Annotated in this window: 51 protein-coding genes and 2 tRNA genes (2 of these 53 running past the window's edge); 39 read left to right on the top strand and 14 right to left on the bottom strand. The window is 63.7% G+C overall.

What is annotated here, in order from left to right; translation table 11 throughout:
* The 18 genes from sdaAB to gltX all read left to right on the top strand — a co-directional run.
* Positions 1-628 carry the 3' portion of an L-serine ammonia-lyase, iron-sulfur-dependent subunit beta gene (gene sdaAB / locus NZ993_09040; GenBank protein ID MCS7155931.1) on the top strand. 50 nt of this gene lie to the left of the window's left edge, so only the last 628 of its 678 coding nucleotides appear in the window; its start codon lies off the left edge, out of view; the stop codon is at positions 626-628.
* A 37-nt stretch (positions 629-665) separates the two neighbouring features.
* Positions 666-753, top strand: a tRNA-Ser gene (locus NZ993_09035).
* Positions 754-863: 110 nt separating this feature from the next.
* Positions 864-2,774, top strand: a complete 1,911-nt coding sequence (locus NZ993_09030; GenBank protein MCS7155930.1) for a menaquinone biosynthesis decarboxylase — start codon at positions 864-866, stop codon at positions 2,772-2,774.
* 3 nt (positions 2,775-2,777) lie between these two features.
* Positions 2,778-3,356 carry a UbiX family flavin prenyltransferase gene (locus tag NZ993_09025; protein ID MCS7155929.1) on the top strand — a complete coding sequence of 193 codons (579 nt, stop codon included), beginning with the start codon at positions 2,778-2,780 and terminating at the stop codon, positions 3,354-3,356.
* The gene (locus NZ993_09020; protein ID MCS7155928.1) at positions 3,353-3,964 is read left to right on the top strand and encodes a hypothetical protein; all 612 of its coding nucleotides are present in this window, start codon (positions 3,353-3,355) and stop codon (positions 3,962-3,964) included. The genes NZ993_09025 and NZ993_09020 overlap by 4 nt, the downstream gene beginning before the upstream one ends.
* Before the next feature lie 5 nt (positions 3,965-3,969).
* Positions 3,970-5,136: an aminofutalosine synthase MqnE gene (mqnE, locus tag NZ993_09015; GenBank protein MCS7155927.1), complete on the top strand. Its 1,167-nt coding sequence runs from the start codon at positions 3,970-3,972 to the stop codon at positions 5,134-5,136.
* Positions 5,133-5,771 (top strand): histidine phosphatase family protein, encoded by a 639-nt coding sequence (locus NZ993_09010; protein ID MCS7155926.1) that lies wholly within the window; start codon positions 5,133-5,135, stop codon positions 5,769-5,771. The genes mqnE and NZ993_09010 overlap by 4 nt, the downstream gene beginning before the upstream one ends.
* A gap of 5 nt (positions 5,772-5,776) precedes the next feature.
* Positions 5,777-6,616 carry a menaquinone biosynthesis protein gene (locus NZ993_09005; GenBank protein MCS7155925.1) on the top strand — a complete coding sequence of 280 codons (840 nt, stop codon included), beginning with the start codon at positions 5,777-5,779 and terminating at the stop codon, positions 6,614-6,616.
* Between the two features lie 11 nt (positions 6,617-6,627).
* A complete protein-coding gene (mqnC, locus tag NZ993_09000; protein MCS7155924.1) occupies positions 6,628-7,800 on the top strand; it encodes a dehypoxanthine futalosine cyclase in 1,173 nt (390 codons plus the stop codon).
* 2 nt (positions 7,801-7,802) lie between these two features.
* Complete coding sequence (locus tag NZ993_08995) at positions 7,803-8,243, top strand: TraR/DksA C4-type zinc finger protein (protein MCS7155923.1); 441 nt, start codon at positions 7,803-7,805, stop codon at positions 8,241-8,243.
* Positions 8,244-8,264: 21 nt separating this feature from the next.
* The gene (tgt, locus tag NZ993_08990; GenBank protein MCS7155922.1) at positions 8,265-9,395 is read left to right on the top strand and encodes a tRNA guanosine(34) transglycosylase Tgt; all 1,131 of its coding nucleotides are present in this window, start codon (positions 8,265-8,267) and stop codon (positions 9,393-9,395) included.
* A 70-nt stretch (positions 9,396-9,465) separates the two neighbouring features.
* Complete coding sequence (locus NZ993_08985) at positions 9,466-9,933, top strand: PTS sugar transporter subunit IIA (GenBank protein ID MCS7155921.1); 468 nt, start codon at positions 9,466-9,468, stop codon at positions 9,931-9,933.
* A gap of 5 nt (positions 9,934-9,938) precedes the next feature.
* Positions 9,939-11,216, top strand: a complete 1,278-nt coding sequence (hisS, locus tag NZ993_08980) for a histidine--tRNA ligase (GenBank protein MCS7155920.1) — start codon at positions 9,939-9,941, stop codon at positions 11,214-11,216.
* Between the two features lie 9 nt (positions 11,217-11,225).
* Complete coding sequence (locus tag NZ993_08975) at positions 11,226-12,113, top strand: prolipoprotein diacylglyceryl transferase (protein MCS7155919.1); 888 nt, start codon at positions 11,226-11,228, stop codon at positions 12,111-12,113.
* On the top strand, positions 12,086-12,892 hold the full coding sequence (gene rlmB / locus NZ993_08970; GenBank protein MCS7155918.1) for a 23S rRNA (guanosine(2251)-2'-O)-methyltransferase RlmB: 807 nt from the start codon (positions 12,086-12,088) through the stop codon (positions 12,890-12,892). Before NZ993_08975 ends, rlmB begins: the two co-directional genes overlap by 28 nt.
* A gap of 8 nt (positions 12,893-12,900) precedes the next feature.
* Positions 12,901-15,765, top strand: a complete 2,865-nt coding sequence (uvrA, locus tag NZ993_08965) for an excinuclease ABC subunit UvrA (GenBank protein ID MCS7155917.1) — start codon at positions 12,901-12,903, stop codon at positions 15,763-15,765.
* Between the two features lie 117 nt (positions 15,766-15,882).
* Positions 15,883-17,166, top strand: coding sequence for an Nramp family divalent metal transporter (locus tag NZ993_08960; protein ID MCS7155916.1), 1,284 nt, complete (start codon positions 15,883-15,885; stop codon positions 17,164-17,166).
* Between the two features lie 65 nt (positions 17,167-17,231).
* Entirely contained in the window at positions 17,232-18,743 is a 1,512-nt protein-coding gene (gltX, locus tag NZ993_08955) for a glutamate--tRNA ligase (GenBank protein MCS7155915.1), read from the top strand.
* On the opposite strand, the gene NZ993_08950 is transcribed toward gltX, so the two are convergent.
* On the bottom strand, positions 18,730-19,230 hold the full coding sequence (locus tag NZ993_08950; GenBank protein ID MCS7155914.1) for a ComEA family DNA-binding protein: 501 nt from the start codon (positions 19,228-19,230) through the stop codon (positions 18,730-18,732). The genes gltX and NZ993_08950 overlap by 14 nt on opposite strands.
* A 110-nt stretch (positions 19,231-19,340) precedes the next feature.
* On the opposite strand from NZ993_08950, the gene lhgO reads away from it, so the two are divergent.
* The gene (gene lhgO, locus NZ993_08945; GenBank protein MCS7155913.1) at positions 19,341-20,537 is read left to right on the top strand and encodes an L-2-hydroxyglutarate oxidase; all 1,197 of its coding nucleotides are present in this window, start codon (positions 19,341-19,343) and stop codon (positions 20,535-20,537) included.
* Here the strand turns inward: lhgO and NZ993_08940 are convergent.
* On the bottom strand, positions 20,534-21,286 hold the full coding sequence (locus NZ993_08940; protein MCS7155912.1) for an AraC family transcriptional regulator: 753 nt from the start codon (positions 21,284-21,286) through the stop codon (positions 20,534-20,536). The genes lhgO and NZ993_08940 overlap by 4 nt on opposite strands.
* A 73-nt stretch (positions 21,287-21,359) precedes the next feature.
* Between NZ993_08940 and NZ993_08935 the strand changes: the two genes are divergently transcribed.
* Genes NZ993_08935 through NZ993_08910 form a run of 6 tightly spaced genes read left to right on the top strand, consistent with a single transcriptional unit; the run spans position 21,360 to position 27,399 of the window.
* On the top strand, positions 21,360-22,310 hold the full coding sequence (locus tag NZ993_08935) for a proline racemase family protein (GenBank protein ID MCS7155911.1): 951 nt from the start codon (positions 21,360-21,362) through the stop codon (positions 22,308-22,310).
* A complete protein-coding gene (locus tag NZ993_08930) occupies positions 22,310-23,422 on the top strand; it encodes an FAD-binding oxidoreductase (GenBank protein MCS7155910.1) in 1,113 nt (370 codons plus the stop codon). Before NZ993_08935 ends, NZ993_08930 begins: the two co-directional genes overlap by 1 nt.
* On the top strand, positions 23,404-23,658 hold the full coding sequence (locus NZ993_08925; protein ID MCS7155909.1) for a (2Fe-2S)-binding protein: 255 nt from the start codon (positions 23,404-23,406) through the stop codon (positions 23,656-23,658). The genes NZ993_08930 and NZ993_08925 overlap by 19 nt, the downstream gene beginning before the upstream one ends.
* Positions 23,648-24,901 carry an FAD-dependent oxidoreductase gene (locus NZ993_08920; GenBank protein ID MCS7155908.1) on the top strand — a complete coding sequence of 418 codons (1,254 nt, stop codon included), beginning with the start codon at positions 23,648-23,650 and terminating at the stop codon, positions 24,899-24,901. The genes NZ993_08925 and NZ993_08920 overlap by 11 nt, the downstream gene beginning before the upstream one ends.
* Before the next feature lie 12 nt (positions 24,902-24,913).
* Positions 24,914-25,825 carry a dihydrodipicolinate synthase family protein gene (locus NZ993_08915; protein ID MCS7155907.1) on the top strand — a complete coding sequence of 304 codons (912 nt, stop codon included), beginning with the start codon at positions 24,914-24,916 and terminating at the stop codon, positions 25,823-25,825.
* Positions 25,825-27,399 (top strand): aldehyde dehydrogenase (NADP(+)), encoded by a 1,575-nt coding sequence (locus NZ993_08910; GenBank protein MCS7155906.1) that lies wholly within the window; start codon positions 25,825-25,827, stop codon positions 27,397-27,399. Before NZ993_08915 ends, NZ993_08910 begins: the two co-directional genes overlap by 1 nt.
* A gap of 54 nt (positions 27,400-27,453) precedes the next feature.
* On the opposite strand, the gene NZ993_08905 is transcribed toward NZ993_08910, so the two are convergent.
* Positions 27,454-27,527: transfer RNA gene (locus NZ993_08905), tRNA-Arg, on the bottom strand.
* Between the two features lie 101 nt (positions 27,528-27,628).
* Between NZ993_08905 and NZ993_08900 the strand changes: the two genes are divergently transcribed.
* Positions 27,629-30,274, top strand: a complete 2,646-nt coding sequence (locus NZ993_08900) for a PAS domain S-box protein (protein ID MCS7155905.1) — start codon at positions 27,629-27,631, stop codon at positions 30,272-30,274.
* Positions 30,258-33,791 carry a PAS domain S-box protein gene (locus NZ993_08895; GenBank protein MCS7155904.1) on the top strand — a complete coding sequence of 1,178 codons (3,534 nt, stop codon included), beginning with the start codon at positions 30,258-30,260 and terminating at the stop codon, positions 33,789-33,791. The genes NZ993_08900 and NZ993_08895 overlap by 17 nt, the downstream gene beginning before the upstream one ends.
* Here NZ993_08895 and NZ993_08890 read toward each other — a convergent pair.
* The 7 genes from NZ993_08890 to NZ993_08860 all read right to left on the bottom strand — a co-directional run bounded on the left by NZ993_08890 (position 33,788) and on the right by NZ993_08860 (position 43,092).
* Positions 33,788-35,404: a hypothetical protein gene (locus tag NZ993_08890; protein MCS7155903.1), complete on the bottom strand. Its 1,617-nt coding sequence runs from the start codon at positions 35,402-35,404 to the stop codon at positions 33,788-33,790. The genes NZ993_08895 and NZ993_08890 overlap by 4 nt on opposite strands.
* Positions 35,401-36,072 (bottom strand): deoxynucleoside kinase, encoded by a 672-nt coding sequence (locus tag NZ993_08885; GenBank protein ID MCS7155902.1) that lies wholly within the window; start codon positions 36,070-36,072, stop codon positions 35,401-35,403. Before NZ993_08885 ends, NZ993_08890 begins: the two co-directional genes overlap by 4 nt.
* Complete coding sequence (locus NZ993_08880; protein ID MCS7155901.1) at positions 36,059-37,519, bottom strand: CCA tRNA nucleotidyltransferase; 1,461 nt, start codon at positions 37,517-37,519, stop codon at positions 36,059-36,061. The genes NZ993_08885 and NZ993_08880 overlap by 14 nt, the downstream gene beginning before the upstream one ends.
* A 19-nt stretch (positions 37,520-37,538) precedes the next feature.
* Positions 37,539-38,474 carry a Gfo/Idh/MocA family oxidoreductase gene (locus NZ993_08875; protein MCS7155900.1) on the bottom strand — a complete coding sequence of 312 codons (936 nt, stop codon included), beginning with the start codon at positions 38,472-38,474 and terminating at the stop codon, positions 37,539-37,541.
* A 61-nt stretch (positions 38,475-38,535) separates the two neighbouring features.
* A complete protein-coding gene (locus NZ993_08870; protein ID MCS7155899.1) occupies positions 38,536-39,105 on the bottom strand; it encodes a hypothetical protein in 570 nt (189 codons plus the stop codon).
* Positions 39,083-40,198: a PQQ-binding-like beta-propeller repeat protein gene (locus NZ993_08865; protein ID MCS7155898.1), complete on the bottom strand. Its 1,116-nt coding sequence runs from the start codon at positions 40,196-40,198 to the stop codon at positions 39,083-39,085. Before NZ993_08865 ends, NZ993_08870 begins: the two co-directional genes overlap by 23 nt.
* Positions 40,195-43,092 (bottom strand): BamA/TamA family outer membrane protein, encoded by a 2,898-nt coding sequence (locus NZ993_08860; protein ID MCS7155897.1) that lies wholly within the window; start codon positions 43,090-43,092, stop codon positions 40,195-40,197. The genes NZ993_08865 and NZ993_08860 overlap by 4 nt, the downstream gene beginning before the upstream one ends.
* A gap of 110 nt (positions 43,093-43,202) precedes the next feature.
* On the opposite strand from NZ993_08860, the gene NZ993_08855 reads away from it, so the two are divergent.
* From NZ993_08855 to NZ993_08840, 4 genes are all read left to right on the top strand, one after another.
* Entirely contained in the window at positions 43,203-43,772 is a 570-nt protein-coding gene (locus NZ993_08855; GenBank protein MCS7155896.1) for a thymidine kinase, read from the top strand.
* A 58-nt stretch (positions 43,773-43,830) separates the two neighbouring features.
* Positions 43,831-45,156, top strand: coding sequence for a NupC/NupG family nucleoside CNT transporter (locus NZ993_08850; protein MCS7155895.1), 1,326 nt, complete (start codon positions 43,831-43,833; stop codon positions 45,154-45,156).
* Positions 45,157-45,236: 80 nt separating this feature from the next.
* Positions 45,237-45,905, top strand: a complete 669-nt coding sequence (locus NZ993_08845; GenBank protein ID MCS7155894.1) for a phosphatase PAP2 family protein — start codon at positions 45,237-45,239, stop codon at positions 45,903-45,905.
* A 260-nt stretch (positions 45,906-46,165) separates the two neighbouring features.
* Positions 46,166-46,372 carry a cold-shock protein gene (locus tag NZ993_08840; GenBank protein MCS7155893.1) on the top strand — a complete coding sequence of 69 codons (207 nt, stop codon included), beginning with the start codon at positions 46,166-46,168 and terminating at the stop codon, positions 46,370-46,372.
* Between the two features lie 57 nt (positions 46,373-46,429).
* Here NZ993_08840 and NZ993_08835 read toward each other — a convergent pair whose 3' ends face one another.
* The gene (locus NZ993_08835) at positions 46,430-47,707 is read right to left on the bottom strand and encodes an adenosylhomocysteinase (GenBank protein ID MCS7155892.1); all 1,278 of its coding nucleotides are present in this window, start codon (positions 47,705-47,707) and stop codon (positions 46,430-46,432) included.
* Positions 47,708-47,838: 131 nt separating this feature from the next.
* Between NZ993_08835 and NZ993_08830 the strand changes: the two genes are divergently transcribed.
* Complete coding sequence (locus NZ993_08830) at positions 47,839-48,561, top strand: Fe-Mn family superoxide dismutase (protein MCS7155891.1); 723 nt, start codon at positions 47,839-47,841, stop codon at positions 48,559-48,561.
* 83 nt (positions 48,562-48,644) lie between these two features.
* Positions 48,645-49,391, top strand: coding sequence for a glycosyltransferase family 2 protein (locus NZ993_08825; GenBank protein MCS7155890.1), 747 nt, complete (start codon positions 48,645-48,647; stop codon positions 49,389-49,391).
* Here NZ993_08825 and NZ993_08820 read toward each other — a convergent pair.
* Positions 49,373-50,800 (bottom strand): hypothetical protein, encoded by a 1,428-nt coding sequence (locus NZ993_08820; protein ID MCS7155889.1) that lies wholly within the window; start codon positions 50,798-50,800, stop codon positions 49,373-49,375. The two genes, NZ993_08825 and NZ993_08820, sit on opposite strands and share 19 nt — an antisense overlap.
* 25 nt (positions 50,801-50,825) lie before the next feature.
* Between NZ993_08820 and mutY the strand changes: the two genes are divergently transcribed.
* Positions 50,826-51,923, top strand: coding sequence for an A/G-specific adenine glycosylase (mutY, locus tag NZ993_08815; protein MCS7155888.1), 1,098 nt, complete (start codon positions 50,826-50,828; stop codon positions 51,921-51,923).
* Positions 51,924-51,945: 22 nt separating this feature from the next.
* Positions 51,946-52,593 (top strand): Maf family protein, encoded by a 648-nt coding sequence (locus NZ993_08810; protein ID MCS7155887.1) that lies wholly within the window; start codon positions 51,946-51,948, stop codon positions 52,591-52,593.
* Positions 52,594-52,595: 2 nt separating this feature from the next.
* Here the strand turns inward: NZ993_08810 and NZ993_08805 are convergent, their stop codons facing one another.
* Positions 52,596-54,074, bottom strand: coding sequence for an Ig-like domain-containing protein (locus NZ993_08805; protein ID MCS7155886.1), 1,479 nt, complete (start codon positions 54,072-54,074; stop codon positions 52,596-52,598).
* Positions 54,075-54,206: 132 nt separating this feature from the next.
* On the opposite strand from NZ993_08805, the gene arsC reads away from it, so the two are divergent.
* The 3 genes from arsC to NZ993_08790 are packed head-to-tail and all read left to right on the top strand — an operon-like array spanning position 54,207 to position 56,747.
* Complete coding sequence (arsC, locus tag NZ993_08800; GenBank protein ID MCS7155885.1) at positions 54,207-54,638, top strand: arsenate reductase (thioredoxin); 432 nt, start codon at positions 54,207-54,209, stop codon at positions 54,636-54,638.
* Entirely contained in the window at positions 54,635-55,591 is a 957-nt protein-coding gene (gene miaA, locus NZ993_08795) for a tRNA (adenosine(37)-N6)-dimethylallyltransferase MiaA (protein ID MCS7155884.1), read from the top strand. The genes arsC and miaA overlap by 4 nt, the downstream gene beginning before the upstream one ends.
* Positions 55,592-55,595: 4 nt before the next feature.
* A complete protein-coding gene (locus tag NZ993_08790) occupies positions 55,596-56,747 on the top strand; it encodes a putative sulfate/molybdate transporter (protein MCS7155883.1) in 1,152 nt (383 codons plus the stop codon).
* A gap of 1 nt (position 56,748) precedes the next feature.
* On the opposite strand, the gene NZ993_08785 is transcribed toward NZ993_08790, so the two are convergent.
* Positions 56,749-57,219: an RpiB/LacA/LacB family sugar-phosphate isomerase gene (locus NZ993_08785; GenBank protein ID MCS7155882.1), complete on the bottom strand. Its 471-nt coding sequence runs from the start codon at positions 57,217-57,219 to the stop codon at positions 56,749-56,751.
* A 60-nt stretch (positions 57,220-57,279) separates the two neighbouring features.
* Between NZ993_08785 and NZ993_08780 the strand changes: the two genes are divergently transcribed.
* Positions 57,280-57,310 carry the 5' end (the start) of a cytochrome c gene (locus NZ993_08780; protein ID MCS7155881.1) on the top strand. The gene runs 1,055 nt beyond the window's last position, so 31 of the gene's 1,086 nt are visible here — the first part of the coding sequence; its start codon is at positions 57,280-57,282; its stop codon lies off the right edge, out of view.

Genomic DNA, 57,310 nt, shown 5'->3' with positions numbered 1-57,310 from the left:
ACCCTCTAGCTCCCATACGGCCGCCGTGGTGCGCATCGGCTACGTGGCCCGCCGGCTATTGGGACAACAGCCGGAGGAGGCGCTGGTGACCTTTTACAACTCCTTCGCTACCACCTACCAAGGGCACGGATCCGACCGGGCCGTTGTGGCCGGACTGCTCGGCATGGCCCCGGATGATGAACGCATCCCGCAATCGCTGACGATAGCCGCCGAAGCGGGCCTGCGCCTCGCGTTTCGCCCCGTGGCCGGTGCGCTCACCCTGCATCCCAACACGGTGCGGCTACAGCTGCGCGCTCCCGACGGACAGAGCCTGGATCTGTACGGCGTCAGCCGCGGCGGGGGGCTGATCTCCATCATCGAGCTAGACGGGTTTCAGGTGAACTTCTCGGCCCAACTTCCCACGCTCGTTATCGACGCAGACGACGTCAAAGGTTCGATCGCGATCATCTCGACCGTGATCGCCAACGACGGGGTCAACATCGCCACCATGCACGTGGCCCGTAAGGCCAAGGCGGAGTTGGCCAAGATGGTGATCGAGATGGATCAGCCCCTCTCGGAAGTCCCCCTGGCTTATCTGCGCTATCTGCCCTGGGTGCACCGCGTCATAGCCCTAGAGCCCGTTCCGTAGGTTGTCCTTCAGCGTCCCAACGCGTTATCTTTTCTTTGGAGAGGTGCCGGAGCGGTCGAACGGGCTCGCCTGGAGAGCGAGTGTACCCCAAAAGGGTACCGTGGGTTCGAATCCCACCCTCTCCGCACTTACCGGGCGGGATTAAAAGCCCGCTTTTTTGTTTTCGGCCGAGCACGAACGTTAATCGCCCTTTTCATGGTTTAAAGGGGTGGCCGAAAAGCGAACGGAAGAACCTATGGCCTATCCGAGCCTGCGCGCTTTTCTGGAGCGCCTAGAAGCCGAAGGCGAGCTCGTGCGGATTCGGGAGCGGATAAGCCCGCATCTGGAGATCACGGAGATCGTGGATCGGGTGGTCAAGTCCGGCGGGCCCGCTTTGCTGTTCGAAAACACGGGCACCGAGTTTCCGCTTGCGATTAACCTTTTCGGTAGTTACCGGCGTATGTGCCTGGCCTTGGGGGTGGAGAGCCTGGACCAGATCCACGATGAGCTTATGGACCTGCTCTCCTTTACCCCGCCGGGCACGTTGCTGGACAAACTGCGCCTGGTGCCCAAATACGGCCGTCTGGCCCGCTACCTGCCTCGGATCGTCACTCGGGGGCCCTGTCAAGAGGTTACGATGGAACCTCCTGACCTGCTGCAGCTTCCCGTGATGACCTGCTGGCCTGAAGACGGCGGGCCGTTTCTGACTCTGCCCATCATCCACACCCAAGATCCCGAAACGGGCGTGCGGAATGTGGGCCTGTATCGCATGCAGGTGTACGACGGGCGCACGACCGGCATGCACTGGCACCGGCATAAGGTCTCGGCCCGGCATTTTCGGCGCTATCAAGAACGCAACATGCGCATGCCCGTGGCCGTGGCCTTAGGCGGGGATCCCGTCTACACGTACTGCGCCACGGCCCCCCTGCCGGACGGGATAGACGAGTACATCCTGGCCGGGTTTCTGCGGCGAAAGCCCGTTGAGCTGGTCCGCTGCCGCACCATCCCGGCTTACGTGCCCGCCGACGCCGATATCGTAATCGAGGGCTATGTTGACCCCCAAGAGCCCTTCCGGCTGGAGGGCCCCTTTGGAGACCACACCGGATACTACTCGCTTCCGGACTACTATCCGGTCTTTCACGTGACCTGCATCACGCACCGACGGGGTGCGATCTACCCCTCGACGATCGTGGGCATCCCCCCGCAAGAGGATGCCTACCTGGGCAAGGCCACGGAGCGCATCTTCCTGGCCCCGATTCGCAAGACGCTCTTGCCGGAAATGCTGGACATGAACCTCCCCCTAGAGGGGGTCTTTCACAACCTGGCGATCGTAAAAGTCCAGAAGGAGTACCCCGGACACGCCCATCGGGTCATGCACACCGTCTTGGGCGCCGGGCAGATGATGTTCACCAAGCTCCTGGTCATCACCGACCAGGGGGCCGATATCCAGAACCTGGCCGAGTTCATCCCCTATGCGGTTGAGCGCTTCGATCCGGCCCGCGACGCGATCTTCTCCGAAGGCCCGATGGACGTACTGGATCACGCCTGCAGCCGCCCGGCTTTTGGGGGCAAACTCGCCATAGATGTCACCACGAAAACGGAGGAGGAGCTTTCCGGTTACGCGGGTCCTTTGGACGCAGCCGACGTGCGCGGCCAGCCGGCGCCGGTCACGCTTTCGGAACTGCAGGCCCGGCTTCCGGAGGTGCGGGACCTGAATTTCTGCATCCCCTCGCACCGGCCCTTTATGGCTTTCGTGGCCATAGAAAAGCGCAGACCCGGTCATGCGCAAGCAGTGGCAGAAGCCCTGCTGGCGATGCCGGAGTTCGAGCGCACGCGTTTGCTCGTGATCCTGGAGGACGATGTAGACGTGCAGGACGTATCGGAGGCCGTTTGGCGCTTTACGAACAACATCGACCCCAAACGAGACGGCTGGATCGTGCCGGCCCGCGGCCCCGGGCTACCCTCCCGAATGGTCTTCGACGCCACGCGCAAATGGCCCGAAGAGGGCTTCACAAGGCCCTGGCCGAACATCCTGACCATGACTCCCGAGGTGATAGCGCGCATCGATGTGCTCTGGCCCCGCCTGGGTTTGGGGCCGCTGATCCCCAGCCCATCCCGTAAGCACCTTGCCAAAGTCCGCCACCGAGGCGCCGTGGTGGAGCCTTAAGCCATGGAGAAGCGCATCGTGGTGGCCATAACGGGGGCAAGCGGGGCCGTGTACGCGCGTCGGCTTCTGGAACAGCTGGCGAGCATGCGGGACCGGGTGGCGGAAGTAGCGGTGGTCTTCTCCGCCCATGCCCTTGCGGTGTGGCGCGAGGAGCTCGATGAAGCGAGCCTGCGCGCCATCCCCTTTGCCCGCTATGAGCCCACGGACCTTTCGGCGCCGTTTGCCTCGGGCTCTTCGCGCTACACGGACATGGTCGTCGTGCCCTGCTCCATGGGCACACTAGGACGCATCGCCAACGGCGCATCGGATGACCTGATCACGCGCGCCGCAGACGTAATGCTCAAGGAGCGCCGTCGGCTGGTGCTCGTGCCCCGTGATACCCCCTTAAACGCCGTGCACCTGCGGAACATGCTGGCGGTAACCGAAGCGGGGGCCATCGTGCTTCCCGCCTGTCCGTCGTTCTACCACCGCCCGCAAAGCATAGAAGCGCTCGTAGACAGCATCGTGCACCGCATCCTGGACCTCATCGGCCTTCCGTCTCCTGGCGCCTTCCGCTGGGGGGAAGGCCAGCGGACCGTATGAAGCCCACCACGTACGTGAGCACACCGGGCGGGATTTTGACGGCCGAAGGCGTCTGGTTTTACGCCAACGAAGAGGCCCTGCGCGCATACGCCGGACCCGTGCTGGAGCGCGTGCCCCTGGAGCAGGTCTTGGCCGAGGCCAGCACGTGGTACCGCTCCGGCTGGGCCCTGGGCATCGTCTTGTTGCCCTTGTTGCTTTGGAAGCTGCCGTGGTGGGTGGCAACCCTGACGACGCTGGGCCTCTACGTGCTCTGGGAGCTGCTTAAGCCCGCCTGGTACTCCGAAACCCTGGCGCGCGTCTTTTACCACCTCCAACAGCTGTGGCTGCAATTTCTTCTATATCTGATCGTACTCTCGGTCTTGCTGATGACCCAGCAGTGGGCCTCGGCCGCAACGGGGCTAGCCGGCTTTGTGCTATTTCGGTACGGGATCATCGACTGGTTGGCCCGACATCTGCTGGGACCCCTTAAATTGGGGTGGTATCACTTGCCCGAGGCGGATGCCATCTTGCGAGGCCGTCTGCTTCGATACGCCATTCGCCTGGATGTGGCCTTGCCGCATCTAGAGGAGATGCGGCAGCGGATCCTGGAGTTTTGGCAACGTCGATAAGAGCTATGGCGGATTTCCTAAGCACCCTCTTGGATCGCTATCGCGTATCCCAGCCGTATAGAAAGATCGCCGAAAAAGTCGCCGCCGGAGAGCGACTCGGCCCAGCCGAGGGGTTGGCCCTGTACCGGTGTCCGGACGTCTCCTTTCTGGGGGCGCTGGCAAATTTCGTGCGCGAGCGTTTGCACGGAGACTACGCGTATTTCAACCGGAACTTCCACATCGAGCCCACCAACATCTGCATCTTCGACTGCGCTTTCTGCTCCTTCGCCCGCCGGCCGGGCCAGGAAGGAGCTTGGGAGTACGGGCTGGATGAGATCGAGCAAATCGTGCAGCGCTACAAGGACAAGCCCGTCACCGAGGTGCACATCGTAGGCGGCGTGCATCCCAAGCGAGGGGTGGAGTACTACGGGGAGATGCTGCGGCGCATCAAGGCGATCCGGCCGGATCTGCATATCAAGGCTTTTACGGCCGTGGAGATCGCCGTCATGGCCGCCAGATCCCGCATGGGCATCCGAGAGGCTCTGCAGTATCTGCGCTCCTGCGGCCTGGACTCCCTGCCCGGCGGGGGGGCCGAGATCTTTCATCCCGAGGTGCGCGAGCAGATCTGCGACAGCAAAGCCAGCGGCGAACAGTGGCTTGAGATCCACCGGACGGCCCATGAGCTCGGCATCCCCTCCACGTGCACCATGCTCTACGGGCACCTGGAGCGCTACGAGCACCGGATCGATCACTTGGAAAAGCTACGCAACTTGCAGGATGAAACCGGGGGCTTTCAAGCCTTTATCCCGCTTAAGTTCAAACGCGCCAACAACCGACTGAGCCACCTGCGCGAGGTCCCCATGCTGGAGGACCTTAAAAACTACGCGGTCTGTCGGCTGTACCTGGACAACATCCCCCACATAAAGGCGTACTGGCCCATGATCGGCCGGCAGACGGCCCAGATCAGCCTGTCCTTTGGGGTCGATGACGTGGACGGCACGATCGACGATACCACGCGCATTTACGCTATGGCAGGCGGCGAGGAGCATCCGGCCATGACGACAAACCAGTTGATACGCTTGATTCGCCAGGCTGGACGCATCCCGGTCGAACGGGATACGCTGTACCGCGTAATCCGCATCTACACCCAGGACCCCCCTCCGGAACCGGTAGATCTGCCGGTGCTCGCATGAAATATTTCTACATTGTGCGCCACGGGCAAACCGAACCCAACCGACGCAACCTCTTGCAGGGCCGCGGCCTAGACGCCCCCCTAAACGCCAGAGGCCGAGCGCAGGCCGCCCGTCTGGCCGAACGCCTGGCCCAGCAGCCGCTTGAGCTGATCGCCTCTAGCCCCCTGCGCCGGGCTTTGGAGACGGCTCAGATCATCGCCGCCCGCCATCCGGGGGTTCGGGTGCGTCAGTATCCAGGCCTGTCGGAGATGGACTGGGGCCTCTACGAGGGTCGTCTGGTGGATGCGGAGCTAGATGCCATCCTGCGCTCCCTACAGGAAGCTTGGCGTCAAGGGCATGTGGAGCGCGCCCTACCCGGCGGGGAAAGCCCCCTGGATCTGCAGCGCCGGCTTCGGGTCGTGATAGAGGAGCTGCTCGAGGATCCGGCCCAACACATCCTCATCGTGGGCCACGGACGCATGCTGCGTGTGCTCCTGTGCACGCTGTTGGGATGGGGACTAGAGCGCATGGAAGAGATCGCGCACACGAACGGCGCCTTAAACGTACTGCGCTACGGGGCCGGAGGCTTCGAGGCCCTGCTGCTTAACGACACAAGCCATCTGGAGCCCGAGCCAGATCCCATGAGCCGGTATTAGAGCGCATGACCCCTCTTACGGGACACGCCGAAACCCTAACGCGCCTATGCGCCGTGCCTTACCTCAACGCGCAGCCCCTCGTATACGGGCTAACGCGCCAAAGACTGCGGGCGCTGGGCTTGAGCTTAAGCTTTGAGCTGCCGCGCCTCTGCGCCCGCCGGCTTGCACAAAGGCAGGTGCATATCGGGCTCATACCTGCGATCGAATACGCGCGCATCGACGGCCTGGTAATAGCTCCGAACCTGTGCATCGGGGCAAGTTCCGAGGTGCGCACCGTGCTTCTGGTCAGCGAGGTACCGCTAGCCCACATCGAGCGCATCCTGCTTGATTACAGCTCCTCCAGCTCCGCTGCCTTGGTGCGGATCCTCTGTCGTCGAAAATGGGGCATACAACCGGAATTCGTTGAAACCGAACCTGGCTATGAGGCCTATATTGGCGGCCGCAGCGCTGGGTTGATCATCGGCGACCGGGCCTTCGATCATCTGGGACGCTGGCCGCACGTGCGCGATCTGGCCTGGGAATGGGTGAGCTGGACCGGCATGCCCTTCGTTTTCGCGCTCTGGGCGGGCTATCCGGAGCATCTTACCTTCGAGCGGGCTCTGCTCCTGCAAAGCAGCTTGCAAGAGGGCCTGCAAAACCGCGCGCGCATCGCCCGGGCCTGGCAGCGGGAACACGGCGGAGCGTTAGGCCAATACCTGGACTACCTGGAGAACCGCGTGGAATACGAACTAGATCGATCGAAACTAGCGGGGCTACGGCGCTTTTGGGAACTGGCCTGCGAGGAAGGCCTGATTCCAGCCGTTCCGCCGCTGCAGTTTGTCTCGATTGCCAGCCTCGTAACGTGACCATAGCGACTATGAAGGACTGGGTCTCCATATTGGACCGCGCTCTAGACGAAGACCGATTGAGCCTAGAAGAGGGGCTCCTGCTCTACGAACGGGCTCCGTTAAGCGAGCTCATGCTCGCCGCACATGAGCTGCGCATGCGCAAGCATCCGGAACGCGTAGTGACGTGGATCATCGACCGAAATGTCAACTACACAAACGTCTGCAACGCCAACTGCCTGTTTTGCAACTTCTTTCGCCCCCCTCGCCATCCGGAGGGCTACGTGCTGGACGATGAGACGCTGTACCAAAAGATCGAACAGACCATAGCCCTCGGAGGAGACCAGCTCCTGTTGCAGGGGGGGCACAACCCGGAGCTGGGCATCGAGTACTATGAGATGCTTTTTCGCAAGATCAAATCCCGCTTCCCCGATCTTAAGCTGCACGCCCTGGGGCCTCCCGAAGTGATCCACATCACGAAGGTGAGCCGCATCTCGATCGAGGAAGCCCTGCAGCGGCTTATCGCGGCCGGGCTGGATTCTCTGCCCGGAGCCGGGGCCGAAATCCTCTCAGACCGCGTGCGTCGGCTCATCGCCCGAGGCAAATGCAGCACAGCCGAATGGCTGCAGGTGATGCGCACCGCGCACCGACTGGGGCTTCTGACCACAGCCACCATGATGTTCGGCCATGTTGAAAGCGTCGTCGAGCGGCTGCAGCATTTGCTGCTTATCCGGGATCTGCAAGACGAAAAACCAGAAGGGGCGATTGGGTTCATCGCTTTTATCCCCTGGCCGTACCAGGACGTAGGCACCCGATTAAGTCGGGTTTTGGGGGTGCGTAACCAGGTAACGGCCGCTGAATACTTACGGGTGCTCGCCATAAGCCGCCTTATGCTTCCGAACATCCCCAATATTCAAGCCTCTTGGCTTACGGTGGGGCCCGAGGTCGCCCAACTGGCCCTTTATGGGGGCGCCAACGATCTGGGCTCGATCATGATCGAGGAAAACGTGGTCTCGGCGGCCGGAGCGTCTTACCGCATGGACGCCGAAGCAATACAGCGCTGCATTCTGGAGGCGGGCTTTACGCCTCGGCTACGCGACCAACGGTACCGCTACCGGCCGGCCCCACCTGGGGTGCCCATCTTAGACGGCACAGCGCCGCCCCAATCACCCCTGGCATTTGGAAGCGCCGTCCAAGAGGCGTAATTTTGCGACGTCGCTTGTCCGTGCTTGAGTCGGCAGACCCGCGCAGAGGCCACGCTATGGAGACGCCCCCCAAGTCCCCTTACTCGGCCGAGGAACTGGAGCATTTCCGCCGCATCATTCTCGAGAAGATGCGCCAAGTGCAGGCGGACATCCAGTACCTCGAGGAGCAGATCCGCGATAACCTGGAAAACCGCAACGGAGAGGGGCGATTGGCCTCTTCCCCCGACGAGGTCACCCACAACCCGGATAGCGAACTGGAGCAGGCCTACCTGCTGCACGACCGCGAAGTCAAATTTTTGCGCTATCTGGAGCGCGCCCTGCTGCGGATCCAAGAAGGCACCTATGGCGTCTGCCGCCAGTGCGGCCGCCCCATCCCCAAAGAGCGCCTGGAGATCGTGCCCCACACGACGATCTGCATCGACTGCAAACGCAAGCAAGGCTGATATCCCCCTCCTGCCTCGATGGTGCGCTTTGAGCTCGTGGCCACCGATCCGGCTTCACGCGCCCGGGCCGGCTGGCTGCACACGGGACACGGTTCGGTGCCCACGCCGATGTTTATGCCTGTGGGCACCCGCGCTTCGGTGCGGGCCGTGCCCCAACAGGTCTTGGAGCGGGAACTGGAAGCGCCGATCCTGCTGGGCAACACCTATCATCTTTACCTGCGCCCCGGAACGGAAGTCCTAGCGCAGGCTGGTGGGCTGCATCGCTTTATGGCCTGGCCGCGGGCGATCCTCACCGATAGCGGGGGATATCAGATCTTCAGCCTATCGGGCCTGCGCCGGATCACGGACGACGGCGTGGTCTTCCGCAACCATATCGACGGCGCCTACCTGCATTTCTCCCCGGAATCCGTAATAGAAGCGCAACGCACGATCGGCTCGGACGTCATGATGGTCTTGGACGAATGCCCGCCCTGGCCCTGTGAGCATGCCTATATGGCCGAGGCGGTAGCGCGCACCACACGCTGGGCCGAGCGCGCCTGGCGCGCCTGGCGCCAGACAAGCCCCCGTTACGGGCATGATCAGGCCCTGTTCGCCATTGTGCAGGGGGGCACGCATCCGGATCTGCGCCGGCGCTCCGCAGAGCAGCTGTTGAGCTGGGATTTCAGCGGCTACGCCATTGGAGGCCTTTCCGTGGGCGAACCCGCGGAGCTGCTGTACGCCATGACGGAGCTCGTCACGGACATCCTGCCCCCCGATAAACCCCGCTACCTTATGGGCGTGGGCACCCCGGAAAACATCCTAGAGGCCATCGCGCGTGGAGTGGACCTGTTTGATTGCGTGCTACCCACTCGAAACGGCCGCAACGGCATGGTCTTCACCACGGAGGGCATCCTCAACATCCGCAACGCGCGCTGGGCGCGGGACTTTTCCCCCCTGGACCCCGGACTGCAGACCGAGGTGAGCCAGCGCTACAGCAAAGCCTACGTGCGGCATCTGTTCTCCGTAGACGAAATCCTGGGTCTAGAGATCGTCTCCACCCAGAACCTGGCCTTTTATCTGTGGCTGGTTCGGGAGGCCCGCCGGCACATCCTTGAGGGGGATTTCAGCTCCTGGAAGGCCGAAATCCTTCCCCGAATCAGCCGTCGCCTATAAGGGGCGCTTTTTTGACAGAGCCTCCCCAGCCGCTCTATATTCGAAAACCTCGCCGGTGTTGACCGCTACCATGATCGCCTCGCTTCTACGCCCCGAATACGTGCGGGTTCGGGTCTGGTGTCGCACCAAGGTGGAGCTATTGGAGGCGCTTCTGTCGCTCGTCTCCACCCATCCGGCCGTGCTGGATCCAGCGGAGCTGCGGCGAGCGGTGTGGGATCGGGAAGCGATCATGTCAACCGGTGTGGGCAAGGGGCTGGCCATTCCGCATGGGAAAACGCACGCCGTAACCGATAGCGTAGCCTCCTTGATGACGCTCGCTGAACCTGTAGACTATGATGCCTTAGACGGCCAACCGGTGCGCATCGCCTTTCTGCTCGTGGGTCCGGAAAACCAAACAAGCCAGCACATCAAGCTGCTCAGTCGCATCTCCCGGCTCATGAACCATGAGCCCTTCCGGGAACGTCTTTTAAAAGCGCAAACCCCGGAGGAGCTCTGCGCCCTCTTCGCGCAGGAGGAAGAACTGTACTTTCGTCTATAGGCCCGATGCGGTTTCGCTCCGTCAAAGGCACCCACGACATCCTGCCCCAGGAGTCCGCGCGTTGGCAGCACGTTGAGGGCGTTATCCGCTCCTGGGCGGAGCGTTTTGGGTTTCGGGAAATCCGAACCCCGATTCTGGAGCCGTTTGAGCTTATCGCGCGGGGTGTAGGGCAGACGACCGACATCGTCACCAAGGAGATGTTCACCTTGCAGCGGGGTCAGGACCTGTTAGTCCTGCGCCCGGAGATGACGGCGCCCGTTATGCGGGCTTACCTACAACACGGCCTCTACACGCAAGGGGCTGTGCAGAAGTGGTACTACATCGGAGCTATGTTTCGCGCCGAACGCCCTCAGAGGGGACGCCAGCGTCAATTTCACCAATATGGCGCGGAGGTGATCGGCTCACCCGATCCCACAGCAGACGCCGAGGTGATCGCCCTGCAGATGGGCATTCTGGAGGAGTTTGGCCTTCAGGGGCTGCGCCTACGGCTTAACTCGATCGGCGATGAGGCGGCCCGAGCCCGATACCGCGAGGCCCTGCTGGCGTACTTCCGGCCTCTTGCCGATCGGCTAAGCCCCGCCAGCCGAGAGCGGCTGGAACGCAACCCGCTGCGGATCCTAGATTCCAAAGAGCCCCAAGATCAAGAGCTCGCGGCCCGCGCCCCGCGCATTACGGAGTACCTCTCCGAGGGCTGTCGCCAACACTTCGAGCAGCTTAAACGCTATCTGGAGGACCTGGGGATCGCCTATGAAGAGGATCCTCTGCTCGTGCGCGGGCTTGACTACTACAGCCGGACGGCCTTCGAGGTCACAAGCCCCCTGCTAGGCGCCCAGGACGCCCTGGGAGGCGGCGGGCGATATGATGGGCTGGCGAAGGCCCTCGGCGGCCCCCCCACGCCCGGCGTGGGCTTTGCTGGCGGCTTGGAACGCCTGCTCCTGGCTTTAGAGGCCTCCGGCTACCTATTCCCCGCGCCCGCCCGAGCGGAGCTTTACATCGCCGCCACGGGAGCGGAGGCCCGGCGCTGGGCCCTTGTGCGCGCCCAGCGGTGGCGGCGCCAGGAGGGCCTGCGCGTAGAGTACGATTTGCTGGGTCGCAGCATAAAAGCTCAACTGCGCGAAGCCGACCGCATGGGGGCCCGTTTCGTGCTCTTTGTCGGCGATCAAGAGCTGCGTCAAGGGCTCGCCCCTCTGAAGGAACTCGCCTCCGGAGAGCAGACCTGGGTGCCGCTTGATGAGGTGCCGGAATACCTAAGACGGGCCCACGTGTCGAGCCTGAGGACCTAAAGCTGCGCCATGTATCCGCGCATTACGGATCTGCTGTACGACCTATTCGGGTGGCGTAGTCCGATCCCCCTGTATTCGTTTGGGCTGATGGTGGCCGTGGGGATCCTGCTGGCCGCCTACACGACGGCGGCGAATTTCCGCTGGATGCACCGATCCGGCATCCTGCCCGCGATCGCGATTCGGCTGCGCCGCAAGGGGCAAGCTCGATCGGAGCACGCCGTGCGCCCTCCTTCGGAAGTGGTCGGCAATCTTGCCCTCATCGCCGCCGCAACGGGGCTTGTGGGGGCCAAGCTGTTTCATATTTGGGAGTACTGGGATCTATTCCGCGCCCGCCCCTGGGAGATGCTCTTCAGCCCAGGCGGGCTGACCTTCTACGGAGGGCTGATCACGGGGGCGCTTGGGGTCGTGTGGGCGCTTCGCCGGTACCGGATTCCGATCAAGCCGGCGGCTGACGCCATCGCGCCCGGCCTTATGCTCGCCTACGGGGTGGGCCGCATCGGCTGCCACCTGGCCGGAGACGGGGACTGGGGCATTCCGGCCGACCTCGCCGCTAAACCGGACTGGCTGCCCACCTGGTTGTGGGCGGAAACCTATCCCCGCGCCATCGTCGGACCGCCGGAGGTGCCCGTCTACCCCACCCCGCTTTACGAGTTTTTCCTGTGCACCTTGTTCTTCGGCCTGCTATGGGTGCTGCGCAGACATCCCTACCGGTTTGGGTGGCTGTTTTCGCTCTACCTGGTGCTAAACGGCCTGGAGCGGTTTCTGATCGAACAAATTCGGGTCAATCCGCGGTTTTCCTTTTTCGGCTGGCAAGTTACCCAAGCCGAACTGATAGCCCTGCTGCTCATGCTGGGCGGCCTGGTAGGGCTATGGCGTACGTGGCGACGGCGCCCATGAGCGCGCAGCAACAAGACGACAGGCCCATCGTCTTCGGTCGACATCCGGTGCGCGAATGGCTGCTTTCGGGCCGGCGCGCGGAAAAGCTCTACGTGCGGGAGGGCCTGCGCTCCCCTTGGCTTGCCGAACTCGAGGCGTTGGCATCGGCGCAACGCGTGCCTATACAGCGCGTTCCGGGGGCCAGACTGGACAGCCTGACTGGAACGCGCCACCATCAGGGGGTTGCGCTCATAGGAGGCCTTGTGGCCTACTGGGCGCTTGAGACGCTTCTGGAACAGGCTTTCGCACAAGATCCCCGCCCGCTGCTCCTGGTGCTCGATCAGATAGTCGACCCCCATAACGTGGGGGCGATTTTGCGCACCGCGGAGGCGGCCGGAGTACAGGGGGTGATCGTGCCCAAACACGGAGCTGCTCCGATTAGCCCCGCGGTGCTCAAAACTTCGGCCGGGGCGGCCGTCCATCTGGCCATCGCACGCGCTACGAACCTGGTGCGGGCGCTACAGACCCTAAAGCAGGCGGGCTTTTGGGTGATCGGCGCCGATCAGGGAGCCGATCGTCTGCTCTGGGAACAGGATTACTCCGGGCCGACGGCGCTCGTGATCGGCAACGAGGGCAAAGGTATACGGCCCTTGGTGCGCCGCCACTGTGACGCGCTCGTGCGCATCCCCATGCGGGGACAGGTAGCCTCGCTCAACGCCTCGGTGGCGGCCGCGGTGCTGCTGTACGCGGCCCTGGAGGACCGATGGCGTCAGAGCCTCAAGCCATATCCCGCTGCATAGACGCCGCTATGCTTCCCAAGCCCCTAGACTCCCTGGATGCGCCGCAAACCGAAAAGTCGCCCGCGCACCTGCTGATCCGCGGGGCGCGGCAGCATAACCTCAAAAACATCGACCTGGCGCTGCCGCGCAACCGGTTGATCGTCTTCACCGGCCCCTCAGGGAGCGGGAAAAGTTCGCTCGTCTTCGATACGATCTACGCGGAGGGCTACCGCCGCTACACGGAATCCTTAAGCGCCTACGCCCGGCAATTCCTGGAGCGCCTGCCCAAGCCGGACGTGGATGAGATCGAGGGCCTGAGCCCAGCTGTGGCGATCGAACAGAAAAGCGGAGCCCGAAACGCGCGCTCCACGGTCGCCACCATGACGGAGCTTTACGACTATCTGCGCCTGCTCTTTGCCCGCATCGGACGCACGTACTCGCCGATTTCCGGTGAAGAGGTCACCCGCGATACACCGGAGCGCATTCGCGAGCGCTTGCGTCAACAGCTCAAGCCCGGGGATCGCCTTTACGTGGCCTTCCCGGTGCACTTGCGCCCGGGGCAGACCTTGGAGGCCGTGCTGAACCTGTGGCGGGAACGAGGGTTTTACCGGCTTCTGTGCGGCTCCACCTTGATCGACACGGCGCACGAGGCCGTTCCGGCCGACTGGGCTCAAGAGGAGCTGGGGCTCGTGGTGGACCGGCTCACCTGGGAGCCAGAGCTTGAGGAATTTCAGACGCGCTTGGCCGAAGCCATCGAGCTGGCCTACCGAGAGGGCGAGGGACAGGCCTGGATCCGCCTTGTCGACGGACGCACGTTTCGCTTTAGCCAGCACTTCGAGCGGGACGGCATGCGCTTCGAAGAGCCTACGCCTCAGCTTTTCGGCTTCAACAGCCCCTATGGGGCCTGCAAAACATGCCAGGGCTTCGGTCGCGTGCCCGGAATCGATCCCGACAAGGTCATTCCCGACCCTCGGCTCTCCATACGGGAAGGCGCCGTCGCCCCCTGGCGCACGGATAAACACCAGCAGTGGCTGCGCCGCTTAGAACGCTGCGCTCACGAGGTGGGCCTGCCCTTGGATGTGCCGTACTGCGAGCTTACCGAGGCGCAGCGCGATCTGCTCTGGAACGGCTGGCCCGGATTCGAGGGCATAGAGGGTTTCTTCCGGGAGATCCAGAGCCAATTTCACAAAATGCACTACCGCATCTTCTACGCCCGCTTCCGCGGCTACAAGCGGTGCCCCGACTGCCGGGGATATCGGCTCAGGCCGGAGGCGCTCTACGTGCGCGTTGGCGGCCTGCATATCGGCGAAGTGACGGCCCTTTCTATTGGCGAAGCGGAGCGCTTCTTTCGCTCGCTTCGGCTTTCGGACTACGAAGAACAGGTCGCCGGGCAGGTGCTGGCAGAGATCCGGCGCCGGCTCGAATACCTTGTGGCCATCGGGCTCGATTACCTCACGCTCGACCGGTTGGCCATGACGCTCTCCGGGGGCGAAACGCAGCGCATCCACTTGGCCACGGCCCTGGGGGGCGCGCTCGTAGGCGCCATCTACGTGCTCGATGAGCCCTCCATCGGCCTGCATCCGCGCGATACGGAGCGTCTCATCGGCATCCTGCGCCGGCTCCGGGATCAGGGCAACACGGTCTTGGTCGTGGAGCACGACCCGGACATTATCCGAGCCGCAGACGAGATCGTGGAGCTGGGCCCGGGCGCCGGCGAACACGGCGGCCAGATCGTCTTTCAGGGCTCATATAAGGCCCTCTGTCAACACCCCAGCTCCCTGACGGGGGGCTATCTGAGCGGACGGCTGCAGATCCCGGTTCCCCGCCAGCGCCGCCGATGGGAAGACGCCATCGTGCTTTACGGCTGCCGATCGCACAACCTCAAAAACCTCGACGTGACGTTTCCCCTCAACGTGCTGGTCTGCGTCACGGGCCCCAGCGGCTCGGGCAAATCCACCTTGGTGCACCAAACCCTGTATGAGGCCCTCAGACGCCTTAAGGGCGATTACGCCGAAGAAGAGCCCACCACGACGCCTGGCCTCTACAGCCGCATCACGGGACATGAGGCGATCGCGGCCGTAGAACTGGTCGATCAAAGCCCGATCGGCCGCAGCTCCCGATCCAATCCCGTCACCTTTGTAAAAGCCTTCGATCCGATTCGAGAGCTGTACGCGAGCCTTCCGCTGGCGCAGGCGCGGGGCTACACGCCCGGCTTTTTTTCCTTCAACGTAGAAGGTGGCCGCTGCGAAGCCTGCCAAGGCGAGGGATGGCAGCGCATCGAAATGCAATTCCTGGCCGATCTATATCTGCCCTGCGAGGTCTGCCAAGGACGACGCTACAAAGACGAGGTCCTGGACGTGCGCTATCGGGATCGCAGCATCGTAGATGTGCTGGAGATGACGGTGGAAGAGGCCTCGGAGTTCTTCGCCGACCATCGCAAGATCGTTCAGCGCCTGCACCCCCTGCAGGAGGTGGGCCTGGGCTACGTGCGGCTCGGACAGCCTACGCCGACGCTCTCCGGCGGCGAGGCCCAGCGGCTCAAATTGGCCGCTCATCTGGCAGAACCCCATCGGGGTCCGACTCTGTATCTATTTGATGAGCCTACTACGGGGTTACACCTGGATGACGTGCGCCGTCTGCTGGCCTGCTTCGACCGGCTTCTGGAACAGGGGCACTCCGTGGTGGTGATCGAACACAACCTGGAAGTGATCAAATGCGCCGACTACGTGATCGATCTGGGCCCCGGAGGCGGAGCACAAGGCGGCTACCTAGTGGCCACTGGGACCCCAGAGGAAGTGGCCCAGCACCCTGAAAGCCCCACAGGCCCTTACCTGCGGGCCGTTCTGGAACGCGGCCGATCCGATTACACCTCTCCTAACGGGCCCATTCAATAGCCCCCGTCTTTCCTACGAGGCCGCACGCATCGTTATAGAAACCGAACTCAACATAGGCATGAGCGGGCGGCTTGATTTTTTAGTCAGCCAAAAATTAATTTTCGTATAACGAAAAATATGGCTGAGCCCCTATTACGCCAACCCCTTCTGCGTTGGCCCGATGTGCGGGCCCTGCGGCGCCGCGTGCGCTGGATGCGCTATTTCGGTCCGGCTTTCCTGGTCAGCGTCGGCTACATGGACCCAGGCAATTGGGCCACGGACATCGAGGCCGGCAGTCGCTTTGGCTATAGCCTCCTGTGGGTGATTACGCTCTCAAGCCTCATGGCCATTTTTCTGCAGATCTTGGCTGCTAAGTTGGGCTTGGCCACGGGCAAGGATTTGGCCACGTTGTGCCGGGAGCAGTACCGCAGTCCCTGGCGGCAGATCCTGTTTCTGACGGCCGCTTTGGCCATGATGGCGACCGATTTGGCCGAATTCATGGGGGTAGCCTTGGCGCTCAACCTGCTTTTCGGGATCCCGCTGGCCTGGGCCGCCCTGATCACGTTCTTGGACGTGCTGCTCATCTTGTACTTGGAGCGCTTTGGTTTTCGCATCATAGAGCTTGTGATCATCGGCTTTGTGGCCGCAATAGGACTAGCTTACGTCGTAGAGCTCGCCTGGGCGCAACCGGACTGGGGGCAGGTAGCCCGTCATGCCTTTTGGCCGGATGAGCGCATTGGAGCAGCGGAGGCCCTTTTCGTTGCGGTCGGGATCTTGGGGGCCACCGTGATGCCCCACAACTTGTATCTGCACTCCGCCCAGGTGCGCAACCGCCTCGCGGACGGCTTAAAACGGGAGCGTCTGTATCGGTTAAGCGTCTGGGATACGATACTGGCCCTCAACGTAGCTTGGCTCATCAACTCCAGCATTCTCATCGTCTCCTCGGCCGTTTTTCACGAAAACGGGGTCTTGGTCACGGATATCGACCAGGCCTATCGGACCCTGGAGCCGCTTTTAGGCAAGGCAGCGGCCCTGACGTTTGCCCTCGCCCTGCTGGCGAGCGGTATCTCCAGCTCCACCACGGCCACGCTGGCGGGCCAATACGTCTTTCAGGGCTTCTTGCGCCTGGATCGGCTTTCGCCGGCGCTGATCCGGCTCGGCACCCGAACGGCCACGATGCTTCCGGCGCTACTGGCCATCTGGTTGCACGCTCGGCCCATGAGCTTGCTTGTACTCAGCCAGGTGATCCTCTCTTTTCAGCTGCCGTTTGCCGTGATCCCCCTGGTGCGCTTGACCTCACGGCGGGATCTTATGGGCGAGCTCGTAAACAAGACCTGGCAGCAGGTCTTGGGATGGGTTATGGCGGCCTGCATCGTCGGGCTCAACCTCTGGCTTTTGGCCCTGGGCGCTTTAGGACATTGATTGGCGACTGGGGCAGAGCCGATGCTATCTTAAAATACAAAATCACGCTATCGCATAGGCGGCCTATGAGCGTACGCGTGCGCTTTGCGCCCAGTCCTACGGGGTTGTTGCACATCGGGGGATTGCGCACGGCCCTGTACAATTACCTCTTCGCCCGCCATCACGGGGGTCGGTTCATCTTGCGGATCGAGGATACCGACCAAAGCCGCTATGTGGAGGGGGCCGAAGCGGACATCATACGGTCCCTGCGATGGGCCGGTCTGGACTACGACGAAGGCCCCGACGTAGGGGGGCCGTATGGGCCGTATCGGCAGTCGGAGCGTTCGGAGCTATACCGCAGGCATGCGGAGGAGCTCGTGGAGAAGGGCTTCGCCTACTATGCCTTTGATACGCCTGAAGAGCTAGAGGCCATGCGCGAGCGGCTGCAACGGGCCGGCAACCCCTCTCCCAAGTACAACCCCATTACGCGCCTGTCCATGAAGAACTCCCTTACGCTGCCGGAGCAGGAGGTGCGGGAGCGGCTCCGGTCTGGCCAACCTTATGTGATCCGGCTCAAGGTCCCCCGGCACGAGACGATTCGCTTCTACGACGAGATCCGCGGATGGGTCGCCTTTGAGAGCGAGGAGTTGGACGATCAGGTGTTGCTCAAATCTGATGGCCTGCCCACGTATCACCTGGCGAACGTGGTTGACGACCACTACATGGGCATCACGCACGTGATCCGAGGCGAGGAGTGGCTTTCGAGCACGCCGAAGCACATTCTGCTGTATCGCTACTTTGGCTGGGAGCCCCCGAAGATGGCCCATCTGCCCCTGATCCTAAATCCCCAGGGGGGGAAGCTCTCCAAGCGCAGCGCGGCCGAGCTTGGGATCCCCGTAAACGTGCGGGATTACATCGAAGCCGGCTTCCTGCCCGAGGCGGTGGTGAATTTTCTGGCCTTTTTGGGCTGGAATCCGGGAGACGATCGCGAGCTGATGAGTCTGCCGGAGCTCGTCGAAGCTTTCAGCCTGGCGCGGGTGGTCAAGTCGGGAGCCGTTTTTAATTTTGACAAGCTCAAGTGGTATAACCAGCAGTACATTCGGCGCAAGCCCGATTCGGAGCTGGTGGAGGCGGTACGGCGCGAGTTGGAACGGCGCGGCCTGCCCGTTCCCGAGGAGCGCTACCTACGAGGCGTCGTGCAGCTCATGAAGGAACGCGTGGAGTTTATCCACGAATTCGTCACCTTCAGCCGCTATTTCTTCGAAGACCCCACGGAGTACGCCCCTGAAGGCATCCGGAAGCACTGGAAGGAGGACACGCCCGCGCTTCTGAGGGCGTATCTAGAGCGCCTGCAGCGGCTTGCGGAAGAGGCGTTTACGCCCGAACGCGTGGAGGCTGAGCTGCGCGCCCTTGCGACCGAGCACGGGGTGGCGGCGGCGCGCCTGATTCATCCCACAAGGCTTGCGCTAACGGGCATGACCTTCGGACCTGGCCTGTTTGACCTGATGGCCCTTTTGGGCCGAGAACGGTGCCTGCGCCGACTGCGCCGCGCGCTAGAGGCGATCCCGATCCCGGAGCAGCCTGCTACTCCACCGTGATCCAATCTCGTATTTGGGCTAGCTTCTTGGGCCCAATCCCGCGCACGCGCAGCAGATCCTCTACGCGCCTGAAGGGGCCATGTTGCTCCCGGTAGGCCACAATGGCCGCCGCCAGCTTGGGTCCAATCCCCGGAAGCCGCTCCAGCTGCGCTGCCGAGGCCCGGTTAACGGAAATAAGCCGCGCAGGGGGCGCGGTGCTGTTTTGCGGAAAACCGGCCTGGACAAGGCCAGCCGAGGCGAGCTGCTTTTGCGAAGGCGATGCGCTCGATCGGGCCTGAGCCGCCTCAACCCAGCTGCGCCAGCGGGCCTGAAACAGGCTATCCGATGACACAAGCGAGGCGGCCAGCCCAGGATCAGGACGTCGAGTCCAGCGCAGCCCCTCTACAGCCAGGGCGGCGATAAGCACCAAGCCCAGGGCGAGCGCATCCTCGGGTCGCAGCGCCAGAGCGCGCCACAGCCGCTCCCCCCATGAGGCGAAGGACCGCATAGCGTATCTCCTCCTGATTCAGGACTACGAAGCGGCCTCCGACGCAACAGCCGGTTGTGCGCGCGCCACAAGGCGGTTATTTTACGCCCCGTTAGCTTCACGTTTTAGCCATGAAGATCGGCGTGGTTGGGGGTGGCATCGTGGGATTGGCCGCGGCGTACCGGATACAAGAGCGTTTTCCGCGGGCGCAGGTGCTGCTTTTCGAGAAGGAGCCCACGTTGGCCGCTCACCAGTCTGGGCGCAACTCCGGCGTGCTGCATTCGGGAATTTACTATCGGCCTGGATCCCTGAAGGCGATTAACTGTCGCGCAGGCAAACGGGCCCTGGAGGCCTTCTGCGAAGCCGAGGGACTGCCCTTTGAGCGATGCGGCAAAGTGATCGTGGCCACCCATCGCGGCGAGCTAGCTTGGCTGGAGGAGCTACACCGTCGAGGGCAGGCCAACGGCGTAACTTGTCACCGGATCGGACCAGAGCAGCTGCGCCAATTAGAGCCGTACGTGCAAGGGATAGCCGCCCTACATGTACCCGAAACGGGTATCGTGGATTTTCAGGCTGTCTGCCAACGCCTGGCCTTGCGCATCCAGGAACGGGGCGGCCAAGTGCACACAGCCCGAGCTGTGCTGCGGGCCCAGCGCAGCAGCCGAGGATGGGTGCTGCTCACCCCCAAAGGAGAAGTTGAAGTAGATGTTGCGGTGCTCTGCGCCGGCCTCGATGCTGATCGGCTGCTGGAGCGTTTCGGCTATCGAGCGCGGATGCGGATTATCCCGTTTCGGGGTGAATTCTACTGGTTGCGACCGGAATCGAGCTTCCTCTGCCGCAACCTGATTTATCCCGTGCCCGATCCCCGGTTTCCGTTTGCGGGGGTGCATCTGACGCGCACGCTAACCGGACGCGTCAAATGTGGGCCCAACGCCGTTCTGGCCTTGGCTCGGGAGGGCTACCGGTGGCGGGAAGCGCGGCTTGCGGACATGGCGGATTATCTGCGCTACCCTGGATTTTGGCGCATGGCCGCGCGCTATTGGCGCGTGGGCCTGGAGGAGCTTTGGCGCTCCTGGAGCCGCAATCGGTTCTGTCGAGCCGTACAACGCCTGGTGCCCGCGGTGCGACCGGAGGACCTGATACCTGCTCCGAGCGGGGTGCGCGCTCAGGCCGTTGATCGAAACGGAAGCCTGGTGGACGATTTCGTCTTGGACGCCTACGAGCGGCTGCTGCACGTAGCTAACGCCCCCAGTCCGGCGGCCACCTCAGCGCTTCAGGTTGGCTGGCTTCTCGCGGATTGGCTTGCCAGGAGCGGTTGGCTATCTTAGGAGCCCCAAACTTGGCGAAATCGACGTGGGCTTAAGCCCACCACACGGCGGAACTGACGCGTAAAGGCACTCTGGTCCCCGTATCCGCAGGCAAACGCGATCTGGGCAATCGGCCAGTCGGTCTCTTGCAGCATCCGAACGGCCCGCTCAATCCGAACTTGTACAAGAAGCTGGCGGGGCGTTAAGCCGAAAAGCGCCTTAAGCAGGCGCTCAAAGCGCTCCCGTCGCAGTCCCGCCTGCTGGGCCCAATCGCTGATGCGGATGGGCGCCTCGGGGTGCGCTCGCAGATAAGCCAGGGCATCGGCCAGGGCTGAGTAAACGGGTTCTGCGGGATCAGGGTGCGGCAGATCTCGAGAAAACCCGTATAGGCCCACGATGCGGCCGGCCGAATCGCGTAGGGGAAACTTGTAGGTTAAGCACCATCCCTCCTGACCTTTGGGATACCGATGTAGCTCAAGCTGCCCTTGGATAGGCCAGCCGGTCCGCAGCACCTGCTCGTCCTGCTCGCTGTAGCGAACACCCCAGGGCTGCCCGAATACCTCCCGCGCCGTGCGTCCGATCACGGCGCACCTATCTACAGCCCCGAGTCGACGCAGCAGGGCCTGGTTTACGCACACGTACCGGGCTTGGGCGTCCTTGACGAAGAACACCACATCCGGCATCGCGTCAAATAGCCTCTCAAGCTCCTTCCATGAGGCGACCGGAAGCTCATCGGCTTGTCGGTTTTGTGCCGCTTTGTCGTCTTGCATAGGCGCAATTCGGTCAAGATCGGACCCTATAGCACGCGCTAAAATTTAAGCGCGACTTACGGGGCATGCACCGATGATCCATCGGCTTCGGGTGTTGGACACGCACACGGGCGGGGAGCCCACGCGCATTCTGCTAGAGGGGGGACCCGATCTGGGCCGAGGATCGCTTGCAGCGCGTTTAGAACGGCTGCGCAACCAGCACGATCGCTTTCGGCGCGCTATGCTCTGCGAACCTCGCGGTGCGGCGCATTGGGTCGGGGCCTGGCTTGTGGAGCCGGCGGACTCTAGCTGCATAGCGGGGGTGATCTTTTTCAACAACGTCGGCTATCTAGGTATGTGCGGGCACGGCGCGATCGGCCTCATGGCCGCTTTGGCATGGCTGGGGCGCATCGGGCCAGGTCGACATCGCCTCGAAACCCCGGTGGGCGTGGTGGAGGCCGAACTGCGAGCGGATGGGCAAGTGTGCCTGCGCAACGTGCCCGCCTATCGCTACCGGGCGGCGCTTGCGCTAGAGGTGCCCCCCTGGGGCGTTGTGCAGGGGGACGTAGCCTGGGGGGGCAACTGGTTCTTTTTGGTTCATGATCCCCCTGTGGCGGTGCGACCGGAAAACCGAGAGGCGCTGTGGGCCTTCGCCCAGGCCGTTCGCCGTGCCCTGGACGCCTCCGACATCCGCGGGCCTGAGGGGGCCCTGATCGATCACGTGGAGCTCCTGGGCCCCCCGACGCATCCGGAGGCGCACAGCCGCAACTTCGTGCTATGTCCGGGCGGGCAATACGATCGCTCCCCCTGCGGCACGGGCACATGCGCCCATCTGGCCTGCCTGTACGCCGAGGGCCAACTCGCCCCAGGCACTATCTGGCGACAGGAAGGCATAGGGGGAGCCCTCTTTGAGGCCTACTTTGAGCGGGATCCGGAGGACCCCAACCGGATCATCCCTTGGATCGTGGGCGAAGCGCACGTAATGGCAGAAGCCAACCTAATACTGGACGAACGCGATCCCCTCTGTTGGGGCATGGAGCCATAATGCGGGATGTGCTCATCATCGGGGCCGGCATCACGGGAGCGGCCTGCGCTTGGCGTCTGGCGACGGCAGGACTGCGCGTGCTGGTCGTGCACGAGGCGCCTGTGGGGACCGAGGCCACGGGCGCGGGAATGGGCCATATTACGGCCCACGGGGGCGCCCCCGGGGTCTGGGAGCTCAGCCTACTCGGCCGCAGCCTCTGGCAACAGTGGAGCGCCTGGCTGCCGCCAGAGGTGGAATACGCGCGTATCAGCACCCTATGGCTCATCCCGGATGCGCATGCCATGCAAGAAGCCCAGCGGTGGCAGGAGCTATTCATCGAAGCTGGCTTTCCAGCAGAACTGCTCGAGGAATCGGAGCTTGCGCTCCGAGAGCCCCATCTGCGTTCCGGCTGGCTCGGAGCGCTTTGGGTGCCAGACGATGCCACAATTTACGCCCCCCGGGCGGCATGGCACCTGCTGGAGCGGGCCCAGACCCTCGGGGCGAAACTGATGCAAGCTCGTGTCGTAGCCCTGGAAGAAAACGCGATCCGACTAGAGAACGGTCAACGTCTTGCGAGTTCCTGGATCGTAATAGCGGCGGGTCTGGGGGCGCTGACGCTTCTGCCGGAGTTGCCGCTGCGTCCCCGCAGAGGACATCTGGCCATAACGGACCGCTGTCCCGGTCTGATCCGGCACGCCCTGGTGAGCTTGGCGTACCACGATAGCGTACGCGCCCCCGAAGCGCGCTCCCGGGCCTTTAACCTGCATCCCCGGCCCAACGGACAAGTGCTCATCGGGTCTTCGCGCGAATGGGACCTCTGGGACCGGCGCCCGAATCCCACCTGGATGGCCATGCTACTGGCTGAGGCCTGCGCGCACGTGCCCGAGCTGACCTCCTGTCCGGTGCTGCGGGCTTGGACGGGCCTGAGAGCTGCTACCTCCGACGGGCGTCCGCTTATCGGTCCGTATCCCGGACAGCCGCGTTGGCTTGTGGCTACCGGCCAGGAGGGCCTGGGGATAGCAATGGCGCCGGCCGTAGCCGAGCTCGTGGCGGGATACGTCCTGGATCGTCCCCCTGTGTTGGATCCAGAACCCTACCGGCTGGAGGGGAGATTGTGCCCGAACCCATCTTGATCTGGATCAACGACCGCCCCATGACGGTGGAAGCCGGCCTTACGGTGGCCGCTGCGCTGGCTCGGGCCGGCTACTGGGCGTTTCGACGTTCCGTATCGGGTAAACCTCGAGGCCCCCTTTGCGGCATTGGGCTTTGCTTCGAGTGCCGGGTGAGGATCAACGGTCGCCCGGCGGAACGGGCTTGCTGGGTTCCGTGCACTCCGGGGATGCGGGTGGAGTGCCCCGATGCGCTATGACGTGCTGGTGATAGGAGGCGGTCCGGCCGGCGTGGCGGCCGCTGTCGCGGCCGCCCGATCCGGCTTGCAGGTGGCCCTACTGGAGGCCTCAGCCCGCTGCGGCGGGGCGATCGGCCCCCCCGCGAAAAAGGACGGCCTATATCGAAAACTCTGGGAGGCGATGGCGCCTTTGCAGGCGACCGGACGTCTGACGCTTTGGCCGCTTGCGAGCGTGGTCTTCGCCTGCTACGAGGACCGCAAGCTGGGCGTGTGCCGAGAAGATCGGCTGGAGAGCTTTGAGGCCGAGCGGCTGATCCTGACTACAGGCGCCCGGGAGCGCTTCTGGCCTGTGGTGGGCTGGACGTTGCCCGGGGTCTTCGGTTTAGGCGGGTTGCAGACCCTGGTTAAGGGCGGATGGCCCATATCGAGGGTACCGACCGTCTTGGCCGGCTCAGGACCGCTGCTCTGGACCGTGGCTGCGGAACTATGCAGGCGCGGCGCGCACATCCCGCTGGTGCTTGAGCAACACACGCCCCTTACCTGGGCGCGCTTGCTTTTGTACTTCGGAGGATGGACGCGGCTTCGAAGGGGCCTGCGTCTGTGGCGCGCGCTTGGCGGACTGCGGCTGCTTTGGAACAGTTGGCCCGTATGCATTTTGGGATCGGATCGGGTCGAAGGCCTGCGCTGGAGCAACGCTCGAGGCGAGACGGGACAACTACGATGCTCCTATGTAGGCTTCGGCTACGGGCTTGCGCCCAACACCGAGCTGGGCGAGCTTCTGGGCTGCGCTCGCACCCGGGAGGGCTTCCTTCGCGTGGGACCCAATCAAGAGACCTCTCAAGCCGGCATATACGCCGCCGGCGAGGTCACCGGCATCGGGGGTGCGGACAAGGCCATCTGGGAAGGGCTTATCGCCGGACGCGCCACAGCCGGAGGCCCGATTCCGGCTCTGTGGCGATGGAGGCGGGATCGAGAGCACCGCTTCGCCCGAGAGCTCACCCGACTGCTGCGGCCGCGTCCTGAGCTGGCCTCCCTCGTACGGCCTGAGGCGATCATCTGTCGCTGTGAGGACGTCCCCTGGTCGGCTCTGGCGCACTATCCCGACGGCCCCACGGCCAAGCTACAGAGCCGATGCGGGATGGGACCGTGTCAAGGTCGGGTCTGTGGGCCTATTTTGGAGACCCTGCGCGGCTGGCGCTTAGGTCCGGCTCGCCCGCCGATCTTCCCTATTCCCGCTGGACTTTGGGCCCAATGGCAAGCGTAGGAGCAAACGTCTATGAAGCCCACCTGGACCGGGGTTATGCCCGCTGTCACGACGCCGTTTAGAGCCGATGGCGCCGTGGATTACGCCTTTTTCGCCCAGCATGCGCGCTGGCTGCTTGCGCATGGCTGCTCCGGACTCATCCTATGCGGCTCCCTAGGGGAGGGCGCTACTCTGGAAACGGAGGAAAAGCTCCAACTGCTCGAGACGGCTCTAGAGGCGGTGGGCGATCAAGCCCCGGTGATCTTGAGCCTTTCTGGTCTGAGCACCCAACAGGTGATCCAACTGGCCCGTCAAGGGCAGGCCCAGGGCGCACACGGTTTTATGCTCCTCCCCCCCTACGTATATCGACCCGACGAGCGGGAGGCGCGACAATATGTGATGTCGATCCTGGATGCCGTGGACCGACCCGTGATGCTGTACAACAACCCCGGCGCGTACGGGACGGACTTTGTGCCCGAGATGATCGCCGAGTTGGCCCAGCGTTTCCCCCAGTTAGAGGCGGTCAAGGAATCCAGCGGCGATGTGCGACGCATCACGGCGCTGCGCGCGCTACTGGGCGATAGCATCCGGCTGCTGGTGGGTATTGACGACCTAGTGGTTGAGGGCGTGCGCTCCGGGGCCTCGGGATGGGTGGCCGGCTTAGCCAACGCGCTGCCCCGGGAATCCGTCGTGCTCTTTACGCGCGCCCGATCCGGAGCGCCGCTAGAAGGGCTTTATCGATGGTTTTTACCCCTGCTCAGGCTGGATACGCATCCCAAGTTCGTGCAGGCCATCAAGCTCGTGCAGGAAATCATCGGAATGGGCTCAGCGCGCGTTCGCCCTCCGCGTCTGGAATTATCCGAGACGGAGCGGCGCACCGTTTGGGAGCTCGTACAACAGGCCTTAAGCACCCGAGCCAGACTCATGGAGGAGATCTCCGGTTGATGCGACTTACGGGATGCTCTTGGATCGAGGGGAAGCCGGTTCGCGGTCGCGGTCGGCGCTTTTGGGCCCTGCGCCCCACAGACGGCCAACGGCTGGATCCAACCTACCGAGGACTCGGGCGTGCCGAGGTAGAGGACGCCGTCCAGGCGGCGCAAGCGGCCTTCCCGGTCTTGGCCGTCTCGGATGCGGAACAACGGGCAAAGTTGCTGGAACAGATCGCGCAAAATCTAGAGCATTGCTCCCAAGCGCTGCTCGAACGGGCCGAAGCGGAGACCGCGCTCGGAGGCGCCCGGTTGGAAGGGGAACTCAAGCGCACAACGGCGCAGCTTAGGCTTTTTGCGGAGCTGCTTCGCGCCCGATGGTGGCAGGATGTGCGTATGGATCCCGCTGATCCTCATCGCAAGCCGGCTCCCAAGCCGGAGATCCGATCCTTTCGGATCGGAATAGGCCCCGTGGCCGTCTTTGGGGCGGCAAATTTTCCCTTAGCTTTCTCCACTGTCGGCGGCGATACGGCTTCGGCTCTCGCCGCGGGATGCCCGGTTCTGATGAAAGCCCATCCGGCGCATCCCGGCACTTCGGAGCTGGCCGGCCAATGCATTGTGGAAGCCTTGAGGGCCGTTGGGCTTCCAGCGGGGAGTTTCGCCTTGCTTTTCGATGCGGGCTTCGGTGTGGGGCGCGCGCTTGTGCGGCATCCCGGCGTGCGGGCCGTGGCCTTCACGGGCTCCCGAACAGGCGGCATGGCCCTGTGGCGGCTTGCCGCCCGGCGGCCTGACCCCATACCGGTCTTCGCGGAGATGGGCAGCTTGAACCCTGTGCTGGTGCTTCCAGGCGCCCTGCGCGAGCGAGCCCTGCCCCTGGCCGAGGGCCTGTACGCGTCCTTTACGCTGGGCGTGGGACAATTCTGCACCCGTCCTGGACTGGTCTTGCTGCCCCGCATGCGAGAAGCCTATCTGCTGCGAGACCGCCTAAGCGAACTAGTGTCTAACAGCCCATCCGGATGCCTGCTTACGGCGCGCATTCATGCCGGATATCACGCCGGGATCGTGCGTCTGGCTCAGGCCGGCGCGCGGCTGCTTGCTCAGGGACGCGCGCCCGCTGGCGCGACGAGCCCCTGGTCGGCCGTAGCCACGGTATGGGAGGCGACTCTGGAAACCTTCTGGGAGCAAAAGGCCCTAAGGGAAGAGGTCTTCGGCCCGGTCACCGTGCTGCTCGAATACACCGAGCCAGATGAGCTGCTGCGCTTTTTAGATCAGCTCGAGGGACAGCTTACCCTGTGCCTGCATGCGGCCGAAGCAGATCTCGAGCTGGCCCGACAGCTTCTGGGAAAAGCCCTTCACCGGGTGGGCCGCATCGTCTGGAATGGCTTTCCTACAGGTGTGGAGGTGGGCTACGCCACCGTGCATGGAGGACCTTTTCCGGCCACCACGGACGGGCGCTTCACCTCCGTGGGGATGCGAGCCATCGAGCGCTTTCTGAGACCCGTTGCGCTGCAGAATACCCCAGAGGCCCTGCTCCCCGAACCCCTCCGCAGGCTGCCCGTCCCCTGTCTAGTCGGAGGCCAGTGGCGCTTGTAAAAGGGGACTTTGCACCCAAACAAAAGGCCGCTCTTTTTAGGAGCGGCCTCGGAGCGCGCCCGGGAGGACTCGAACCTCCAACCTTCTGATCCGTAGTCAGATGCTCTATCCAATTGAGCTACGGGCGCACGCCGCAAAGTTAGCCCGTTCCGTAAAGGCCTGTCAAGGTTTCCGGAGCCCACTTGCGTCCGTAACCCAGCTTCGTATATTTCCCGTAAAGCGGGCTCTAATGCGGCGCGGCCCCTACATATTGGGTACATATCTGTCCACGGTTGGGGGGCGGCTAATACAGGCCAGCAGCTCCTTTCTAGGGTTGCTCGGATATACAAGCCTAGAGGAGCTGCGCAACATCCCTCTAGAGGCGCTTTACGAAAACCCACAGGAGCGCGAAGCGCTGCTTGCGGAGCTGCGCGCACACGGCCAAGTGCAGGCCCGCCCTGTACGGCTGCGCCACCGAGGGGGCCATACGATCGAACTGTGGATTTCGGCCCTGCTGGACTCAGAGCGCGAGCTGATCGCGGGCAGCCTCTTTGACCCAGGTCCCCTGGAGCGACGCTATCAGGAGCTGGTGGACTCCGTTCAGGGCATTGTCTGGGAGGTAGAGCTGCCCAGTTGGCGCTTTACGTACGTAAGCCCGTATGCGGAGACGCTCTTGGGCTATCCCGTGGAGCAGTGGCTGGAAGAGCCCGACTTCTGGGCCGCGCACATCCACCCCGAGGACCGGGAGCGGGCCGTGGCCTTCTGCAAACGCATGACGGAGGCTGGCCAGGACCACGAGTTCACATACCGGATGTTGAGCGCCGACGGCCGCCTGCTTTACATCCATGACCGCGTCACCGTGCTGCAGGAGGGCGGACGAGCCGTTCGGCTGCGGGGTATCATGACGGATCAGACCGCCTTCTACGAGCTAAAGGCGGCTTTAGAGGAAAGTGAGGCCCGCTTCCGGACGCTTGTAGAACACCTGCCCGATGCTCTCGCCGTACACCAAGATGGGCGCCTGGTCTACGTCAACCCCGAAGGCGTGCGCCTGATGCGCGTCTCGGGGCCCGAAGTGCTGCTCGGTCGTTCTGTGCTGGAGCTGGTGCATCCGGACTACCACGCCGTAGTCCTTGAGCGCATACGACATGCGCTAACGACCGGCGAGGCCGTACCGCCGCTAGAGGAAGTGCTCATCCGCCCCGATGGATCGACGTTTTACGCCGAAGTCCGCACCGCCCCGATAAACTGGGAGGGCAAAGCGGCCCTGCTGTCTATTGTTCGGGACGTTACGGAGCGCGAACGCATAGAGCGGGAGCTAACCGAGCGGCGCGAGCTTCTTGAAATGATTCTGCGTGAGGCCCCCGATCCGATTAGCATCGGGCTTGTAAGCGCGGATCGCAGGAGGCTTGTCTACGTTAACCCCGCCTTCGAGCGCATGACCGGGTACACGGCGGCGGAGCTATTGCGTCCGGATTTTAACATCTTCGCGCTCGTGGACCCGGCATACGTGCCCCTGCTGCAAGAGCGGTTTCGGCGCGTTGAGCTCGGCCTTCCGGTTCCGGACCGCTACGAACTACGCCTGCGCAGCCGGGATGGGCGCGGCTATGACGTCGAGGTATCCGTCCGTCCGATCCTGTGGGAGGGCGAAGAGGCCCGTCTGAACATCTTTCGGGATATCACGGCCCGCAAGACGTATGAAGAGGAGCTCAAGCGAGCCCAGCGCGAGGCCGAGGAGGCTGCGCGCATGAAGACGCACTTTCTAGCCTCGATGAGCCATGAGATCCGCACCCCCCTTACGGGCATTCTGGGCTTTGCGGAGCTATTGCGCGACGAGTTGGTGGCCCGAAACGAAGCGCAGTTAGCAGAGTTCACCCAGAGCATCCTCGCCAGCGGACACCGGCTTCTGCGCCTGCTTTCCAACTTGCTGGACCTGGCCGCCTTAGAGGCCAACCGCATGCCCCTGGAGCCCCGCACCGTTCGGCTAGAGACCTTGCTAGAGGAACTAGTACACCTACACAGACCCGAAGCCGAACGCAAAGGGCTTGCCCTATTGTGGCAACGCCCAGCACATCCGGTGCTGGTCAGGGCCGATGAGGTCCGACTTCGCCAAGCTATAGATAACTTCCTGCGGAACGCCGTGCAGTATACAGACCACGGCCAGATCCGGCTATCGGTGTCGGTAGCCCAAGATAGACGCGAAGCCCACGTGGAGATCGTCGACACGGGCCGGGGCATGAGCGCGGAATTTCTGGAACGCGCCCTTTTTGAGCCCTTCCGACAGGAATCCGAGGGTTTTGCGCGGGCTTATGAAGGCGGAGGCCTTGAAATGGCCATCGCGCGCAGGTTGCTGGAGCGCATGGAGGGGTGGGTGCAGGTCAGCTCTAGCCCCGGAGCGGGCACCGCGGTGCGCATCGGCTTGCCCTTGCCTCCGCAAAGCCCTAAGGGACCGTTTCCAGAGGGAGCATATGCGGAGCGCTTGCGCCTTTTGCAACCTCGGGTGCTCATCATCGAGGACATCCCGGAGGCGGCTGAACTGCTGCGCGCCTATTTAAGAGGGCTAGCGCGCGTCTCGATTGCTCCCAATGCGGAGCTGGCCCTGGAGATGGCGGTCCGGGCCGCTGAGGCCGGGGATCCCTTCGGGGTCTTTCTGGTCGACCTGCACCTGCCCGGGGGGCGCTCCGGAGTGGAGTTGGCTCGAGCCCTGCGCGCGGATCCGGCCTACGCCCGAAGGCCCATCATCGCCCAGACGGCCTATGCGAGCGGGAAGGCTGACGAGGAACATCTTTTGCTTCAAGGTTTCGATGCCGTGCTGAGCAAACCCATACGCCGAGCCCAGCTGCTCGAGGTACTGGATCGAATCTTGCGCGCAACAGAAAGCCATGCCTCCTCGCCGTAAGCGTGTCGCGCTCTGGGGGGATGCCCTAGGTGAGGCTTTTCCGGATGCGCTCTTGATCGCGGAGGCGGCCACAGGTCGCCTGCTCGAGGCCAACCCGGCCGCCGCCGAGCTCTTAGGCCGATCCCGGGAGTGGTTTCGCGGTCGCCGTATAGAAGAGCTGTGTCCCCCGGAACTCGTCGGCGCCCACGGGGAAAAATTCGCCCGGGGCGCGGATCTGCTCGAGGAACCCCTTTTCGTCTTGGACGCAAAGGGCACCTGGATTCCGGTGCGCTTCAGCTTGCGCCGCTTTGCGCACAACGGTCAAGAGCTGCTTTTGCTCTTGTTGCAACCGCAAAGAGGGAACGAGGAGGCCGCTCTCTTTCGCGAGATGCTCGATACCAGTCCTGCGGCCACGTACCTGTTGCAGGATGGCCGGTTCGTGTACGCAAACCCCCGCCTGGCGGACCTTCTGGGATACAGCGTAGAGGAGATTCTGGCGCTTTCCCCGCTGGGGCTTCTCTATGAACCCGATCGAGAACCCGTAACCCGGGCCCTAGAGGCCCTACAGCGGGGAGAACTCGATCGGCTGCAGCACATCTACAGGCTCCGGCATCGAGAGGGCAGGGCCGTGCACGTGGCCTGTAGCAGCCGGCGCATCATGTATCGGGGCAGACCGGCTGTGCTCGGTACAGCCGTGGACATATCGGAACTGATCGAAGCACAACGGCAACTTGTCCATGCTCAGGAGCAATATCGAAGGTTTTTGGAAGAAAGCCCGGCGGGGTTTTTCCGCTCTACGCCCGAAGGGCGCCTGCTAGAGGTAAACCCCAGTTTTGCGCGCATGCTGGGCTTTGAGAAGCCCGAAGAAGTGCTTGCGCTTTCGGTCTGGGATCTATACCCGAATTCTGTACAACAAGAACGGCTTATTTCGGCTCTGCGCGCACAGACCCAAATCCGCAACTTCCAGACCGTTTACCGACACCGAAGCGGCAGGCTCGTGTACATGCTTATAAACGCCCGCCTAGTGCGGGATCCGGATGGATCCGAGATCATCGAGGGCACGGCCGTAGACCTTACGCGCGAGATGGAGTTGCAGCGCCGTTTCGAGGGGCTGCATACGTACACCGAGGATGCGATCTTCTGGATCCGCGTACGCCCCGACGGCCAGTTCGAGGTCGAAGCCACCAATCCAGCCCATCAGCGTAAAACCGGCCTAAGCCCTGAGATACTTTGGAACCGCCCTCTGAAAGAAGTATTGCCTCCAGAGATCGTCTCGCATGTTAGCCGCAACTACCGGACTTGCCTTGAGCTCAAACGACCCATCGAGTACCAGGAGACACTTCAGTTGCCCGCGGGCCGGCGCACTTGGCTTACGCAGCTTGTGCCCATTCCGAATCCTGCAGGAGAGATCGACCTCATCGCCGGTATTGCGCGCGACATCACGGCGCGCCAACAGGAAGGACGTCTGCGGGAACGAGAAAACGCCTTTCTTGAAGGCCTTATCCGAGAAGAGCCGCTTGGGGTGCTTCTGGAGCATCTTTGCCTGGCTATCGAAGAAGCCCTTTCCGAAAGCCGTGCCTCGGTACTTCTTCTTGAAGGGGAGCGATTGCGACACGGGGCCGCCCCGCATTTGCCCGAAGCTTATGTTGCGCAGATTGACGGAATTCGTATCGGCCCTCAAGTAGGCTCCTGCGGCACAGCGGCCTACACGGGGGAGCCCGTTTGGGTGGCGGACACCTGGACCGATCCCCGCTGGCAAGAATACCGAGAGCTTGCGCGCCAGTATGCTCTTCGGGCCTGCTGGTCGGTGCCCTTCCGAAACGCCTCAGGCAAGGTACTGGGTACGTTCGCCGTGTACTTCGATCATATCCGAGGGCCGACGCCTTTGGAGAGGCGGCTGCTAGAGCGCATGGCCTACCTGGCCGGGATCGCCCTCGAATACCACACTGTTCAGGAGGAGCATAGACGTCTAGCGCGGGCGCTTCGGCAAGTCACCCAAGGGGTGGTGATCACAGACGACAAAAGGCGCATCATCTGGGTCAATGAAGCCTGGAGTCGGCTAACGGGCCACGCCTTAGAAGAGGTCCGAGGCCAGATACCCGGTCAGCTCTTGCGGGGCCCAAAGACAGATCCCGATACGGCAGCCCGGATCGAAGCCAAATTGGCCGCCTTTGAGCCGGTAGATGAACGGCTCTACCTATATCGCAAGGACGGCTCTGGCTACTGGGCCCATCTGCACATCGATCCTTTGTATGAGGAGCACACGGGACGCCCGATTGGCTACATCGGCGTGCACGAGAACATCACGCATCTTGTAGAGATGGAGCAGAAGCTTCGGGAGGCTAAAGAGCACGCCGAGGAGGCCAGCCGGCTTAAGAGCGCCTTTCTGGCCTCGATGAGCCATGAGATCCGCACCCCCTTAAACGGGATCCTGGGCTTTGCGGACCTGCTTGCGCAGGAGCTAGCCGAACGCGGCCTCTATGAGCTCATGGATCAGGCCGAGACGATCCAGCGCTCCGGGGAGCGGCTTTTGCGTTTGCTTAACGACCTCTTGGATCTGGCGCGCATCGAGGCCAACCGAGTCGAGCTACGCATGACGGTCCTTTGGCCGAGAGAGCTCGTTCGGCACGTGGTACGCCTGATGCAGCCCTTGGCGGAACGCAAAGGCTTGCGCATTGAGGCCCGGATCGCCGAGCGCCTGCCCGTACGGGCCGATCAGGATCGGCTGCATCAGGTGCTTGTGAACCTGGTCTCGAATGCGATCAAGTTTACGGACTCCGGCTCGGTGACCGTGGAAACGGGCTCGCGCCCCGCTTCGACGGGGGGCTGGGAGACCTTCGTGCGCGTGGTGGACACGGGGCGCGGGATCGATCCGGCGTTTCTGCCGTATCTGTTTGAGCCCTTCCGACAGGAATCCACCGGATACGGCCGCACCCACGAGGGAGCCGGCTTGGGCCTGGCGATCACGCGCCGACTTGTTGAGCTCATGGGCGGACGCATCGCGGTGCAGTCTGAAAAAGGCCAGGGCAGCACCTTCGAGGTCGTCTTTCCGGCTGTGAGCGTTGGCGAAGAAGAGCTCCAAACGGGCCTTCCGGAGAGCCGGCCAGACCCCAGGCATCTGCTTTACCTAAAACGCCGCAAGGCCCGGGTGCTCATCGTAGAGGACCATCCCGAAAGCGCCGCCTGGCTGGAGGCGGCGCTGCAGCCGGTGATGCAGATACGCCTGGCCCGAGACGGGGAGGAGGCGTTGCGTCTTGTAGAGCAGGAGCCGTTTGATCTGGTGTTGCTGGATTTGAACCTGCCCGGCCCTTGGGATGGATTTGCGCTGCTTCGCGAAATCCGAACCCGCCATCCGGCTTACGCGCAGGTGCCGGTTGTGGTGGAGACGGCCTACGCCACAGCCGAAGCCCACAAACAGGTCCTTGAGGCCGGCGCCTGCGCATATCTTACCAAGCCCCTTGACCGCAGGCGACTGCTGGCGAGCTTGGCCGAGGCCTTGGGCTGGCGTCCGGCCGAAGAGGCTGAAGCCGGTTCCTAGTAGCTGAGCTCCCACAGAAGTCCCCAGCGCACCCGACGGCGGTCCAAGGGCCTATAGGCGGTCGGCAAAACAACGCCCGGTAGGCCATCTAGGGCGTTGTCCAGGGCCAGATAAGGCCAAGCGCGTCCGGATTGGGCGAACAGACGCAGATCAAGCCACAGGCCGGGAGGAGTGCCGGGGCCCGAAGCCGGCCAGCGCCGAAGACGGGTCAAATCCCATGCGCTTCGGCAACCTCCGCTTTGCCCGCTGAGAACGGCCTCCAAGCGGAATCGCCAGGCTCCCTGGGCTACGAAAAAGTCCCGGTACCCCTCTAGACGCACCGAGAGCTCCGGTAGCGCCCGAGGAGCACCTCGCTGAAGCTGGCCCAGAAGCCGACCCGTTCCCCCCCAGAGGCCGCGGCGCCATCGCAGGCTCAGCTCCGCCCCCGCCACGAGCACAGAGGTCGTATCGGTTCGGGAAAGCGTAACGAAGGGCTCCCAGCGCCAACGGGCATCCGACCAGACCCCGCTCAAGTGCAGAAAGGCAATACCGGCTTGGCGGCCTCGAGCGCCGCGCTCCTCCCAATCGGGGCCCATCCATCCGCCGAGCATCCAAACGTCTCCCCGGCCCAGGCGGGCTCCCCAGGCGCCCGCCAAGGCCTCTCCCCCCTTGGACCCCCAACGCAGGCGCATCCCCGCCCAGAGCGGAGGACGGATCGTATCCAGAATCCGCACCTCAAGCCAGGAAAGACGCAAGGCCTGCGGCCAGGCGGAATCGGTCGCCTCGGCTCGGCCCAGCTCCCATTCGAAATCCCCCCCGGTCTGGCGAAAACGTCCCTGCAGGGACCAGGCGGCAAAACGACGGGAGCGCGTTTCGAATGCGTACCGATAAAACTGACGCACCAGCCCCCACTCCCCCCATTTCGGATGGAGCGCCTGTAGGCGAGCCCATTCGCGCCTCAGCCGCCAAGTCCGTCCCTGCGGGGCGATCCAGGGAGGGGTGCGTTCCCATAAACTCCACGCTGGCGGGTTGCTCACGGCCCAGCCTTCGTTGGAGCGCCCGTTGTGAGCATCTGCCGCGTATCGCAGCGTCCATCGCCACGGGCCGCGCCGAGTGGAGATGCCGGCTCCCACGGTTCGGTTGCGCACCTCTTCTCCCGGCCAGCGCCCTCGGTCTGAGCCCAGGCCGTATTGCAGGGAAAGCCACGTCGACCCGTAGAGCCGCTGCGCGTGCGCAGCGCCAAAGGCCTCCAGGCCTCCCCGTAGGGCCTGATGATAGCCGAGCACCGTGAGCGGTTCTGGGGGTTCCGGCCGGTCCGCCCAGCTAAAGCCCAAAGCCGGATGCCAGCGGAGCGCGCCCGCATCTTGGGGCGCTAGGATCGGAAGCGGCTCGCGCGTGAACGGATCCTCAAGCCGGAGGCCTCCGTACCAGAGGCCGCGCGCCCCTGGGGGAAGGCCTCGGTCGTAGTACCAAGCCCATCCCAGCCCGGCCTGGCGCACCTCCAGGGGGCGCATCCGAAGCAGCCCCCCTAGATCCGCGTACGGATCGCGTCCGAAGCGCTCCCCGCCAGCCCATAAGGAGTCCCCCCTCCAAAGAGAGCCGAATGCCTCCAGGAGCAACGCGATGGCGGTCACGAACGCCTTGGGACCTCCTTGATGGGAAAGAGCCCGAAAAGATGCCGCTCGATGGTCTGGAGAATCTGGTGGCGGTGCTCTAGGTTGTGCACAAAATCGAGCTCATCCGTGTCCAAGACAAGCTTAGGGCCCAGCTTATAGCCCCCGATCCATTCTTCATAGAGCCGGTTGAGCCGATCCAGGTATTCGATGCTGATGTTCGCCTCGTACGGGCGACCTCGGCGGCGGATCTGATCCACGAGGGTGCCCACGGAGGCGCGCAGATAGATGAGCAGATCAGGGGGGCGCAGAAACTCGATCATGGTCCGATACAGCTGGCGGTAGCTCCAATAATCGCGCTCACTCATGAGGCCCATCTCGAAGAGGTTGCGTGCGAAGATCTCCGCGTCTTCGTAGATGGTGCGGTCCACCACGGCCGCATCCAGGCCTTGCGCGATTTCGCGGTGATGCCGGAAGCGATTGGACAGAAAAAAGATCTGCAGGTGAAAGGACCACCGACGCATGTCGCTGTAGAAGTCCGGCAGATACGGGTTGTGGTCCACCACCTCGAAATGCGCCCGCCATCCAAAATGCCGGCTCAGGATCTCGGTCAAGGAGGATTTACCGACCCCGATGTTGCCGGCCACACCGATGAAGAGGCCGGCCGGTTTGGCTTTACGCGCGCACATGGCCTTCGGCGCCGAAATCGGCCATTAGGGGATCTTTAATTTGCATCATGTAGGCTATGGCGGCCTCCCGTTCGTTGGGGATGCGGCCCTCTAAGATGGCCTCCTCGATGGCGCGTTTGATGCGCCCCACAAGGGGCCCCGGCTTGAGGTTTAGCAGGGCCATAATGTCGTGGCCGTCAACCGGGGGCCGAAACTGACGCAGCCGGTCGCGCTCTTCTACCTCGCGCAGACGAGCTTCGAGCCCTTCCAGCCCCTCCAGATGCTGGCGCACCCGCCTGGGGTTGCGCGACGTGATATCGGCCCGGGCCAGGAGCATCAGGTCCTCCAGATCGGAGCCGGCTTCTACTAGAAGCCGGCGGATGGCCGAGTCCGTAACAGGCTGGGCCGAAAGCGCAACGGGCCGCATGTGCAGGCGCACCAGCTTCTCCACGCGCCGCAGGGGCTCTCCGAGGGGCAGGCGCAGGCGCCGGAAAATGGGCTCCACCAGCCGCGCCCCGACCTCCTCATGGCCGTGAAACGTCCAGCCCTCGCCCGGACTGAAGCGCTTGGTGAGGGCCTTGCCGATGTCGTGCAGCAGCGCCGCCCAGCGCAGCCAAAGCGCGCGCTCCTTATCCTCCCAAGAAGCGGTCAGGGCCGCGACCTTGGCCAGCACCCCGAGCGTGTGGCGGAGGTTGTCCTTGTGTCCGTAGCCCGCTACGGTCTGCACCCCCTCCAAGGCGGCCAACTCGGGCAGGATGAACTCCAAAAGCCCCGTTTCGTGCAGCAACTTCCAGCCGCGCTCCGGAAAAGGGGCGAGCATAAGCTTTTGCAGCTCCTCTGTGATGCGCTCCACCGAGACGATGCTGATGCGCTCCTTAAGCGCCCTAATCGCGGGGGGCAACTCCGGATCCAATTCAAAGCCTAGCTGAGCGGCAAAGCGAATGGCCCGGAGCATGCGCAACGGATCGTCGTTGAAGGTTAGATGGGGCTCCACGGGGGTGCGAATGCGACGCCGCCTCAGGTCCTCCAGGCCGCCGAAGCGGTCGATTAGTTCACCTCCAGAGGCGCCCAAGCGCACCGCAAGGGCGTTTATGGTAAAGTCTCGCCTGCGCAGATCGTCCTCCAGAGAACCCTCCTCCACAATGGGTTTGCGGCTTGAGCGCCGGTAGCTCTCCCGACGTGCGCCCACGAACTCCAGGCGCAGCTCGTTGTAGCAAACCATGGCCGTACCGAACTCCCGGTACACACGCACCGGCGACGCGCCTAAGGCGCGCGCCACCTCCCGGGCGAGCCGGATGCCGCCACCGGGACCGATCACGGTAAAATCCATATCCGGGTGCGGACGCCCCAGCAGCAGGTCCCGCACGTACCCGCCTACCACGTAGACCTCCAGCTGAAGCCGATCGGCGATCTCCCCGATCCGCACCAGCAGGGGGTCCTGGCGGATGCGCTCTAGAGTTTGCTGCACCTTGCCGCTAAGGGATACGCTAGGGTGCACCGTGGACACGGCTTTTTTCCAACGTATTGCGGAACACCTGATACACCAGGGCTGCGTCGTAAACCGAAACGGGCGGATCCTGGTTTCGACGCACGGCCTCCAAGAAAGCCCCAAGGGACGCCGAGAGCGCATCGGCCTCAGAAAGCCGAGGGCGTTCATAGAGCAAGTTGAGCCCGCCAGGCTCCGCGCGAGGGTGCAAGCGCGTCCATTCCAGCGTGTTTCTTATCAGATCGGCTCGGGCCACCTGGCCGGTTTGATACAGCCGAAGCTCGTGCACGGCTTCAGGCGAGAGCCGACTCACCCAGAGCTGCGCCTCAAGACCGTTCTCAAAACGCAGGTGCACCCGAAAACCATCGGGCTCGGGGGCCAGTCCGGATACGCAAACCGCCGTAGCCTCTAGCCGGTGTACGGGCGAGGAGACAAGCCCCAGCAATAAGGCCAGGTTGGGGTATAAGAGCTCGCTCGCCACGTCCACGGGGGCTCGGCGAGGATGCAAAGCGACCTCTTGGCGCACCTCCAGTAGCTGCGGGGCCTGCCAGCGTTCCCGCAACGCCCACACAACAGGGTGAAACAGCAGCGTATGCCCAGGTTTCAGGGAAACCCGAGCTTCCTCTACTAGCGCCACGCTCCTACGCATCTGCTCCGGGGTGCACGCGATCGGAGCCTCAACCCAACAGGGCAGCTGCTGACGCAAGGCCAGTTGTGCAAAAACGAAACGCTCCTCAACGGGTACGGCGATCACCAGCGCATCCACTTGCAGCAAGAGCGCCTCTGCAGAATCCAGCCGCGGTAGTCCCTTCCCGTTCGGAACTTCTGCTTCGGGGGCGGATCGCGCAAGCCAACCTCCTCGGACCTCCACGTCAGCGAAGGCCCGGAGCCGATCCCATATGGCCTGCCCTCGCCCTCCGGAACCTATAAAACCCACGCGGAGCCGCATAGAGGTGTTCGACCGCGGCAAATTGAACCGTGCGCAGGCTCAGTTTCAACTACCAACGCCGGGCAAGCCGCACAAACAAGACGGCCAAGGTCAACTCCGTTACAAGCAGCGCCGCGCCCGCGACGCGATCTAGGCGCGCCACGCGGCGGTACAGATCCGGGTCCCCGGTGCGTCGGTAGGCGTCATCAAGCCGATCGGCGCGAAACTTATAATGGATCGAGACCAAGGCCGAGCCCAGGGCAAGGCTCATGCAGGCGTACTCGAGCGTCCAGCTGGGCTCCTTCGGGGATTGCACGAGAATCGGCTGCGGAGGCCCGGCTGATGGGACCGGAACGGCCAAGCGCGTCGTATCCCCGGCTTGAATCCGGATGAGCTTTTCCTGCGGAGGCCAACCCCACAGCCGACGCTCCGGCGCCAGCGCGCGCACGCGGTAAAGGCCCTCGGGCAGCCGCAACCGGACGGAGCCCCACAGGGGGGGAAGCGAGTCCACAATCCAGCGGGCCTCCCCCTTGAGCTCGAGCACACCCCAAGAGGGCGTCTGGGCGCGCCCCGCGGAGGCGCAGAGGGCAACCCCTATGCCCGCGCCCAATAGAAGGCTACAAGCCAAACGCCAGTACATCACCGGACTCCGTGAGCACAAAAAGCCGACTGGCTACGTAAGCGGCGGAGCTGGCAAGGCCGGAAAGAGGCAAACGAAACCGAACCGCTCCGTCTTGGCGGTCTAGGGCCAGGAGCTCCCCGCCGAAGCCGGATGCCCAAATCGCCGAAGAACCAAGCAGAAGCGGCGTGCTAAGCCCCCCTGCCAGGGAGGCGCGCCAGCGTAAGCGGCCCGTTTGCGGATCCAGAACCCATAGCGGCCCCCCTACTATCCCCACGACCAGATCGCGCTCGTCTACGGCCAGGTGGAAGGCGATGCGAGCCGGCTCGGGCCCGAGGCGTTGCCGCCAGACCAAAACGCCGCGCTCCGCGCACAACGCCACGAGCAAACCTCGGCTGGTGCCGGCCCAGACCCAACCGTCGCGCGCCGCAAGGGCGCCCACAATCGGTTCGCCCAGCTCCTGGCGCCACCGGAGCCGACAGGCCTCATCAAAGCCGTAAATGCCTCCGTCCAGCGTGGCGTAGGCCACGCCGGCGCCGGTCCAAACCGGCCCTGTAGCGGACCGAGTGGGCCGTTGCGGATCCCAGCTGCCCAACAGGGCGCCCGTTTCGGGATCCAAAAGGCGCAGCCCTCCGCGGACCGTGCTCAGCCACAGACGCCCGGCGTGATACAAAGGTGGGGTCTCGACGGAGGCCTCCCCAAACCGCCAGCGCACGCGGCCGCTTGCGAGCTCATAGGCGATGAGCCCGACCGACCCAAAGGCCACCGGCACATAGAGTCGATCGCCATCCGTAGCCGGCGAGGCCTCTAGAGAGCGACCAAAGGAGCGCGCCCCCACCCGACGGCCGTCGGCCCAGCGAAACAGCACAAACTCCCCGTTTTGCGCGCACACGCCCAGATAAGGCCCTATGATCACGGGCGCAGACCAAGGGCCCAGACCGGCCTTGAGGTTACGGCGCCAGAGGAGCCGAACCGGCGCCTCTAGGGGAGCGGCCACGGCGTGGGTGCGCCCAACATCCCCGCCGTAGCCGGACCAGTGCGCCACGGGCTGCGATAGCTCTACCGGAGCAAGCGTTCCACAGCCGCAGAGCAGAAGAAGCAGAAGCCGGTTCAAAAGTCCCATCCGAAGAAAAACTGACCAAACGGCCTTCGTTCAAGCCCGCGCGCGCCTTCTCGCAGGCGCCAGCCCCAATCGTAGCGCAGCACAAGGGCGCCCCAAAGGTTCAGGCGAAGCCCGAATCCAAGGCTTGCGAGCGTTTCCCCAGCGTAAAGCTCCGGGATGCGCTCCCGATAGCGGTCCTCCCAAGCATGCGCCAGATCCGCAAACACGGCTCCGCGCAGGACCGTTGGGCCCAAGGGGGCCAACAGCGGCAGGCGGGCGCCAATGCGCTCGACAAGAGGGAAACGAAGCTCCTGGCTCAACAGCCAGGTGTGTCGGCCGCGGATGCCGAACAGCGGGTAGCCGCGCACATCCCAGCTGCCGCCCATGAAGAAACGCCGGGCCTCCCGGCCTTCGTTGTAGCGCAGCTGCGCCCATACGGCGTACGTCACATCGCGCCACAGGCGCACGTAGCGCCGCACGTCCGCAAGCACGGTGTAGTAGCTGACGTGCGAGTAGCGCAGATCCGTCGTATAGGCCAAGCTCAAGAGCGCGCGAAAGCCCACAGCGGGCCCCGTCGGACCCCAAAGCGCGTTGTCGTGTACCCACGTGAGGCTATTGGAGAGCAAGAACGCCCGACGGGCTCGGCTCAGGGTGGTCTTATCGGACCAGTTGAGGCTTGCGCCCAGCTCCAGGCGGCGGAAGAACGAAAACGGATACCAGAGGCTCACGTAGGCGCCATATAGGGTCTCCCAATAGATGGGCAGGCTTGGGCTCGCCTCTGGCTCCGTAAGATCGTACTGCAGCCCTCCTAGCCGATAGATCCCGTAGGCGATCGGGGCCCGGCGGCCCAAATGGATGCGGCCGAAAGCCACGTTAAGACCCCGCAGCAGATCGCCCCCGCCCTGCGCATTGTGGTAGAGCAACGCATACAGTTGCTCATCACCCATAAGATCGCTGAAAACGGCAAGGGCTCCGCCGGTCGTGCCCCAAAGCGGGGACTGGCTGAGCTGGCCCTGAGCCAGATCGAGTGTGTAACGCCTGCGATAGGGCGCGGCATCGGACTTGATGCGGCCCGTATCCCAGGGTTCATCTCGGGTCGGCTCTAAGATGACCCAGCGATCGGGATCCCGCCTCAGGGCCTCCCAGGGGTGATCCAGAACCCGAATCGTAAATCGATACCCCTCGAAGGCGCTGTACAGAAGCCGCCCCTCCTCATCGAAAGCCGGATCCAGCGCCCCGGTCGCCGTGCGGGCCAGCCGACGCAAAGGCAAGCTATCAGAGGGGGGCTCCGGCAAAGCCCCAGAGGCCGCCATCTGCCCCGCCTCCCCCCACGGAACGGCCCAAAGGTCCGGGGTCCCCGACAAAGTAGCCGAAAAAACCACGCGGCGCCCTGAGGGGTCAAAGGCCGGGCTCATACAGTGGAAGGGCCCATATACGAGGTAGCGAATCCGGCCGCTTTCGAGCTCGTAAGAGAACAGGTTGTAGAAACCCTCCTTGCCCCAGGAGGTCCGGTCGCTTGCAAAGATCACGTAACGGCCATCTGGGCTCCAGGTGGGATCCCGATCATCGTAGATGTCCTCCGTCAGCCGCCAACGCCTTCCGCTAATGGGTTCATAAAGATAAAGGTCCACATAACCGGAGCGCCCCGCGCCGGCAAAGGCAAGCCGCTGGCCGTCGGGGCTCCAACTGGGCCCGTACAGGGCCACCAGATCGGGAAAGCGGACACGAAATAACCAACGTCGGCTCTCCACGTCGTAGCCGTAGAGCACGTCCGTGGGGCCCGATTGGGCCACGAAGGCGAGCACGCCCGAGGAGGAAAGGCTCAGCTTACCACCATCGAGTTCGCGCAGGACCTCGAGCGCGGCCGTCTGCTCGCCCGTGATCAGGCGTTCCGGACGTCCCACGGGGCGACAGTCAGCCCCGAGCTCTAGGCGATATACCCCCGCGTAATCTGGCCCTCGAGCCAGGTAGAAAAGCCAACGCCTGCCGGCGCGATCTCGGTAGAAGGCCGGCTTCAGGGCGAAGCCCGGCTCCGTAAGCGTCCTCCCCTGCAGGCTGGGCAGGGTCTCAATAGGCAGGCGCGCATAGTAGCGCGCCCGCAGCCAGCGCAGCCAGCGCTCATCGAGCTCCTCTGCGGAGACGCCCAGGACGTCCTCCAAAACCCGCAAGAAGTCCGTATGCTTCCAGGCCTGTTCCAAAAGCAGCCGCAGGTGCTCCTCGGTCCAGTGCTCGGCGATAAAGCGGCACAGGGCCTCTCCCTCTTTGTACATGAGGTAGCTGCCCTCGATCTTGAACAGATCGCTTATGGGCACCAGGTAGTTGTGCAGCACGGCATCGCGCAGCACCATCTCGGCTTGAGGGTCCGGGGGACCGGACCAGTACTCGGCTAGGCCCTCCGTAAACCACAGGGGCGGAGCGGCTTGATCTTGGCTTACCCGATGGGCGCGTCGGACCCGGTAGAGCTTGTGATGTGTAAAGACATGGACCAATTCGTGCCGGATGACGCGGCGAAATCGATACAAGCTGCCGGTAAAGGGGACCACGACCCGGCCTTTGAGGAACTCGAAGAATCCCCCCACTCCTTCGGGGATGAAGCCCGGCACGACGTGGGTTTGCTGAAAATGGGCCTGCGAGCTATAGAAGATAAGCGGGACCCGGCGAGCTAGCCCCATGCCGAAGCGTGCCTGTAGCTCCCGATACTGCTCCTCGGCGAAGTAGGCCCCGCGTTCGGCCACATCGCGCATCTCGGGGTAATAATACACGTCGAAGTGCTCGGTGCGAAGCAGCTGCCACCGGAAGCGCTCATAGCGCACCTTATTGCGGCCGAAGCTGTAGTACTGCGCCTCGGCCGCGCCGAATCCGAGCGCGCAGCCGACGCACAGGCACAACAGGCACAAAGCCCGCATAGTAGGGTTATGATACAGCACGGGTCCTTTTTTCGAAAGACGCGCGAAAATCAATTTATGCGGCCATGCTCCGTATATTGCGGCGCCCGGTTGCAGACAAAGGCGCGCACATGGAACCGCACATTCACGGCCAGCCCGCTACGGGGTGGATTGAGGTGATTTGCGGCGGGATGTTCAGCGGCAAAACCGAGGAGCTCATTCGGCGTCTGAAGCGCGCCCAAATTGCCCGGCAGCGGGTGGAAATCTTTAAACCTCGCCTGGACACCCGATACGAGACCTGCGCGGTGGTCTCGCACAGCGAACAGGCGCTGCCCTCCACAGCGGTAGACTCGGCCGAAGAGATCTTGCTCTTGGCCGCTCGGGCGCAGGTCGTGGGCATCGACGAGGCGCAGTTTTTCGGGCCTGAACTCGTCTCCGTCTGCCACAAGCTGGCCCAACAGGGCAAGCGCGTCATCGTAGCGGGCTTGGACATGGACTACCGGGGACAACCCTTTGAGCCCATCCCCCAGCTTCTGGCTATTGCGGAGTACATCACCAAACTGCACGCGATCTGCGTCCGGTGCGGAGCTCCGGCTCAATACTCGCAACGTCTGGTAGTCCACGAGGACCGGGTGCTTGTAGGGGCGGGGGACCTATACGAGCCGCGTTGCCGGCGTTGTTTTGAACCACCGGAGCCCTGATCCTCCATAGCCGTTCGCTTCGGGCTCCGGGGCCACCGCAAAGCGCAGGAGAGTGCTTATGGAGGCTGTGTGGAACGTCTTACGAGGCCTATTGGGGTTGAGCGTGATCTTGGCCATCGCCTGGGCCCTTTCTTCGGATCGGGGGCGGATCAGCTGGCGTCTGGTGGGCGTGGGGTTGTTGCTGCAGCTCCTACTGGCCGTGTTTATCCTCAAAGGGGACGATCTGGGCCATCTGTTCGCCCCGCTGGGTTGGCCCAAGGCCTTCTTTTCATGGGTCAGCTCGTTTTTTGTGCTCATTTTGCGCTTTACCACCGAGGGCGCTCGGTTTTTGTTCGGCAACTTGGCCTTAAGCCCAGGCCAAGAGGGCAGCATGGGGGCTTTTTTCGCCTTTCAGGTGCTGCCCACGATCATCTTTTTTAGCGCGCTCATGTCCGTGCTCTACCATCTGGGCCTGATGCAGCGCCTGGTACAGGCCATGGCTTGGGTGATGACGCGTCTAATGGGCACAAGCGGTGCGGAGTCGCTGTCGGTGACGGCCAACATCTTCGTAGGCCAAACCGAGGCCCCGCTTGTGATCCGGCCGTATCTGAAAGGCATGACCCGCTCGGAGCTCTTGGCCGTCATGACCGGCGGTATGGCCACGATCGCCGGGGGCGTGATGGCGGCCTACATCCAAATGCTGGGCGACTCCTTTGCGCGGGCTCGGGGGCTGGGTCTGGAGGCGGCTCGGCTCCTGTTCGCCGAACAACTGCTGGGCGCCAGCGTCATGGCGGCCCCGGCTGCGCTCGTGCTGGCCAAAATCCTGATCCCGGAGACGAGCACACCGGAGACGGCCGGAATCGTCCGGGCGCAAGTGGAGCGCACCAGCCAAAACCTGATCGACGCCGCGGCCCGAGGGGCCTCAGATGGCCTTAAACTTGCGGCCAACGTGGGGGCTATGCTCATCGCCTTCATCGCCCTGATCGCGCTCCTCAACTACGCCCTAGAATGGGCTGGAGGGCTAGTGGGCCTGGAGCTTTCCCTGCAGCGCCTGTTAGGCTGGATCTTGGCTCCGATCGGATGGCTTATTGGCGTTCCCTGGGCCGACGCCATGCAGTTCGGCTCGCTTCTGGGCACGAAAATCGTTCTTAACGAGTTCGTGGCCTACCTGGGATTGGCCGACGCGATCCAGACCGGCCAGCTTGCCGAAAAGAGCATCGTAATGAGCACCTTCGCGCTCTGCGGATTTGCCAACTTCAGCTCCATCGCCATTCAGCTTGGCGGCATCGGACCCCTGATCCCCGATCGCGCCTCGGAGCTGGCGCAACTGGGGCTGCGCGCCGTGCTGGCCGGCACCCTGGCCAACATGATGACGGCCACTATCGCAGGCGCGCTCATCGGCTAAGGGGAACAGCGCCGGGAACCAGACGGAGCGAGAAATCGTACCTTTCGTCGCTTTTCGCGAGGCGCTAAGAACACCAGAGAATGGCCGCACACCCGCTGATCGCGCGCGTTCGACCTTGGCTTGTCTGGATAACGGGTATCCTCTTGTATGCGGGGGATTTTCTCATCAAACGCCTGCCCAACCCCCGAACGCCGCTTAACGTCGAAACCTGGCTGGACCGTTTGATCCCGTTCGTCCCCCTGTGGGCGTGGGTGTACCTGGTGTTGTGGCTTCTGTATCTGTTTGGGGCGGCCGGCTGGTACCTCTATGAGCACCGCCAAGATTGGATCCAGGTTCGCCGGCTTCTGTTTGCAGCCCTCTTTATGCAGTTCGGGGCCTGGGTGATCCACTATTTTTTCCCCACCTACATGCCTCGGCCCGTCCTTGCGGAGCTTCAGACGGATCCGCATCTGTGGCTTATCGAGCGCATCTACAGCACCGATCCCCCCACGCATGCGCTGCCCAGCCTGCATGTGGCTAGCGTAACCGTGGTGAGTTGGTTTTTCACCCTGCGCGGGGGTTGGGGGCGTCGGCTTGTGAGCGGGGTCGCGGTTGGGCTCATCGCGTTGAGCACGCTTTACACCAAACAACACGGGGTGCTGGATGTGATCGCGGGGCTAGCTTGGGGCTATCTGGCCTGCTGGGTGGGATACTATACGGGGCTAGCCTGGAACCGGCTGCCCGTGCTCACGGCCGCGCTACGGGGCTAGGGCCGCCTTCGTGGCGGGCTCTGAAAATTTTCCGCAAGATGTCGCCGCACCCCTTGCTTTTCGGCTTCGTCTTCGTATCTTGCTCGTGCCGATTTGCTTCGGCAAATCCTTCCGTCAGTGGGGAACTGACGAGTCGACAGTAGAAGTTACACCTCAACGGTTGGGCCGTAGGGATCCCTTCTGCAGTGACCTCGTCGCCCGGGCAGTACGGAAGTAGGTTCTCTCAAAGCAGTAGCACACCTAAACAAAGGAGCCGCCTTATGGCGCAAGGCACCGTCAAGTGGTTCAACGAGCAGAAGGGGTTTGGATTTATCCAGCCCGACGACGGGGGTAAGGATGTCTTCGTACACTACTCCCAAATTCGGTCCAACGGAGGGTTCCGCACGCTCCGGGAAAACGACCGGGTGCGCTTTGAGATCGTACAGGGCCCCAAGGGTCCCTCGGCGCAGAACGTGCAGAAACTCTAACCCGATCAACGCAAAAAGCCCCGCCTCTCGAGGCGGGGCTTTTTTGTAGAGGACAACTTAAGTGCCCGTCGAGTAATCCGTGACGTAGGCCTCCTGCTCCGGCGTCAAGCTATCGATGCGGATGCCCATAGTCTGCAGCTTGAGCCGGGCGATCTCCTGATCCTGCTCCTCGGGAATCGTGTAGACCTGGCCCTCCAGGCGCCCCCCGCGTCGGTGCAGCTCCACTAGGCGAAGGTGGGACAAAAACTGGTTGGCGAAGCTCATGTCCATAACCTCCGGCGGATGCCCCTCGGCCGCGACCAAGTTCACCAGCCGGCCCTGGGCCAGCAGGTAAACGCGCCGGCCGTCTTCGAGGGTGTACTCCTCGGTGTGGGGACGGATCTGCCGCTTCGAGACGGCCAAGGCCTCTAGTTCACGCAGGTTGATCTCGCAGTCGTAGTGGCCCGTGTTGCACACGATGGCCCCGTCTCGCATTTTGCGAAAGTGACGCCCGACGATCACATCGCGCATGCCCGTGGCCGTGATGAAAACGTCTCCCACTTCGGCCGCCTCGTCCATGGGCATGACCTGAAAGCCCTCCAGCACGGCTTTGAGCGCGGCCGTGGGTCGGACTTCCGTTACGATCACCTGCGCCCCCATGCCGCGGGCCCGCATCGCCACACCGCGGCCGCAGTGCCCGTAACCGGCCACCACGAAGCGTTTGCCCGCTAGCAAAATCCCCGTGGCGCGCAGAATACCGTCTAGTGAGCTCTGACCCGTACCATAAACGTTGTCGAAATCCCATTTCGTCTCGGCGTCGTTCACGGCAATGACAGGGTAGCGCAGCTTGCCGTCCTCAGCCATAGCACGCAGCCGCTTGACACCCGTAGTCGTCTCCTCAGTGCCTCCGAGGATCCGCTCCGCCAGCTCCGGATAGCGGCTGTGCACAGTGAAGATGAGATCGGCCCCGTCATCTAAGGTGAGGTGGGGTTCGATTTGCAGGGTCTGCTCGATGCACCAGTAAAACTCCTCGACCGTCTGATCGTACCAGGCAAAAATCTTCACCCCCTCGGCGGCCAAGGCGGCCGCCACGGCGTCGTCCGTGGAAAGCGGGTTACATCCCGACCAGGCCACCTCCGCCCCCGCGGCGCGTAAGGTCCTGATCAGCACGGCGGTCTCCTTGGTCACGTGCAAACAGCCGGCGATGCGGTAGCCTTTCAAGGGCTGCGTGCGCCCGTATTGCTCTCGAAGCGCCATAAGAACAGGCATGCGGCTTTCCGCCCATGCGATCTGCTTGCGCCCCTCTTCAGCCAGAGCTAGATTCCGCACTTTGTACTGCCCGGGCTTGTGGTCCATAGCGCTCTCCCTTTACGTGGCCTCTGCGGGCGAAGTTAGAAGATCCCGCGACCAAATGCGACCCAAATGAGTCCCTCACAGAGCAGAGCTTTGTATATTACATCCGCTAGACAAACGCACAGGAGGTGCCCATGCCGAGCCGCCGTCGTTTTCTGCAGACCGCCTCCCTGGGAGTGACCGCCGCGGCCGTTTCCCCTGCGGCCCTATCCGCCTGGGATCGTTCCGAGGTGCCCAACCCCGAGCCGCTCTGGACGGCCAAAGACTACCGGCGGCTCAAACCCGCCGTATTCCAGTGGCCTTCGGAGCGAGCCGTAGAGGAGCACATGCGGCTGTACCGCGGCTACGTCAACAAGGCCAACGAGCTGTGGGAAAAAATCGCGCAACTGGACCGCGACCCGGCCAAGGCCAACGCCACCTATAGCGACATCCGGGTCATGAAGGTAGAGCTCACTTTCGCCATCGGAGGGGTGAAAAACCACGAGATCTACTTCGACATCCTGGGCGGATCCGGGGGCGCACCCAGGGGCCGGTTGGCGGAGGCGATTCAGAAGAACTTCGGCTCCTTCGAGGCCTGGGCCGCGGACCTGAAAGCGACCGGCATCGCCGCGCGCGGTTGGGTCTGGCTGGCCTACGACTTCGAAAAGAAGACGCTCTTCAACTACATCGGGGACTCGCAGAACCTGTTCCCGATTTGGAACGCGAGTCCCATTTTGGCACTCGACATGTTCGAGCATGCCTTCTTCATGGACTACGGCACCAACCGAGGGGCCTACATCGATGATTTCCTTAAGCGCATCGATTGGGCCGTAGTGGAGGCGAACTTCGAGCGCGTGCTGCGCATGACCGGTCTGTAGGGCGCCTCCGCGCGCAGCGCGGGCCGGAGCGGTACGGTTTTAGCTTCTTCGGCTTCTTTGCCAGCCTGGGGGCTTCGGGACTCATGGTAGAGGCACGCTCGACACCCCAGACCGCCCGACCCGTGGCGCTTGAAAAGCTGCGGCTGTCGGTGGTGATTCCGGTCTACAACGAAAACCCCACGATCGAAGCCCTGATCAGGCGCGTACTGGCGGTGCCTCTTGAAAAAGAGCTCATCATCGTCGATGACGGCTCCACCGATGGCACCCGCTATACGCTGGAGCGGCTGGCTCAGGATCCGCGCATTCGGGTCATCTTGCAGCCGGAAAACCGGGGCAAGGGGGCGGCGATGCGCACCGGCTTCGGGTTCGTCACAGGCGATGTCGTAATCGTACAGGACGCCGACCTGGAGTACGATCCGGCCGAGTACCCCAAGCTTGTGCGCCCCATCGCGGAGGGATGGGCCGATGTGGTCTACGGATCCCGTTTCTACTACGGCCGCCCCCTGGGAGAGCCCTGGTGGCATTACCTGGGCAACCGGCTGCTAACTTGGGTTTCGAATCGGCTTACGGGCCTTCGGCTTACGGACATGGAGACGTGCTACAAGGTCTTCCGGGCCGAGGTGTTGCGTCAGATTACCATCGAATCGGACCGCTTCAACGTGGAGCCGGAGCTTACGGCCAAAATCGCCCAAGGGGGTTGGCGGGTCGTGGAGGTGCCGATCTCCTACCGCCCCCGGTTTTACGCCGCGGGCAAGAAAATCGGCCTCAAAGACGCCTTCGAAGCCCTGTGGACGATATGGAGATACCGGCGTCACCACCGAAGCCGGTAGCCCACGTGTACAAACCCCTGATCCGGGCTGCGCCCCCAGGCCACAGCATAAAGCAGCTCCAGCTGCCCTCCAACCGCCGGATAGAGAAGGCCCACCCCCCAGGAGGCAAAGCGCCGCACCGGGCCCGCTGGGTCCTCCCCGAGCAGCACACCGTGAAGGAGCCCAAAGGCGTAAGCCTCTGGCCTTAACGCGATCTGCAGCTCCAGCCGGCTCCATCCGTAGCGCGCGGCTCGATAGGCCTCCTCCGGATAGCCGGGAAGCGAACGCGCGCCCCCTAGGGCGAAGCGCTCGGCGGGCCGCAGCTCCCGTCCCCAGATCCCGCCCGCAGCCCCCTTGAGGATCAGGCGCCAGGGGGCGTACTCGAGGCCTTGGGCCTGCGCCCAGAGCTCCAATAGCGCCCTCGGCCAGGAAAGGAGGCTCTTTGCTTCCCTCCAGCGCCCCACTAGGCCTCGCAGCCGAACCAGAGTCCGATTCCGCGCGTTGAACACGCCCCAGGCTCCGGCCCACCATCCCCGCCGCTCCCAGAATCCCGCCGGCGAGGACTCACCTAGATCGCCCCAGCTCGCCACCAGCCCCCCGCCATAGGGCTTCCCCTCGTATCCCAGGCCGACTTCCAGCTCCCATCGGCGCCAGCTGCTATCCTGCTGCGCCAGACGGGCCTCGGCGTAGCCCAATAGATCCGAACCCAAAAGGCTGTGTTCTTCGTAGCGCGCGCTGGCGCGCAAGCGCATGCCCGCCCAGCGCTCCAGATATAGCGCAGCCGACCGCGGCCCGCCTCCTAGGCCGTCTAACCCCAGCTCCAGCCGTCCCATCCACCCCTGGGTCGTCCCCCATCCTAGCCATCCGTCCAGGCGCCCACCGGAGGCGCGCCTAGGGCGCACCCGAAGCCTTACGTCGGCGCTATCGAGCGCAAGCCGGATCTGAGGGCTTGCCGCATACCCATGCGCGTCAAGCAGCCGAAGCAGATTCGCACGCCAACGCTCCGTAAAGGGAGCGCCCAGCAGGGAATCGAGCGCCGAATCGAGCGGCTTGCGCTCCCGCCGGCTTAGGCCCTCCCAGCTAACCTGTTGCACGCGCAGCAGGGGTCCGGGCTCAACGCCGATCCGGATAGACAGGGTGGAGTCCGGTCCAGGCTCGAGCGCCTCCACAAAGACCCGGGCCCGGTATCCCGAGGCCGCATACCGGCGCAGCAGCTCCCGCAGGGCCGACTGCAGAAGCGCCTCCTCGTAGTAGGCGCCCAAAAGGGGCCGAAACGGCCCCAGGCGCGCCGAATCCGCAAGGGCCGGCGCGCGCTCCTGAACGAGGATCACCCGTATGCGGTGTTCGGAAAACGTCTGCCCCCAGCCAACGGCACATGCGCACAGCCCCAGAAGCCCCTGGCAAAGGGCCCGAAGGAGGGCTAACTTCAAAGCCGTGCCGGCGCTTTCGGAGCCCATGCGGCGCGCCCTCGTAGAGGCGCTGCTGGCCTGGTTTGAACGAAACCGCCGCCAGCTGCCCTGGCGGGATAACCCCGATCCCTACCGGGTCTGGGTGAGCGAAATCTTGCTGCAGCAGACCCGCACCCAGCAGGCCCGGCCCTACTTTGAGCGCTTCCTGGAGCGCTTTCCCACGCTAGAGGCGCTGGCCTGCGCAGATCCAGAAGCGGTGCTCAAAGCTTGGGAGGGGCTGGGCTACTACGCAAGGGCCCGCCATCTGCATCGGGCGGCTCAGGAGGTGCTGCACCGATACGGGGGCCGAATCCCGGACAGTTGGGAGGCGCTGCGCGCCCTGCCCGGGGTGGGCCCGTATACGGCCGCGGCCGTGCTCAGCATCGCCTACGGGCGGGACTACGCGGTCTTGGACGGCAACGTGGTGCGCGTATTAAGCCGACTGTTCGCGATCGCGGAGCCCGTAGACCGCCCCGCTGTGCGTCGGCGTCTACAGGCGCTGGCGCAAGAGCTCTTGCCTCGGGGCCGGGCCGGGGACTGGAATCAGGCCCTCATGGAGCTAGGCGCCCTGGTATGCCGCCCTCGGCGGCCGGTCTGTTCTGCGTGTCCGATTCGCGCCTTCTGCCAGGCCCATGCGGCAGATCAGGTTGAGGCCTACCCGGTCAAGGGGCCGGCCCGCCGGGTTCCCCATTACACCGTGGTGGTCGGGCTTATCGAAGACGAGGCCGGACGTTGGCTGCTCGCCCGTCGACCCGAGGGCAAAATGCTGGGCGGGCTCTGGGAGTTGCCCGGGGGCAAGGTGCGGAGCGGCGAATCGCTGCAAGAGGCGCTCGAACGCGAGCTGGCCGAGGAGCTCGGCGTGCGGGTCGCCGTGGGCTCCCGATTTGGCCCCGTAGCGCACGGCTATAGCCACTTCCGCATAACGCTGTACGGTTTTCGCTGTCGCCTGCTAGAGGGCATCCCCACCGGACGCGAAGGGCAGCCCTGCCAATGGGTTCGGCCCGACGAGCTGGACCGCTACCCCCTTCCCCGGGCTACGCAGAAACTGCTGCAAACCCTGCATAGACCCTCTCAGGGGGAACTCTTCTCGGAGAGGGCCGTTTGAGGGCGCCGGACGGATCAAGCCTATGGCTCGTCTCATAGAGATCGCCCGCCCGATCGTGCTGGCCTCGGGGTCACCGCGCCGGCGTCGGCTACTTGAGCAGGCCGGGCTTGCCTTTGAGATCCTGCCCAGTGACATACCGGAGAGCCTTCCCGAAGGCACGCCCCCGGAACGCTTCGTGGAGGCGCTCGCAGAAGCCAAAGCTAAGGCCGTGGCCCCCCAGCGGCCTCAGGCTTTTATCATCGCGGCGGACACGATCGTCGTGTTAGACGGGGCCATCTTAACCAAACCCCGGGACGAAGCCGAGGCGTGCGCGATGCTGCGCCGGCTATCGGGACGAAAGCACCTCGTATACACGGGCTTTTGCCTTCTTGACGCCCCCAGCGGAAGGCGGGTGCTCGGGCACGAAACAACGCGCGTGACCTTTTCCCCCTTGACAGAGGCCGAAATCAGGGCCTACGTTGCCACGGGCTCGCCGCTCGATAAGGCGGGCGCCTACGGGATCCAGGACGATCTCGGGGCCCTGTTTATCAGGCGCATCGAGGGGGACTACTACAACGTCGTAGGCTTTCCGCTTAGCCGCTTCTATAGGGCCCTTAAAGCGCACTTCCCCGATCTCGTGCGGCCGGCTCGATCCCAGATCCCCGACTGCCAGCAGACAAAACCCTTTTAGGCTCACTCCGATGGGGCCAGCACGCGCACCCCGCCCTCTGGGGTGCTGTGTAGGCGCGCTCCCGGGGTGGGGCTATAGATGCGGCCTAGGGTGCTCAGAACAAGCTCCACGTTTCCGTTGGGGCCAGAGACACGCACCGTGATGCTTTGCACGCTTGGCGTAACGCCCGGAGGAGCGTACGGATCGGGCACCGTTCGGAACGTAAAGTCCGTGATTCCCGGGCCGCGCACCACGCTTTCGTACGTAATGGGCTGTCCGGGCAGTATGCGGAAGACGGTGTCGTCCAGGGTCACGTCCGTGTTGCCGACGGCCAACACGGCCGTGCCCTCCACGCGCACCTCAATACGCGTGCCCGCCGCCAGGGGGTTGCCGTTTTGGTCCGTAACGCGCAGCCGGTAGGTCTGGTTCAGCGCCGGTTGGGCCGGGCTCAGGGTCAGCACCGGATAGCCGGAGAAGAGTATCGGCACGCGGGCCGTTACGGGGCGCTGCAGCCGGTCGGCTGTGCTGGCCGTTACCACCGCGATCCCGTCCTCAGGCAGGGGGTTGGCCGAGCTCAGGCGCACTTGGCCGCGGCCCCGCTCGTCGGTCTGCACCGAGCCTTCGATGATGCCGTGCGTGCTCGTAAAGTACACGGTCGTGCCGGGACGAACCGGGTTGGCGTACTGGTCTCCGACGATCACCTCTATGGGCACCGAAAGTCCGTAGCGACGCAGGCCCGGGAAGTTGTACTGCTCGGGGGCCAGGGTGAAATGGCGGCCATCGGGCAGCCCCCCGTGGATGGCCACGCTGACGGGCTGAGCGCGGATCAGGCGTCCCGACACGGTGGCCTCGGCGATGACCTGCACCACCCCGGCTCGGGTGCCGCTTGTGAGCACGGTGCGCACTTTGCCCTCAGCATCCGTGGGGGCCTCGGTTGGGGCCAAAAATTCTCCTCCCCCGGGATGGACACCCAAGCGGAAACGCACTAGGGCGGCGTTCTGGCGGACGGGCCTGCCCAGGGAGTCGACAAGCCGGAACACGAGCTCGGTCCACTCCTTAGCCCCGCCCTCTCGAACTCCTATGGTGAGGTCGCTCTGAAAGAAAAGCTGGATGCTAGCCGGCGCTCCCGCGAAGGCGCCGCCCGCCGGGGCCTCCTCCGTACGCCTGAGCCGCAGCAGGGGAACCTCGATCGTCTTATCCGGCACCACCCAAATGGTGTGCTGATCGGCCTCATAGCCGGCCTTCTGAGCCCGGATAAGCAGACTCATGGTGCTGTCGATGTCGAACTCAAGCCGATAAAAACCCTGCGCGTCGCTTTGCGTCTGCACCCCATAGGGTTCTACGTGCACAATTGCCCCCTCAACGGGGAAGCCGCTTTGCAGCTCCACCACGCGGCCGGAGAGGCGCAGTAGACCCCCTTCTTGCGCCTCTTGAAACAGCTCGCAGCCGGCCAACGCAAGCCCACAGCAGAGCGTCCACGTCCCAAATAGCGTTTTCCGCATCTTACCCAGTCCGCAATCGCCCCTACGCCTCAAGCAAAGGCCGGGCCAAAGGCTCAAAAGCCGAAATCCGCTGGCATCAAGCGACACCGAGGCGTACTTTTGCGGAAACTTTGGTAACCGACAAGCCCGAACATGAACCGCCCGCTTCGCGTTCTGGTGCTGTGCACGGGCAACTCCTGCCGCAGTCAGATGGCCGAGGGATGGCTCCGGCATCTGGGCTGTGATCGCTTGGAAGTGCAATCGGCGGGTATCGAGGCGCACGGCCTGCATCCGTACGCCGTACGGGTGATGGCCGAGGCGGGGGTGGACATCTCAAGGCAGCGCTCCAAGGTCTGCCGTCCGGAGATGTTCAGGTGGGCCGACTGCGTGATCACCGTTTGCGGACACGCCGACGAACACTGCCCCGTGCTCCCTGAGGGGGTGCGCAAACTGCATTGGCCCTTTGAAGATCCGGCACGGGCCGTGGGAACCGAGGATGAGGTGTTGGCCGTATTTCGCCGCGTGCGGGACGCCATACGCGCGCAGGCGGAGGCCTTCGTTCAGAGCCTGCCCACCGGAACGTGAAGCCCAAGCCCCTGGTGCTCGTGCTAACCGGACCTACCGCGGTCGGCAAGACCGCCCTAAGCCTACCCCTTGCGGAGCGGCTTGGCGGCGAAATCCTCTCCTGCGACGCGCGGCAGATCTATCGACAGCTTACGATCGGCACGGCCAAACCGGAGCCGGAAGAGCGAGCCCGCGTGCCGCATCATTTCATCGATGAGCGGGATGTCGATGAGCCTTACAGCGCGGGTCAATACGAGCGCGAGGCGCTGGAACGCATCGGCCAGGTATTGGAGCGCGGTCGGGTGCCGATCGTGGTGGGCGGTTCCACGCTGTATCTGCATGCGCTTTTGCACGGACTTGACGTTCTGCCGCCCGCAGATCCGGAGACTCGCTCGGAGCTTCTGAGGCGAGCCCAACGCGAAGGGTGGGGCGCGCTCTATGAAGAGCTTAAACGCGTCGATCCGCAGGCCGCCCGCAGCCTGGATCCCACCAAAACGCAGCGACTGATACGCGCCCTGGAGGTTTACCACCTGACCGGGGAGCCGATTTCGCGCTTCTACGGCGGGCCGCGCTCCAGGCCCTTTCGGTTTTTGGCCCTGGTGCTCACGCGCGACCGGGCGCACTTGTACCGGCGGATCAACGAGCGCGCGCTGCAGATGTTCGCCCGAGGGCTTGTAGAGGAAGTGCGCGGCCTGCTCAAACGGGGCTACTCGCCAGAGCTGAACGCACTGCGCACGACGGGCTATGCGGAGCTCTTCCCCTACCTGCGGGGCGAATACAGCCTAGAGCGCGCCATATACCTGGTCCAACGCAACACGCGCCGCTACGCCAAACGTCAATACACCTGGTTCCGCCGGGATGCGCTGCTGAAGACCTGGCTCGATCTGGACTCCCTGGAAGCCTCCGGGCAAGACCCCGTCGATTGGGTCTGCGGCTGGTGGGAGGCGCAACAGAGGGTTTTCGCCGAGCGGTAGACGCATGGACTCCCCCTTATGGCGCCGCGAAAGCCGGCCGCGGCTGCGCTTTGATCGCCGCGAGTGGGCGGGGGCCTTCGGAGACATCGGTACGGATTTGCCCTTGCTAGTGGGCATGATCCTGGCCGCCGGTCTGCAGAGCGCCTGGGTTCTTGTGGCCTTCGGCACCCTGCAGATCCTGACCGGATTGCTGTATCGGCTGCCGATGCCCGTGCAGCCCCTAAAGGCGATGGCCGCGCTGGTGATCGCGCAGAAACTGCCTGCCTCTGTTCTATGGGGAGGCGGCCTGGCGATCGGCCTCATCATGGCCCTGCTTACCGCCACGGGCCTGCTGGAGCGCCTCGGAAAGCTCATACCCAAGCCGGTCGTCCGCGGGGTGCAGTTGGGCCTGGGGTTGCAACTAGGCCTGCTGGCCCTGCGCGAATACGTGCCCGCCCTGGGCTGGCGGGGCTACGCGATGGCACTTTTGGGCTTTGGACTGTTGCTTGTGGGCGCGCAAGCCCGCATACCCGCCGGGCTTTGGGTGGTGGGCTTCGGGTTGCTGTACGCCTGGGCCTCTTCGTTGCCTTGGGACTGGCCGATTCGGTATTTGGGTCTTCCGGACTGGCGGGTCCCCGACTTCGATTGGGCCGACCTCTGGACGGGGCTTTGGGTTTTGGCGTTGCCGCAGCTGCCGCTTTCGCTGGCCAACTCGCTTCTGGCTACTCGTCAGCTTGCGGAGGACTACTTCCCGGAACGCCGCGTCAGCCTCGGCAAGCTGGGATGGACGTATGCGGCTATGAACGCGCTCGCTCCCTGGATCGGCGGCGTGCCGGTCTGCCATGGCTCAGGCGGAATGGCCGGACACGTGGCCCTGGGCGCGCGCACCGGGGGATCTGTGGTCATTTACGGCGCCGTGTTGCTCCTGCTGGGCTTGTGCTGGGGGGAGGGGTTCGACGAGCTGGTGCGCGCCTTCCCCCTACCCGTGCTCGGCGTGTTGCTGCTGATCGAAAGTTGGGCGCTTCTGCGTTTGCTGGCCGACCAGGCGGCGCATCCGGCGGATTTTCGGCTCGCCCTGCTCGTGGGGCTGCTTGCCGCGGGCCTGCCCTACGGATACGTCGTCGGGCTCATCTTGGGCACGGGGCTTTATTACGGACTGCGCAGCCGGCTGGCGTAGCTTAGCCGCGCCGGTAGCGCGCCTCTAACTCCTGCAGGCGCTCGATCTGTTTGCGGTTCCATTCGCTCTGGGCCTCTCCCTCGTGCACGGGCGTCGCAAACCACGCCTCCAGGATCTCCTTGAGCACGGGGATAGAAGTCGTCCGCAGGCTGAGCGCCAACACGTTGGCGTGGTTCCATATGCGGGCCCCGCGGGCCGTGTAAGCGTCGTGGCAGAGCGCGGCCCGAACCCCCAGAACCTTGTTGGCCGCAATGGCAGCCCCAGTGCCGGTCCAACAGCACACGATCCCCTCTTCGACCTCGCCCCGCGCCACCGCTTCGGCTACCTTGCTGGCCGCTAGGGGCCAGTCTACATCCGGATCCCCCTCGGCCAGAGCCCCGAAAAGCACCGTTTCGTGGCCTCGGGCGCGCAGCTCTTCTAACAGGATCCGCGTTAACTCGGTAGCCTCGTCACTACCGACCGCGATGCGCATAGCGTTTCTCCTCATGCCGGCTTGTTCTAAATTTAGCCCTCAAGGCAATAGGAGCGCAGTATGAAACGGCTAGCCTGGCTCGTTTTGCTCA

The organism is Bacteroidota bacterium, assembly GCA_025059945.1.
In the GTDB taxonomy this organism is placed as follows: domain Bacteria; phylum Bacteroidota; class Rhodothermia; order JANXDC01; family JANXDC01; genus JANXDC01.
This window is presented reverse-complemented; position numbering and strand designations above follow the sequence as displayed.

Coding starts and splice junctions, on each gene's coding strand:
- NZ993_09030 (MCS7155930.1), top strand. CDS start 864: ATGGCCTATCCGAGCCTGCGCGCTTTTCTGGAGCGCCTAGAAGCCGAA.
- NZ993_09025 (MCS7155929.1), top strand. CDS start 2,778: ATGGAGAAGCGCATCGTGGTGGCCATAACGGGGGCAAGCGGGGCCGTG.
- NZ993_09020 (MCS7155928.1), top strand. CDS start 3,353: ATGAAGCCCACCACGTACGTGAGCACACCGGGCGGGATTTTGACGGCC.
- mqnE (MCS7155927.1), top strand. CDS start 3,970: ATGGCGGATTTCCTAAGCACCCTCTTGGATCGCTATCGCGTATCCCAG.
- NZ993_09010 (MCS7155926.1), top strand. CDS start 5,133: ATGAAATATTTCTACATTGTGCGCCACGGGCAAACCGAACCCAACCGA.
- NZ993_09005 (MCS7155925.1), top strand. CDS start 5,777: ATGACCCCTCTTACGGGACACGCCGAAACCCTAACGCGCCTATGCGCC.
- mqnC (MCS7155924.1), top strand. CDS start 6,628: ATGAAGGACTGGGTCTCCATATTGGACCGCGCTCTAGACGAAGACCGA.
- NZ993_08985 (MCS7155921.1), top strand. CDS start 9,466: ATGATCGCCTCGCTTCTACGCCCCGAATACGTGCGGGTTCGGGTCTGG.
- hisS (MCS7155920.1), top strand. CDS start 9,939: ATGCGGTTTCGCTCCGTCAAAGGCACCCACGACATCCTGCCCCAGGAG.
- NZ993_08975 (MCS7155919.1), top strand. CDS start 11,226: ATGTATCCGCGCATTACGGATCTGCTGTACGACCTATTCGGGTGGCGT.
- rlmB (MCS7155918.1), top strand. CDS start 12,086: ATGGCGTACGTGGCGACGGCGCCCATGAGCGCGCAGCAACAAGACGAC.
- uvrA (MCS7155917.1), top strand. CDS start 12,901: ATGCTTCCCAAGCCCCTAGACTCCCTGGATGCGCCGCAAACCGAAAAG.
- NZ993_08960 (MCS7155916.1), top strand. CDS start 15,883: ATGGCTGAGCCCCTATTACGCCAACCCCTTCTGCGTTGGCCCGATGTG.
- gltX (MCS7155915.1), top strand. CDS start 17,232: ATGAGCGTACGCGTGCGCTTTGCGCCCAGTCCTACGGGGTTGTTGCAC.
- NZ993_08950 (MCS7155914.1), bottom strand. CDS start 19,230: ATGCGGTCCTTCGCCTCATGGGGGGAGCGGCTGTGGCGCGCTCTGGCG.
- lhgO (MCS7155913.1), top strand. CDS start 19,341: ATGAAGATCGGCGTGGTTGGGGGTGGCATCGTGGGATTGGCCGCGGCG.
- NZ993_08940 (MCS7155912.1), bottom strand. CDS start 21,286: ATGCAAGACGACAAAGCGGCACAAAACCGACAAGCCGATGAGCTTCCG.
- NZ993_08935 (MCS7155911.1), top strand. CDS start 21,360: ATGATCCATCGGCTTCGGGTGTTGGACACGCACACGGGCGGGGAGCCC.
- NZ993_08930 (MCS7155910.1), top strand. CDS start 22,310: ATGCGGGATGTGCTCATCATCGGGGCCGGCATCACGGGAGCGGCCTGC.
- NZ993_08920 (MCS7155908.1), top strand. CDS start 23,648: ATGCGCTATGACGTGCTGGTGATAGGAGGCGGTCCGGCCGGCGTGGCG.
- NZ993_08915 (MCS7155907.1), top strand. CDS start 24,914: ATGAAGCCCACCTGGACCGGGGTTATGCCCGCTGTCACGACGCCGTTT.
- NZ993_08910 (MCS7155906.1), top strand. CDS start 25,825: ATGCGACTTACGGGATGCTCTTGGATCGAGGGGAAGCCGGTTCGCGGT.
- NZ993_08900 (MCS7155905.1), top strand. CDS start 27,629: ATGCGGCGCGGCCCCTACATATTGGGTACATATCTGTCCACGGTTGGG.
- NZ993_08895 (MCS7155904.1), top strand. CDS start 30,258: ATGCCTCCTCGCCGTAAGCGTGTCGCGCTCTGGGGGGATGCCCTAGGT.
- NZ993_08885 (MCS7155902.1), bottom strand. CDS start 36,072: ATGTGCGCGCGTAAAGCCAAACCGGCCGGCCTCTTCATCGGTGTGGCC.
- NZ993_08870 (MCS7155899.1), bottom strand. CDS start 39,105: ATGTACTGGCGTTTGGCTTGTAGCCTTCTATTGGGCGCGGGCATAGGG.
- NZ993_08860 (MCS7155897.1), bottom strand. CDS start 43,092: ATGCGGGCTTTGTGCCTGTTGTGCCTGTGCGTCGGCTGCGCGCTCGGA.
- NZ993_08855 (MCS7155896.1), top strand. CDS start 43,203: ATGGAACCGCACATTCACGGCCAGCCCGCTACGGGGTGGATTGAGGTG.
- NZ993_08850 (MCS7155895.1), top strand. CDS start 43,831: ATGGAGGCTGTGTGGAACGTCTTACGAGGCCTATTGGGGTTGAGCGTG.
- NZ993_08845 (MCS7155894.1), top strand. CDS start 45,237: ATGGCCGCACACCCGCTGATCGCGCGCGTTCGACCTTGGCTTGTCTGG.
- NZ993_08840 (MCS7155893.1), top strand. CDS start 46,166: ATGGCGCAAGGCACCGTCAAGTGGTTCAACGAGCAGAAGGGGTTTGGA.
- NZ993_08835 (MCS7155892.1), bottom strand. CDS start 47,707: ATGGACCACAAGCCCGGGCAGTACAAAGTGCGGAATCTAGCTCTGGCT.
- NZ993_08830 (MCS7155891.1), top strand. CDS start 47,839: ATGCCGAGCCGCCGTCGTTTTCTGCAGACCGCCTCCCTGGGAGTGACC.
- NZ993_08825 (MCS7155890.1), top strand. CDS start 48,645: ATGGTAGAGGCACGCTCGACACCCCAGACCGCCCGACCCGTGGCGCTT.
- mutY (MCS7155888.1), top strand. CDS start 50,826: ATGCGGCGCGCCCTCGTAGAGGCGCTGCTGGCCTGGTTTGAACGAAAC.
- NZ993_08810 (MCS7155887.1), top strand. CDS start 51,946: ATGGCTCGTCTCATAGAGATCGCCCGCCCGATCGTGCTGGCCTCGGGG.
- NZ993_08805 (MCS7155886.1), bottom strand. CDS start 54,074: ATGCGGAAAACGCTATTTGGGACGTGGACGCTCTGCTGTGGGCTTGCG.
- arsC (MCS7155885.1), top strand. CDS start 54,207: ATGAACCGCCCGCTTCGCGTTCTGGTGCTGTGCACGGGCAACTCCTGC.
- NZ993_08790 (MCS7155883.1), top strand. CDS start 55,596: ATGGACTCCCCCTTATGGCGCCGCGAAAGCCGGCCGCGGCTGCGCTTT.
- NZ993_08785 (MCS7155882.1), bottom strand. CDS start 57,219: ATGCGCATCGCGGTCGGTAGTGACGAGGCTACCGAGTTAACGCGGATC.